Source organism: Streptomyces incanus (genome assembly GCF_042656345.1).
GTDB lineage: Bacteria > Actinomycetota > Actinomycetes > Streptomycetales > Streptomycetaceae > Streptomyces > Streptomyces incanus.
This window is the reverse complement of the sequence record NZ_JBHSPC010000032.1, coordinates 148181-193749: the sequence shown is the minus strand read 5'-3', so window position 1 is coordinate 193749 and position 45569 is coordinate 148181. Positions and strand designations below refer to the sequence as shown.

Annotated in this window: 39 protein-coding genes and 4 pseudogenes; 15 read left to right on the top strand and 28 right to left on the bottom strand. The window is 72.0% G+C overall.

Annotated elements, in window-relative coordinates; genetic code table 11:
• Positions 1-11 precede the first annotated feature (11 nt).
• From ACFP2V_RS12775 to ACFP2V_RS12755, 5 genes are all read right to left on the bottom strand, one after another.
• Positions 12-1013 carry an SCO1860 family LAETG-anchored protein gene (locus ACFP2V_RS12775; RefSeq protein ID WP_381210148.1) on the bottom strand — a complete coding sequence of 334 codons (1002 nt, stop codon included), beginning with the start codon at positions 1011-1013 and terminating at the stop codon, positions 12-14.
• A 250-nt stretch (positions 1014-1263) separates the two neighbouring features.
• Positions 1264-2355 carry an amidohydrolase family protein gene (locus ACFP2V_RS12770; protein ID WP_381210146.1) on the bottom strand — a complete coding sequence of 364 codons (1092 nt, stop codon included), beginning with the start codon at positions 2353-2355 and terminating at the stop codon, positions 1264-1266.
• Between the two features lie 405 nt (positions 2356-2760).
• Positions 2761-3621, bottom strand: a complete 861-nt coding sequence (locus ACFP2V_RS12765; RefSeq protein WP_381210143.1) for an amino acid ABC transporter ATP-binding protein — start codon at positions 3619-3621, stop codon at positions 2761-2763.
• Positions 3618-4451 (bottom strand): amino acid ABC transporter permease, encoded by an 834-nt coding sequence (locus tag ACFP2V_RS12760; RefSeq protein ID WP_381210140.1) that lies wholly within the window; start codon positions 4449-4451, stop codon positions 3618-3620. The genes ACFP2V_RS12765 and ACFP2V_RS12760 overlap by 4 nt, the downstream gene beginning before the upstream one ends.
• A 4-nt stretch (positions 4452-4455) precedes the next feature.
• Positions 4456-5310 carry a transporter substrate-binding domain-containing protein gene (locus tag ACFP2V_RS12755; protein WP_381210137.1) on the bottom strand — a complete coding sequence of 285 codons (855 nt, stop codon included), beginning with the start codon at positions 5308-5310 and terminating at the stop codon, positions 4456-4458.
• A gap of 275 nt (positions 5311-5585) precedes the next feature.
• Here ACFP2V_RS12755 and ACFP2V_RS12750 point away from each other — a divergent pair, with 275 nt between their 5' ends.
• The 5 genes from ACFP2V_RS12750 (at position 5586) to thpD (ending at position 10951) form a co-directional block, all read left to right on the top strand.
• Entirely contained in the window at positions 5586-6701 is a 1116-nt protein-coding gene (locus ACFP2V_RS12750; RefSeq protein ID WP_381210134.1) for a pyridoxal-phosphate-dependent aminotransferase family protein, read from the top strand.
• A gap of 905 nt (positions 6702-7606) precedes the next feature.
• Positions 7607-8113 (top strand): diaminobutyrate acetyltransferase, encoded by a 507-nt coding sequence (gene ectA / locus ACFP2V_RS12745; RefSeq protein WP_381210131.1) that lies wholly within the window; start codon positions 7607-7609, stop codon positions 8111-8113.
• 88 nt (positions 8114-8201) lie between these two features.
• A complete protein-coding gene (ectB, locus tag ACFP2V_RS12740) occupies positions 8202-9473 on the top strand; it encodes a diaminobutyrate--2-oxoglutarate transaminase (protein WP_381210129.1) in 1272 nt (423 codons plus the stop codon).
• Positions 9474-9634: 161 nt separating this feature from the next.
• Positions 9635-10033, top strand: coding sequence for an ectoine synthase (locus ACFP2V_RS12735; protein ID WP_381210126.1), 399 nt, complete (start codon positions 9635-9637; stop codon positions 10031-10033).
• A gap of 6 nt (positions 10034-10039) precedes the next feature.
• On the top strand, positions 10040-10951 hold the full coding sequence (gene thpD / locus ACFP2V_RS12730) for an ectoine hydroxylase (RefSeq protein ID WP_381210123.1): 912 nt from the start codon (positions 10040-10042) through the stop codon (positions 10949-10951).
• A 121-nt stretch (positions 10952-11072) separates the two neighbouring features.
• On the opposite strand, the gene ACFP2V_RS12725 is transcribed toward thpD, so the two are convergent.
• From ACFP2V_RS12725 to ACFP2V_RS12705, 5 genes are all read right to left on the bottom strand, one after another.
• Positions 11073-12125 carry an aminotransferase class V-fold PLP-dependent enzyme gene (locus ACFP2V_RS12725; RefSeq protein ID WP_381210120.1) on the bottom strand — a complete coding sequence of 351 codons (1053 nt, stop codon included), beginning with the start codon at positions 12123-12125 and terminating at the stop codon, positions 11073-11075.
• 139 nt (positions 12126-12264) lie between these two features.
• Positions 12265-12975 (bottom strand): DsbA family oxidoreductase, encoded by a 711-nt coding sequence (locus ACFP2V_RS12720; protein WP_381210117.1) that lies wholly within the window; start codon positions 12973-12975, stop codon positions 12265-12267.
• 75 nt (positions 12976-13050) lie between these two features.
• Positions 13051-13575, bottom strand: coding sequence for a GNAT family N-acetyltransferase (locus ACFP2V_RS12715; protein WP_381210114.1), 525 nt, complete (start codon positions 13573-13575; stop codon positions 13051-13053).
• A 294-nt stretch (positions 13576-13869) separates the two neighbouring features.
• Positions 13870-14478, bottom strand: coding sequence for a DUF1349 domain-containing protein (locus tag ACFP2V_RS12710; protein ID WP_381210111.1), 609 nt, complete (start codon positions 14476-14478; stop codon positions 13870-13872).
• Between the two features lie 90 nt (positions 14479-14568).
• Positions 14569-16098, bottom strand: a complete 1530-nt coding sequence (locus tag ACFP2V_RS12705; protein WP_381210108.1) for an aldehyde dehydrogenase (NADP(+)) — start codon at positions 16096-16098, stop codon at positions 14569-14571.
• Between the two features lie 149 nt (positions 16099-16247).
• Here ACFP2V_RS12705 and ACFP2V_RS12700 point away from each other — a divergent pair, with 149 nt between their 5' ends.
• The 5 genes from ACFP2V_RS12700 (at position 16248) to ACFP2V_RS12680 (ending at position 20629) form a co-directional block, all read left to right on the top strand.
• Entirely contained in the window at positions 16248-17021 is a 774-nt protein-coding gene (locus ACFP2V_RS12700; protein ID WP_381210382.1) for an IclR family transcriptional regulator, read from the top strand.
• 2 nt (positions 17022-17023) lie between these two features.
• A complete protein-coding gene (locus ACFP2V_RS12695; protein WP_381210105.1) occupies positions 17024-17506 on the top strand; it encodes a GNAT family N-acetyltransferase in 483 nt (160 codons plus the stop codon).
• Between the two features lie 83 nt (positions 17507-17589).
• Positions 17590-18615, top strand: coding sequence for a hypothetical protein (locus ACFP2V_RS12690; RefSeq protein WP_381210102.1), 1026 nt, complete (start codon positions 17590-17592; stop codon positions 18613-18615).
• A 5-nt stretch (positions 18616-18620) separates the two neighbouring features.
• Positions 18621-19970, top strand: coding sequence for a histidine kinase (locus ACFP2V_RS12685; RefSeq protein WP_381210379.1), 1350 nt, complete (start codon positions 18621-18623; stop codon positions 19968-19970).
• Positions 19967-20629: a response regulator gene (locus ACFP2V_RS12680; protein WP_381210099.1), complete on the top strand. Its 663-nt coding sequence runs from the start codon at positions 19967-19969 to the stop codon at positions 20627-20629. The genes ACFP2V_RS12685 and ACFP2V_RS12680 overlap by 4 nt, the downstream gene beginning before the upstream one ends.
• A gap of 406 nt (positions 20630-21035) precedes the next feature.
• On the opposite strand, the pseudogene ACFP2V_RS12675 reads toward ACFP2V_RS12680, so the two are convergent.
• Positions 21036-21203, bottom strand: a pseudogene (locus ACFP2V_RS12675) (NCS2 family permease); the annotation flags it as partial.
• Positions 21204-21484: 281 nt separating this feature from the next.
• On the opposite strand from ACFP2V_RS12675, the gene ACFP2V_RS12670 reads away from it, so the two are divergent.
• From ACFP2V_RS12670 to ACFP2V_RS12660, 3 genes and pseudogenes are all read left to right on the top strand, one after another.
• Positions 21485-22060 carry a SigE family RNA polymerase sigma factor gene (locus ACFP2V_RS12670; RefSeq protein ID WP_381210096.1) on the top strand — a complete coding sequence of 192 codons (576 nt, stop codon included), beginning with the start codon at positions 21485-21487 and terminating at the stop codon, positions 22058-22060.
• A complete protein-coding gene (locus ACFP2V_RS12665; RefSeq protein ID WP_417801229.1) occupies positions 22057-22848 on the top strand; it encodes a hypothetical protein in 792 nt (263 codons plus the stop codon). Before ACFP2V_RS12670 ends, ACFP2V_RS12665 begins: the two co-directional genes overlap by 4 nt.
• A 174-nt stretch (positions 22849-23022) precedes the next feature.
• Positions 23023-24114 (top strand): annotated as a pseudogene (locus ACFP2V_RS12660) (glycoside hydrolase family 43 protein); the annotation flags it as partial.
• 33 nt (positions 24115-24147) lie between these two features.
• Here ACFP2V_RS12660 and ACFP2V_RS12655 read toward each other — a convergent pair.
• The 15 genes and pseudogenes from ACFP2V_RS12655 to ACFP2V_RS12585 form a co-directional block, all read right to left on the bottom strand.
• Positions 24148-25226, bottom strand: a pseudogene (locus tag ACFP2V_RS12655) (dienelactone hydrolase family protein).
• Positions 25223-26392, bottom strand: coding sequence for a pectinesterase family protein (locus tag ACFP2V_RS12650; RefSeq protein ID WP_381210093.1), 1170 nt, complete (start codon positions 26390-26392; stop codon positions 25223-25225). Before ACFP2V_RS12650 ends, ACFP2V_RS12655 begins: the two are co-directional and overlap by 4 nt.
• Positions 26393-26794: 402 nt before the next feature.
• The gene (locus tag ACFP2V_RS12645; RefSeq protein WP_381210090.1) at positions 26795-28156 is read right to left on the bottom strand and encodes a pectate lyase family protein; all 1362 of its coding nucleotides are present in this window, start codon (positions 28154-28156) and stop codon (positions 26795-26797) included.
• Positions 28157-28263: 107 nt separating this feature from the next.
• On the bottom strand, positions 28264-29070 hold the full coding sequence (locus tag ACFP2V_RS12640; RefSeq protein ID WP_381210088.1) for a rhamnogalacturonan acetylesterase: 807 nt from the start codon (positions 29068-29070) through the stop codon (positions 28264-28266).
• Positions 29071-29243: 173 nt separating this feature from the next.
• Positions 29244-30608: an ABC transporter substrate-binding protein gene (locus ACFP2V_RS12635; protein ID WP_381210085.1), complete on the bottom strand. Its 1365-nt coding sequence runs from the start codon at positions 30606-30608 to the stop codon at positions 29244-29246.
• A gap of 240 nt (positions 30609-30848) precedes the next feature.
• Positions 30849-32408 (bottom strand): glycoside hydrolase family 43 protein, encoded by a 1560-nt coding sequence (locus ACFP2V_RS12630; RefSeq protein ID WP_381210082.1) that lies wholly within the window; start codon positions 32406-32408, stop codon positions 30849-30851.
• A complete protein-coding gene (locus ACFP2V_RS12625; RefSeq protein WP_381210079.1) occupies positions 32405-33250 on the bottom strand; it encodes a DUF6807 domain-containing protein in 846 nt (281 codons plus the stop codon). Before ACFP2V_RS12625 ends, ACFP2V_RS12630 begins: the two co-directional genes overlap by 4 nt.
• Complete coding sequence (locus ACFP2V_RS12620) at positions 33247-34539, bottom strand: Gfo/Idh/MocA family protein (protein ID WP_381210076.1); 1293 nt, start codon at positions 34537-34539, stop codon at positions 33247-33249. The genes ACFP2V_RS12625 and ACFP2V_RS12620 overlap by 4 nt, the downstream gene beginning before the upstream one ends.
• Positions 34536-35438, bottom strand: a complete 903-nt coding sequence (locus tag ACFP2V_RS12615; protein WP_381210073.1) for a carbohydrate ABC transporter permease — start codon at positions 35436-35438, stop codon at positions 34536-34538. Before ACFP2V_RS12615 ends, ACFP2V_RS12620 begins: the two co-directional genes overlap by 4 nt.
• Positions 35435-36370 (bottom strand): carbohydrate ABC transporter permease, encoded by a 936-nt coding sequence (locus ACFP2V_RS12610; RefSeq protein WP_381210070.1) that lies wholly within the window; start codon positions 36368-36370, stop codon positions 35435-35437. The genes ACFP2V_RS12615 and ACFP2V_RS12610 overlap by 4 nt, the downstream gene beginning before the upstream one ends.
• A 114-nt stretch (positions 36371-36484) precedes the next feature.
• Complete coding sequence (gene araD, locus ACFP2V_RS12605; RefSeq protein WP_381210067.1) at positions 36485-38233, bottom strand: L-arabinonate dehydratase; 1749 nt, start codon at positions 38231-38233, stop codon at positions 36485-36487.
• Positions 38230-39138 carry a dihydrodipicolinate synthase family protein gene (locus ACFP2V_RS12600; RefSeq protein ID WP_381210064.1) on the bottom strand — a complete coding sequence of 303 codons (909 nt, stop codon included), beginning with the start codon at positions 39136-39138 and terminating at the stop codon, positions 38230-38232. The genes araD and ACFP2V_RS12600 overlap by 4 nt, the downstream gene beginning before the upstream one ends.
• Positions 39135-39857 (bottom strand): GntR family transcriptional regulator, encoded by a 723-nt coding sequence (locus ACFP2V_RS12595; RefSeq protein WP_381210061.1) that lies wholly within the window; start codon positions 39855-39857, stop codon positions 39135-39137. Before ACFP2V_RS12595 ends, ACFP2V_RS12600 begins: the two co-directional genes overlap by 4 nt.
• A 119-nt stretch (positions 39858-39976) precedes the next feature.
• On the bottom strand, positions 39977-40498 hold the full coding sequence (locus tag ACFP2V_RS12590) for an MBL fold metallo-hydrolase (protein ID WP_381210059.1): 522 nt from the start codon (positions 40496-40498) through the stop codon (positions 39977-39979).
• Positions 40499-40671: 173 nt separating this feature from the next.
• Positions 40672-40950 (bottom strand): annotated as a pseudogene (locus tag ACFP2V_RS12585) (maleylpyruvate isomerase N-terminal domain-containing protein); the annotation flags it as partial.
• Between the two features lie 148 nt (positions 40951-41098).
• Between ACFP2V_RS12585 and ACFP2V_RS12580 the strand changes: the two are divergent.
• Complete coding sequence (locus ACFP2V_RS12580; RefSeq protein ID WP_381210056.1) at positions 41099-42376, top strand: MFS transporter; 1278 nt, start codon at positions 41099-41101, stop codon at positions 42374-42376.
• Here the strand turns inward: ACFP2V_RS12580 and ACFP2V_RS12575 are convergent.
• Both ACFP2V_RS12575 and ACFP2V_RS12570 read right to left on the bottom strand, forming a co-directional pair.
• Positions 42313-43512 (bottom strand): hypothetical protein, encoded by a 1200-nt coding sequence (locus ACFP2V_RS12575; protein WP_381210053.1) that lies wholly within the window; start codon positions 43510-43512, stop codon positions 42313-42315. The two genes, ACFP2V_RS12580 and ACFP2V_RS12575, sit on opposite strands and share 64 nt — an antisense overlap.
• Entirely contained in the window at positions 43509-44450 is a 942-nt protein-coding gene (locus tag ACFP2V_RS12570; RefSeq protein ID WP_381210050.1) for a 5-dehydro-4-deoxyglucarate dehydratase, read from the bottom strand. The genes ACFP2V_RS12575 and ACFP2V_RS12570 overlap by 4 nt, the downstream gene beginning before the upstream one ends.
• A 232-nt stretch (positions 44451-44682) precedes the next feature.
• On the opposite strand from ACFP2V_RS12570, the gene ACFP2V_RS12565 reads away from it, so the two are divergent.
• On the top strand, positions 44683-45492 hold the full coding sequence (locus tag ACFP2V_RS12565; RefSeq protein WP_381210047.1) for an NAD-dependent epimerase/dehydratase family protein: 810 nt from the start codon (positions 44683-44685) through the stop codon (positions 45490-45492).
• The last annotated feature ends 77 nt before the right edge of the window (positions 45493-45569 follow it).

Sequence of the window (45569 nt, the reverse complement as noted above, 5' to 3'; positions counted from 1 at the left end):
ACGCGCCGGTGTCAGGTGCGGCGCCCCCTGCGGGACAGCAGGACCGCCGCGCCGCCCGCCGCGAGGAGGGCGAGGGCGCCGCCCGCGACGTACGGGGTCGTCGAGTCGCCACCCGTCTCGGCCAGGTCCGCCTGGGCCGGTGCCGCCTGTTCGGCCCGTGCGCCCTGGGGCTTGACGTCGGCGTCGCTGTCGCTGTCGGCCGGGGGTGCGCCCGCGTCGGCCCGCTCCTCCTCCTGCCGCTGCTCCGGCTCCTGCTGCTCGCCGGGAGCGGCGGGTGCGGGGGCCGCGTCGGCGCCCGGGGCCTCGCACGTGGCCTCGGCGAGGGTGACGGTGCCGTTGACCTCGGCGACGTTCAGCTTCAGCGGGTTGACGGAGACCTTGAGCCGCAGTGCGGTGGCGGCGGCCGTACGGGAGGTGGTCTCCGTCTTCGAGAGGTCCAGGCGGACCTCGCCGACGCCCGGCACCTTGACCTCGGTGGGGCCGGAGGCGGTCAGCTTGACGCGTTTGCCGAGCACCGTCACCGTGCCGGGCAGGGTGGCCGAGGCGAGCGGGGTGCGGCCGGTCTCGCAGACGGCCTTGGAGGTGACCGTCTCGAGCTCGATGAGCGACAGCAGGGGGAGCCCGGGCAGATGGACCCGGGCCTTGGTGAGGGTGGTGGAGGACTCGGCCCTGCTCCCCTCGACCGTCGCCTTCGCGTCGGCCACCTCCGCGCGCAGCACGCTGAAGGGCTTGCCCTTGTCGACGCCCTCCAGGTCCGCGGTGAGGGCGGTCCTGCGCGCGCTCTGCGGCGCGTGGACCTCGTTGAGGGAGACGGTGAGCGGGACGTTCACGGTCTTGTCGAGCAGGGCGACGTCGAGCCCGGTGCGCAGGACGGCCGCGCTCGCGCTGCCGTGTTCCCCGGTGGCCTGCGCCATGCCCGCTCCGGCCAGCGCCGCGGGACCTGCGGCAAGGACGGTGGCCGTGGCGACGACGGCCCAACGGCGTGCGGGCATGCGGAAGTTGGTGCTGTTCAAGGTGGTGGGACCCCCATGAGACGTGGGTGGGACCCGGAAAGAATGACCGCGTCCGGAGGGGGACGTCAGCAATCCGACGACACTTCACTCCTTCGTGGCGAGTCCGCCGATCTATTCGATTTCCGAGGGCCTCGGGGGTACGGCCGTTCCCCTCCGTCGCCCGAGTGCCACACGGTGGGCGGGTTTCGACCACCGAACCGTGTCCTCCGCGCCGTGTCCTCCGCGCCGTGTCCTCCGCGCCGTGTCGTCCCTACGCGACCACGCGCCCGTTCAGTACCACCCGGCGCGGCTCCGCCAGCACCCGTACGTCGGCGCGCGGGTCGGAGGCGTAGACGACGAGGTCGGCCGGGGCGCCCTCGTCCAGGCCTGGGCGTCCGAGCCATGAGCGGGCCGCCCAGGTGCCGGCCGCGAGGGCGTCGACGGGCGGGATGCCGGCGGTGACGAGTTCGGCGACCTCGGCCGCCGCGAGTCCGTGCGGGAGGGTGCCTCCGGCGTCCGTACCGACGAAGACGGGGATGCCGGCGTCGTAGGCGGAGCGCACGGTGTCGTAGCGGCGCTCGTGGAGCCGGCGCATATGGGCCGACCAGCGCGGGAACCTGGACTCGCCGCCGTCGGCGAGGTCCGGGAAGGTGGCGATGTTGACGAGGGTCGGGACGATCGCCACACCCCGTTCGGCGAACAGCGGGATGGTGTCGTCGGTCAGGCCCGTCGCGTGCTCGACGCAGTCGATGCCGGCCTCGACCAGGTCCCGCAGGGAGTCCTCGGCGAAGCAGTGCGCGGTGACGCGGGCGCCCAGCCGGTGCGCCTCGGCGATCGCCGCCTCGACGGCGCCGCGCGGCCAGCAGGCCGACAGGTCGCCGAGGTCACGGTCGATCCAGTCGCCGACGAGCTTCACCCAGCCGTCGCCGCGCCGGGCCTCCTGGGCCACGTACGCGACGAGGTCGTCCGGTTCGATCTCCCAGGCGTAGCCGCGGATGTAGCGACGGGTGCGGGCGATGTGCCGGCCGGCCCGGACGATCTTCGGGAGATCGTCGCGGGCGTCGGTCCAGCGGGTGTCGGACGGCGAGCCGGCGTCCCGCAGCAGCAGGGCGCCGGCGTCGCGGTCGGTGAGCGCCTGCTTCTCGGCGACGTCGTCGGGGACCGCTCCGTGCCGGTCGAGGCCCACATGGCAGTGGGCGTCGACCAGTCCTGGCAGCACCCAGCCCTCGGCGGTCGTCACGTCGCGGGCGCCGGCGGGGCGGTCGTAGGAGATCCGGCCGTCGACGACCCACAGCTCGTCGCGGACCTCGTCGGGCCCCACGAGGATCCGCCCCTTCACATGCAGCACCGCGCGTTCGCTCATGCACGGCACTTTATTGAACCCTCCCCCGGCTGAAGCAGGGGGATTCCTGGCTCAGGAAGTCCCGCAGGTCAGCGACCTGCGAGGTCCTGCTCCCTCCACGCCAGCCGGGACGGAACCCGCCCGGTTCGTCGGGCAACGCCCGGGTATGCCGTCCTGGCTGTCGATCGGCACGGTGTGCACGCCTGGTTCCCGCAACGCGCGGCAGGGCCTTCACCCGCCCGAAGGAGACCAGGTGAGCCGCTAGGGGGTGTTTCGGAAGTCCCGCACAGCGCCCACGGCACCCGGCACGCACTCTCGCCGCACCGGCCGAAAGCCCAAGTACGTCCAGTACGAGGGCTTTCGTCCGGCACGCCGAGAGCACGCACCGAGCACCGCGGACACCGCACAGGACTTTCGAAACACCCCCTAGCCGGACTTGCCCACCTGGTCCGAGGTCTCCTCCTCCACGTCCGCCATGGCGGGGTCGAGGAGCCGGGAGAGGAAGTGCCGGGTGCGTTCGTGCCGCGGGGCGCCGATGACCTGCTCGGGGCTGCCGTCCTCGACGATCACCCCGCCGTCCATGAAGACGACCCGGTCGGCGACCTCGCGGGCGAAGGTCATCTCGTGGGTGACGACCATCATCGTCATGCCCTCGCCGGCCAGCATCCGCATCACCGCCAGCACGTCGCCGACCAGCTCGGGGTCGAGCGCCGAGGTCGGCTCGTCGAACAGCATCACCTCGGGGCCCATGGCCAGCGCGCGGGCGATGGCGACGCGCTGCTGCTGGCCGCCGGAGAGGGAGGACGGGTAGGCGCCCGCCTTCTCCGCGAGGCCGACCCGCTCCAGGTTCGCGGCGGCGGTCCGGGCTGCCTCCGCCTTGCCCCGCTTCAGTACCCGGCGCTGCGGCAGGGTGAGGTTCTCGGTGACGGTGAGGTGCGGGAACAGGTTGAACTGCTGGAAGACCATGCCGATCCGGCGGCGGGCCGCGTCGATGTCGACGTCCGGGTCGGTGAGTTCCGTACCGCCGACGTACACCTGGCCCTTGGTCGGCTCCTCGAGCAGGTTCACGCACCGGAGCAGAGTCGACTTGCCCGAGCCGGACGGCCCGATCACGCAGACGACCTCGCCCTGGCGAATCTCCAGGTCGATGCCGCGCAGCACCTCGTTGCTGCCGAACGACTTGTGCAGCCCGCTGACCCGGATCTCCGGATTCCCGGGCGGGGTCTCCGGCTGTTCGCCAGGCTGCCTGCCCGGCTGCTTGTCCGGCTGCTTGTCCGATCGGCTCATTTGACGGCCTCCTGGGCCTTGGCCTCCATACGGCGTACGACGAAGCCGAGCGGAATGGTGATCAGCAGGTAGCACAGGCCGGCCACCAGGATCGGGGTGGAGTTGGCGGTCTGGCTGGCCAGGTCGCGGCCGTACTTGGACAGTTCGCGCTCCTCCAGGGTGACGCCGAGGAACAGCACCAGCGAGGAGTCCTTGAAGAGCAGGACGAGTTCGTTGGTGAGCGGCGGCAGGATGACTCGGAAGGCCTGCGGGATGATGATCGAGACCATGGCCCGAGCGGGCGAGAAGCCCAGCGACCGGGCCGCCTCCATCTGCCCCTTGGGCACCGCCTGGATGCCCGCGCGGATCGTCTCGGCCATGTAGGCGGCGGCCACCAGGCCGAGCGCGAGGGCGACCTTCCCGTAGGTGCCGCCGATGATCTCCGTGCCGGGGAAGGCGAGCGGCACGGCCACGCCGATGAAGATGAAGATCAGCAGGGCGGGCAGGCCACGGAAGATCTCGATGTAGATGCCCGCCAGCCAGCGGTACGGGCCGACCGACGACAGCCGCATCAGCGCGATGACCATGCCGAGTGCGAGCCCGACGGCGAAGCCGGTCACCGTGTAGAGCACGGTGTTCTTCAGCGCCAGGGTGATGATGTCCGGGAACATCCGCTCGGCGATGTCGAGCTGGGCGAACTGGTTCTTCAGCCTGCCCCAGTCCGCCGAGGCCGCGAAGGCGGCCACGGCGGCGACGAAGACGACGTACTGGGCGCCGCGCGACAGACGGCGCTTCCGGCTCCGGGTCAGGCCCTTCTTCCTCAGCTCCGGTGGCACCTTCGTGTCGGCCATCGGATCAGGCGGCGGACGGTGAGGCGGCGGACGCGTCGTACGGGCCGATCCACTGCTCGTACAGCTTCTTGTACGTGCCGTCGGCCTTGGCGTCCGAGAGCGCCTTGTTGATGGCCTTCTGCAGCGCGGTGTTGCCCTTCTTCACCGTGAAGCCGTACTGCTCGCCGGTGTCGAGGTTGTCGACGACCTCGAAGGCGTCGGCGGTGGCCTTGTCCTTCAGCCAGCCCTGCACCACCGGGAAGTCGATGACGACGGCCTTGACCTGGCCGGTGCGCAGGCCGTTGAGGACGGCGTCGGAGGACTCGAAGGAGACCGGGTCGAAGCCCTGCTTCGTGACGTGGTCCTCGCCGGTGGTCTGTGCCTGGGCGCCGAGCTTGAGGCCCTTCGACTTCATGTCGGCCAGCGAGGTCACGCCGGCCTTCTTGTCGACGAGGACGGCCTGGGTGGCGTTGAAGTACGGGTCCGAGAAGTCGACGTTCTTCTTCCGCTCCTCGGTGATGGTCATACCGGCCGCGGCCAGGTCGCACTCGCCGGAGTTGAGGAAGGCCCCGGTCTTGAAGTTCTCGAACGGCGTGTCGAGGATCGCCTGCTTCACACCGAGGTCGTCGGCGACCAGGTCGATCAGGGCCACGTCGAAGCCCTGCACCTTGCCGTCGATCTCCGACTGGAACGGCGGGTACGGGAGGTGGGTGCACGTGGTGAGCCGCCCCGCCTTGGCGAGTTCGACGCCGCCGGCCGCGGTCTTGGAGGCGCCCCCCTCCCCGTCGTCGCTGGAGGTGCAGGCGGACAGGAGCACCAGCCCGGCCGTCGCGGTGGTGGCGGCCAGAACGCGGGTCCTGCGGCCGAGGAGCGTCTTCACTGAGGCCTCCTGATAGGGAACAAACGAAGTTCCGATTATAAGGAAAAGTTTGGGTTCCTCAAACCAAACCGATGGCTGCGACGCCGTCCGACCTAAGAACCGCGCGTCGGACGGGGGTTGCCGGGTGCGGACCGGGGTTGCCGGGGGGACCGGAGCGGGGTTACCGAGGGGCCGGACCGAGGCTGCCGGGGCCGGATACGCTCGACTCCGTCGAAACCGCGCCCCGTGCCTCGCGCCCCGTGGCGCCGTAGAGCCGTGAACTGGAGAGCAACGCTGTGAGCACCGCCGTGAGCACCCATCCCTTCCTCGGTCTGGCCCCGCTGAGCGCCGCGCGCTTCGCCTCGATCGAGGACCGTGTGGCGCGGCTGCTGCGCACCACGCAGGACGTCGTGATCATGCAGGGCGAGGCGCTGCTTCCACTGGAGGGCGCGATCCGCGCGACCGCCGGCCCCGGCACGACCGCGCTGAACGTCGTCACGGGCCCGTACGGGCAGACCTTCGGCGACTGGCTGCGGGACTGCGGCGCCACCGTGATCGACTTGGCGGTGCCGTTCCACACGGCGGTCACGGCCGGGCAGATCCACGAGGCCTTCGCCGCGCACCCGGAGATCGACTTCGTCTCCCTGGTGCACGCGGAGGCGGCCACCGGCAACACCAACCCGGTCGCGGAGATCGGCGAGGCCGTGCGGGCGCACGGGGCGCTGTTCTATCTCGACGCGGTGGCGTCGATCGGGGCGGAGCCGGTGCTGCCGGACGCGTGGGGCGTGGACCTGTGCGTGATCGGGGCGCAGAAGGCGATGGGCGGCCCGGCCGGCGTGTCGGCGGTGTCGGTGAGCGAGCGGGCGTGGGCCCGGATGGCGGCGAACCCGCGGGCACCGCGAAGCTCGTACCTGTCCCTGCTGGACTGGAAGCAGCGCTGGATCGACGGGGGCCGCACGGCGCTGCCGCACGCGCCGGCGCAGCTGGAGATGCTGGCGCTGGAGGCGTGCGTGGAGCGCATCGAGGCGGTGGGCCTGGAGGCGGTGACGGCCCGGCACGCGGCGGCCGCGGCGGCGACCCGGGCGGGTGCGCTCGCGCTGGGCGGCGGCCTGGAGCCGTACGTCCACGACGCGGCGGACGCGGCCCCGGTCGCCACGACCCTGCGGGTTCCGTCGGGCACGGTGGCCGCCGAGCTGGTGGCCCGTGCCCTGGCCGTGGACCCGGCGCTGCCGCTGGCGGCGGGGGGCGGGGCACTGGCGAAGGAGATGATCCGCGTCAACCACTACGGTCCCGACGCGACCCGGGGCGTGGTCCGGGCGGGCCTGACGGCCCTGGGCACGGCGCTGGCGGAACAGGGCCTGCCGGTGGATGTGCAGGGGGCCCTGCGAGCGGCCGACAACGGCTGGCGTTGACTTCCGCTCCCTGCCCTGAAGAGCGGGGATCCCCACCACGGTCGGCCGACCGTCTCGGTGGGTTCCCGTTCCTTCGCGCCGTGCCGGGACGAGTCCCGGTCCCGCCCGCGCTCCACAGGCCGATACCGCCGGTCCGGCAGCCCGGGCGACGTCGACCGCCGCGTTGATGTCCCGATCGAGGACGACCCCGCACGCCCCGCACTCCCCCACGCGGATGTGCGGAGGTTCGGGGCCTCCTTGACGCCGCCCCGAGCGGATGTGCCGTGGGTGCCGCGCGGGGTCGACGGGGCGCTCGAAATCCGGCGCAGGGAGGCCGAGCGCGAGCGGAACCGCGCGCGGAGCGGAAGCCACGGAGCGGAAGCCGGACGACGTCGGGCAGATCGCGGGCGGGCCGCTCTCGGGCCGAGGCCGGACTGCGCCGGGCACTCGTGCACCTGGCCGGGGCGTGCGCGACCGTAACAGTCAGCGCCGGGACCATTTCGGAGCGCATTGACGCGACACCGCAGCGCGACAATCGCGCGACCGGCCGGAACGCGAGGACCCCGGCACAAATTCATTGGATTATCGGAAGCCTTTCACGGGTATTCCTGCCCGCCATTTTCACGCTTATTTCAATATTACCTTCCAGGGTAGCTTCCCGTGTTCTTCTGCCCCCTTCCCCCGACCTTAAACGCATCGATTTTCCGCAGACCGAAAGCAGGGCATCCAGGACATCATCGCGGGTGTTATGGACTTGTGACCAGCTCCACAGGCTGCCTGATTCGCGCCTTAAATCCTGCTGAAACCGGGGCATTCCACCAAGCTTCCGCTTGCGGCTTCACGCTCGCGCGATAACATAGACGAGCCACTCAGGTAACCCCGGCAGCCGATGCAATTTCGAATTTACCTGGGTAAGTTCCATTCACATGACTGCCGCACAAGCAGACCCGCAAATCGACCGCCCCGCCCTGGCGGACGGAGCCGCGCTGTGGCGGATAGCAAGGGATTCGAAAACCCTCGACCTGAACTCGTCGTACAGCTATCTCCTGTGGTGCCGGGACTTCGCCGCCACATCCGCCGTCGCACGTGACGCCGGCGGGGAGCCGATCGGCTTCGTCACCGGCTACGTACGGCCGGACAGCCCGCACACCCTGCTTGTCTGGCAGGTCGCGGTGGACGAGACGCACCGCGGCCGGGGCCTGGCCGCCGCTCTGCTCGACGGTCTGGCCGCACGGACCACAGCGGAACACGGAGTGACCACCGTGGAGACCACCATCACACCGGGGAACACCGCGTCCGAACGCCTGTTCACCGCGTTCGCCGAACGCCACGGGGCCCGGCTGGAGCGCGAGGTGCTGTTCGAGGCGGAGCAGTTCCCCGACGGACCGCACGACCCCGAGGTGCTGTACCGCATCGGTCCCCTCTCCCCCTGACCACCGGCCCCACGCACACGGACCCGTGCGTCACTCCGCCGGTCCCGGACTCCCTCTGACTTCCCACGCCACCGAGGAGCGATTCGTCGTGACCATCACCCAGCCCGATCTGAGCGTCTTCGAGACCCTCGAGTCCGAGGTGCGCAGTTACTGCCGTGGCTGGCCCACCGTGTTCGACCGCGCGCACGGCAGCCGCATGTACGACGAGGACGGCCATGAGTACCTCGACTTCTTCGCCGGAGCCGGCTCACTCAACTACGGCCACAACAACCCCGTACTGAAACGGGCGCTGATCGACTATGTGGAGCGGGACGGCGTCACGCACGGGCTCGACATGTCGACCACCGCCAAACGCGCGTTCCTGGAGTCCTTCCAGAACTGGATCCTGCGCCCGCGCGACCTGCCGTACAAGGTCATGTTCCCGGGCCCGACCGGCACCAACGCCGTGGAGTCGGCGCTGAAGCTGGCCCGGAAGGTGAAGGGCCGCGAGGCGATCGTCTCGTTCACCAACGCCTTCCACGGCATGTCGCTGGGCTCGCTCGCCGTGACCGGCAACGCCTTCAAACGCGCCGGGGCGGGCATCCCGCTGGTGCACGGCACGCCGATGCCGTTCGACAACTACTTCGACGGCAAGATCCCGGACTTCCTGTGGTTCGAGCGACTCCTGGAGGACCAGGGCTCCGGCCTCAACAAGCCCGCCGCCGTGATCGTCGAGACGGTGCAGGGCGAGGGCGGCATCAACGTCGCCCGGCCCGAGTGGCTGCGCGCCCTGGCCGAGCTGTGCGAACGCCAGGACATGCTGCTGATCGTCGACGACATCCAGATGGGCTGCGGCCGCACCGGCGCCTTCTTCTCCTTCGAGGAGGCCGGCATCACACCCGACATCGTCACCGTGTCCAAGTCGATCAGCGGCTACGGACTGCCGATGTCGCTGTGCCTGTTCAAGCCCGAACTGGACGTCTGGGAGCCGGGCGAGCACAACGGCACCTTCCGCGGCAACAACCCGGCCTTCGTCACGGCGACCGCCGCCCTGGAGGCGTACTGGGCCGACGGGTCGGCGATGGAGAAGCAGACCCGCGCGCGCGGCGAGCAGGTCGAGCAGGCGATGGCCGCCATCGCCGAGGAGAACCGCGCAGCCGTGAAGGAGTACCGCGGTCGCGGGCTCGTATGGGGCATGGAGTTCCACGACAAGGCGCGGGCCGGGCGCATCGCCGCGCGCGCCTTCGAACTCGGGCTGCTGATCGAGACGTCCGGCCCGGAGGGCGAGGTCGTCAAACTTCTTCCGGCCTTGACCATCACCCCGGAGGAGCTGGACGAGGGGCTGAGCACGCTGGCCCGCGCCGTCCGCGAGACCGCCTGAACCGTCCGGACCACCGGAACACTCCGGTCCCGTCCGGGCCACCCGAACAGGGTGGACCCCCTGAACCGTCTGCTGAACCGTCCTGGTCCCAGGCCTCGGCCCGTGACCCGGACGGCCCGCGGGCACCACCAGCACCACCACCGAGGAGGCATCGCAACACCGTGATTGTCCGTTCCTTCAAGGAGATCGAAGGTACCGACCGGCACGTGAAGTCCGCGTCCGGTACTTGGGAGAGCAAGCGCATCGTCCTCGCCAAGGAGAACGTCGGCTTCTCCGTGCACGAGACCATCCTGTATGCCGGTACGGAGACATCGATGTGGTACGCGAACCACATCGAGGCCGTCGTCTGCGTGGAAGGAGAGGCAGAACTCACCGACCACGACTCCGGGCTGACGCACACGATCACGCCCGGGACGATGTACCTCCTCGACGGGCACGAGAAGCACACGCTGCGGGTGAAGAAGGACTTCCGCTGCATCTGCGTCTTCAACCCGCCCGTGACCGGACGGGAGGACCACGACGAGAACGGCGTATACCCGCTGCTCACCGAGGAGGTGTGAGGTTCCATGACCACAGCTACCGCCGGCCCCCAGACTCACGTCCCCGACCTCTATCCCACCCGGGGCAACGCCGAGGTGCTCACCCCTCGGCAGGACCCGGTCGTCTGGGGTGCCCCCGACGCACCCGGCCCGATCGCTCCGGCCGACCTGGGGTCGTTCGAGCGTGACGGTTTCCTCGCCGTCGATCAGCTGATCACCGACGACGAGGTCGCCGTCTACCGGGACGAACTGAACCGGCTGGTCTCCGACCCGGCGGTCCGGGCCGACGACCGGTCGATCGTCGAGCCGCAGTCCAAGGAGATCCGGTCGGTCTTCGAGGTCCACCGGATCAGCGAGGTGTTCGCGCGGCTGGTGCGCGACGAGCGTGTCGTCGGCCGGGCCCGGCAGATCCTCGGTTCCGACGTGTACGTCCACCAGTCGCGGATCAACGTCAAGCCGGGCTTCGGGGCCAGTGGCTTCTACTGGCACTCGGACTTCGAGACCTGGCACGCCGAGGACGGTCTGCCGCGGATGCGGGCGGTGTCGGTGTCGATCGCGCTCACCGAGAACTTCGACACCAACGGCGGGCTCATGATCATGCCGGGGTCGCACAAGACGTTCCTCGGCTGTGCGGGGGCCACACCGAAGGACAACTACAAGAAGTCGCTGCAGATGCAGGACGCGGGTACGCCCTCCGACGAGGGGCTGACCTCGCTGGCGTCCGAGTACGGCATCAAGCTGTTCACCGGCAAGGCCGGCTCGGCGACCTGGTTCGACTGCAACTGCATGCACGGCTCCGGGGACAACATCACGCCGTTCCCGCGCAGCAACGTGTTCATCGTGTTCAACAGCGTCGAGAACACGGCCGTGGAGCCGTTCGCGGCGCCGATCCGGCGGCCCGACTACATCGGGGCGCGGGACTTCACTCCGGTGAGGTGACCACGTCGGCGTGAACGTGTCGGCGTGAGCATGACTGCGGGCCGGGCCTCCTCCTGTGGGACGGGGGCACCGGCCCGCGGCCGTGTCCGCGGCCGGGTGGGACCCGGTGGACGCGGGTGACTCAGCCGGGCAGCGCGTCCAGCAGCCGGTCCACGTCGGTCGGGGTGTTGTAGAGGTGGAACGACGCCCGCAGATGGCCGGCCCGGTCGGACAGGGCGAAGCCCGCCCTGCTCAACTCCGGTTGGAGACGGCCCAGTCCCGGCACGGACACGATGGCCGAGCCGGGCGAGGGCACGGGCTCGTGGTCCAGCGCGACGAGCCCGGCGCGGAAGCGGTCGGCGAGGGCGACGTCATGGGCGTGGACGGCGTCCACCCCGATCTCCTCGACGAGTTCGAGGGAGGTCCGCAGCCCCGCGTAGGTGAAGAGGGCGGGGCTCACGTCGAACCGGCGTGCGGAGTGGGCGAGTTCGGCGACGGGCCCGTAACAGCTGTCCCAGGGCTTCTCCGCCGCGGCCCACCCTGCCTGTACGGGGACCAGGTCGCCGAAGTCCTCCGGTACGGTCAGGAAGGCTCCGCCGTGCGGGCCCAGCAGCCATTTGTAGACGATGGCGACGGAGTAGTCGAAGGCGCCGGCGTCGACCGGCAGCCAGCCGATCGCCTGGGAGAGATCGACGTAGGTGCGGGCGCCGTGCTCCCGGGCCGCCTCGCGCAGCGCGGGCAGATCGGCGATCCGGCCGTCGGCGGACTGCACGGCGCTGACGGCGACGAGGGCGGTGTCCGGGCCGACGGACTCGGCGAGCCGCTCCAGCGGCACGGCCCGCACCTTGAGGTCGCCGCGGATGTGGAACGGGTTGAGCACCGAGGCGAAGTCGTTCTCCACGGTGAGCACCTCGGCGCCCGGTGGCAGGGAGGCCGCGATCAGCCCGGTGTACAGGGCGACGGTGGCCCCGACCGCCACGCGCTCGACGGGGACGCCGGCCAGCCGGGCGTACGCGGCCCGGCTCGCCTCGACGTCGTCGTACAGCGGATCCAGCGGACCGCCCTCGGCCCTCAGCCGCACGGCGTCCTCGAGAGCGGTGACGGTACGGGTGGGCAGGAGAGCGTTGGCGGCGGTGTTCAGGAAGGTGTTCTTCGGGGTGAACTCGGCACGGACGAGATGCTCGAAGGTCTCCATGGGACCACTCTGCGGCCCCGGCTTCTCCCCGTCCATTGGCTTGTTCTGCGCGATATCGCCAAGGATCCCTTATGGATACACCCTGACCTGCGGAAAGAGCGGGCGAAGGGTTCGGCTCGGCGGCTTCGGCCCGGCCTGTTCAGGTCTGCGGCACCGCGCAGCCGTCGGGGCCGCAGGCCTCCGCGTCACCGTCGACGGTCTTCAGGGCCGGGCGCTCGCCCCAGGCCTGGGTCAGTGCCTGGGTGAACACCTCGGCGGGCTGGGCGCCGGAGACGCCGTACGTGCGGTCGAGGACGAAGAAGGGCACGCCCCGCGCGCCGAGTTCCGCGGCCTCCCGCTGGTCCTCGCGCACCTCGGCGGCGTACGCCTCCGGGTCGGCGAGGACCGCGCGGGCGGCGTCGGTGTCGAGGCCGGCGGCGGTGGCGAGGTCGAGAAGGCGCTCGTCGTCGCCGAAGACGGACCGCTCCTCGGCGAAGTTCGCCTTGTAGAGCAGGTCGAGCAGCTCCACCTGGCGGCCCTCCTCGCGGGCGAAGTGCAGCAGGCGGTGCATGTCGAAGGTACCGCCGTGGTCCCGGCCCCGGGTGCGGTACGGCAGCCCTTCGGCGGCGGCCTGGGCGCCCAGGTTGTCCTCGCCGGCCTCGGCCTGCGCCTGGCTCATGCCGTACTTCTTGGTGAGCATCGAGAGCACGGGCTGGATGTCGCCCTTGGCCCGGCCCGGGTCCAGCTCGAAGGAGCGGTGCACCACCTCGACGGCGTCCCGGTGCGGGAACTCGCTGAGTGCCTTCTCGAAGCGGGCCTTGCCCACGTAGCACCAGGGGCAGGCGATGTCCGACCAGATCTCGACACGCATCGTTGAGGCACTCTCCCACTCGTACGGGCGCGGAGACTCCCTCCGCCGGCTGCGTGAACCTTCAACCGGTGCGGTTCATTCCCCGGGCACCGCGAAGCGCAGGTACAGGGGGTGGTTGTCGGGGGCGGGCGGATGTGCCGGGTCGGGGGCCCGGCCCCGGCGGGCGTAGAAGGTCCGGGGCCGCCGGTTGTCGACGTGCACGTCGAGTACGGCGGTGCGCAGGCCGTCCGCCCGCCGTTCCTCGACGCAGGCGGTGTGCAGGGCCGTGCCGATCCCGGTGCGCCAGCGGCCGGGGGCGACGCGGAACCGGAACAGCTTGACCGTGTCGGCGGGAGCGTCCCGCGGGGTGCGGAAGGAGGCGGGGCCGGCCTGGCGCCCGTCCCGCACCGCGCCCAGCACCCGCCCGTCGGGGCGCGCGATCGCCTCCCGCCGGACGGCCGGCCGGTCGGTGCCGTCGTCGGGGAGGCCGCCCGGGTAGTACGTGGAGCGGGCCCGAGGTGCAGCGCGGCAACCTCGGCGGCCTCGGCCGCGAGGGCGGCCCTGATCACCGGGGAATCCGCGGTCCGGTGCGTTGTGGTCATGCGACTGCGTTGTGGTCATGCGACTCGGGAGGTGCGCGGCCGGGACGGCGGCCCCTGGCGGGTGGCGGTTCCCCGCCAGGACCACGGGGCTCCGCCGCACCGGCCCCCCTTAGGGGGTGTTTCGAAAGTCCCGCACAGCGCCCACGGCACCCGGCACGCGCCCCCAAGCTCTCGGCTTCGCTCGAGCAGGGAGGTACCCCCTTCGCCGCACCGGCCGAAAGCCCAAGTACGTCCAGTACGAGGGCTTTCGTCCGGCACGCCGAGAGCACGCACCGAGCACCGCGAGCACCGCACAGGACTTTCGAAACACCCCCTAGCTGCCGTCGCGCAGGTCCTGTGGCCAGGCCGGCCGGAACTCGATGTGGTCGTAGGTGACCACGCAGCCCTCGCCCATCGGGGACTGGGTCATGAAACCGACCAGGGCGGCTCCGGACTCCTTCTCCGCGTCGAGGGTGAAGAGGCGGACGAAGGTCCAGCGCTTGCCGTCGCGGGAGGCGTGGAAGGCGAAGGCGCGGCCGGTGCGGCTGACCCTCAGCCACGCGGAACTGCCCTCCACCGTGAAGGAGTTGGCGTCGTCGGAGTGGCCCCGGGTGACGACCGTGCAGACGGTGGGCACGTCCGGGGAGTACTCCAGGCACAGCTTGGCCCAGTTCCGCTCGCCGGTGTGGACGTAGAGCACCCCGGCGTCGAAGGCTGCGGAGAAGCCGACCGTGACCCGGGCGATCAGCTGGAAGTCGCCCTCGGGGGCGCCCAGCAACCGGGGTGCGTCGGCGGCGGGGTCCAGGGCCTCCCCGGTGGGCGGTACGAAGCGGTCCTGGCGCGGTCCGGCCCAGCCGGTGAGGACGCCGTCCTCGTGGGACCAGTGCCCGTCGGGACCGTAGGTACGTAGGGGAAAGGGCAGTTGGGGAAGTTCCACGTCCATGGGAGGAGTCTCGCAGGTCCCCCGCTCGCGCGGGGCCCGTCCGGCGGATCGTGCCGGACGGGCCCCGTGCCCCTGCTCTGCCGTGCGCGGTCAGCGCTCCAGGTGGCCGTTGAACCGGCGCGGCAGCCCGAGCGGGTTGTCGTCCCGCAGCTCCGGCGGCAGGAGGGCTTGTGGGCTGTTCTGGTAGGCGACGGGGCGCAGCCAGCGCTCGACGGCGGTGCCGCCGACCGAGGTGGAGGTGGAGGTCGTCGCCGGGTAGGGGCCGCCGTGGTGCTGGGCCGGGGCGACCGCGACACCGGTCGGCCAGGCGTTGACGAGCACCCGGCCGGCGAGCGGGGTCAGCTCGCCGAAGATCTCCGCGCCCCGGCCCTGCCCCGCGCCCTCCTCCTCGGAGAGGTGGACGGTGGCGGTGAGGTTGCCGGGGAGGCGGGAGAGGACGGAGCGGGCCTCCGCGTCGTCCTCGTAGCGGACCACGACGGTGACCGGGCCGAAGCACTCCTCCAGGAGAAGGTCGTGCTCGCCTTCCGCGGCGAGCCTGCTCGCCGGGACGGTGAGGAAGCCGGCGCTGACGGTGTGCTCGCCGCCCGCGCCCGGCGTCACCGGGGACTCCACGTCGGGCAGCTGAGCCCGCTCGGCGACCCCGGCGACGAAGTTGTCGCGCATGCGGTGGTCGAGCAGGACACCGGCGTCGGTGTCGCTGACGGCGTCGGTCAGGGACTTGACCAGACGGTCGCCTGCCGCACCCGCCGGGGCGAGGACGAGACCCGGCTTCACGCAGAACTGGCCGACGCCGAGCGTCATCGAACCGGCGAGCCCGGCGCCGATCGCCTCGGCGCGCTCGGCGGCGGCGGCCTCCGTGACGAGGACCGGGTTCAGGGAGCCCAGCTCGCCGTGGAAGGGGATCGGGACCGGGCGGGCGGCCGCCGCGTCGAAGAGGGCCCGGCCGCCGCGTACCGAGCCGGTGAAGCCGGCCGCCGCGACCAGCGGGTGCCGGACCAGCTCGACGCCGGCCTCGAAGCCGTGCACCAGGCCGAGCACGCCCTCGGGGATGCCGTGCGGGACGGCCGCCCGGCGCAGCACCTTGGCGACCAGCTCGGACAGGCCGGGGTGGTCGGGGTGGGCCTTGACGACCACGGGGCAGCCGGCCGCGAGGGCGCTCGCGGTGTCGCCGCCGGGGACGGAGAAGGCGAAGGGGAAGTTGGAAGCCGAGTAGACGGCGACGACGCCCAGCGGGACCTTGTAGCGGCGCAGGTCCGGGATGGGCGGGGTCGCGGTGTCGTCGGGGTGGTTGATGACGACGTCGAGGAAGGCCCCCTCGTCGACGAGGTCGGCGAAGGCGCGCAACTGGTAGCAGGTGCGGGCGAGTTCGCCGGTGAGGCGGACCGGTCCGAGCGCGGTCTCGGCATCGGCGACCTCGACGAGCGTGCTCTTGGCGGCCTCGAGTTCGTCGGCGGCCGAGCGCAGGAAGGCCGAGCGGAGGGTGCGGTCGGCCAGCGCGCCCCGCGCCTCGTGGGCGGCCCGGACGGTGGCGTCGACCTCCTCGGCCGTGGCCTCCACCGCAACCTGTTCCCGCTGCTTCCCGGTTCGGGGGTCGACACTCCAGACTGGTGCTGCTGCCACCGCGAGTCCCTCCGCTTGACTGCCGCTTGCAATGCCGCAGTATGTACGTCACCCACCAGGAGTGTTCGATATACTGAACGCTGTCTCTGGTGATGAATATGCTGTTGGAGACTATAACTTCAGCTCTCGTCGAACGAAGGGTCAAGGGCATGTCGGCTGGCGAGACGGGCGGCGGCGCGCAGGTCAAATCCGCGGTGCGGACCGTTGAACTGCTCGAGTACTTCGCCGGGCGCCCCGGCATGCATTCTCTGGCGGCGGTCCAGGAGGCCGTCGGCTACCCCAAGTCGAGTCTCTACATGCTGCTGCGCACCCTCGTCGACCTCGGCTGGGTGGAGACGGACTCGACGGGCACGCGGTACGGCATCGGCGTGCGGGCGCTGCTCGTGGGCACGTCGTACATCGACGGGGACGAGGTCGTGGCGGCGGCCCGGCCCACGCTGGACCGGCTGTCGGACGACACCACGGAGACGATCCACCTCGCCCGGCTCGACGGCACCAACGTGGTGTACCTGGCCACCCGGCAGTCGCAGCACTATCTGCGCCCGTTCACCCGGGTCGGCCGCCGGCTGCCCGCGCACTCGACGTCGCTCGGCAAGGCGCTGCTGAGCACGTACACGGACGAGCAGGTGCGCAAGATGCTCCCTCAGGCGCTGCCCGCCCTCACCGAGCACACGATCACCGACCGGGAGAAGCTCATCGAGGAGCTGCACCAGGTGCGGGAGCAGGGCTTCGCGGTGGACCGCGAGGAGAACACACTGGGGCTGCGCTGCTTCGGGGTGGCGATCCCGTACCGCACCCCCGCGCGGGACGCGATCAGCTGCTCGGTGCCGGTCGCCCGGCTCACCCCCGCGCACGAGCAGATGGTCAAGGACGCCCTGTTCGACGCGCGCGACCGGCTGACGCTGGCCACCCGGAGGCTCTGACCGTGACCGGCCAGGAGATCGCGCTGCGCGCGGTGCACGACAGCGATCTGCCGGTCTTCTACCGGCAGTCGAACGACCCGGAGGCGCTGCGCATGGCGGCCTTCACCGCCGAGGACCCGGCCGACCGGGGGGCGTTCGAGGCCCACTGGGCGCGTGTCCGCACCGCGCCGGACATCGTCGTGCGCACGGTGCTGTGCGACGGCGACGTGGTGGGCCACGCGGCGGTGTACGGGGCGCCGGGCGAGCGCGAGGTGACCTACTGGGTCGACCGCGCGTACTGGGGCAGGGGCATCGCCGGCGCCGCCCTGCGCGCCCTGCTGGCCGAGGTGACCGAGCGCCCGCTGCACGCGCGCGTGGCCGCGGACAACACGAGGTCGCTGCGGGTCCTGGAGAAGTGCGGCTTCCGGGTCGTCGCGCGGGAGACCGGGTACGCGCCCGCGCGCGGCGCCGAGATCGACGAACTCGTCCTCAGGTCGGCCGGCTGACCCCTGTCCCTCCCCCGCCCGGCGGAGACGGATCATCACCGCGCGGGACGTGGCCGCGCGGGGTGCCGCGGGAGTCTGAGGACATGCCACGGACACACATCTCCTCAGCCACCGCCCCCGTCACCGTTCCCGCCGCCTCCCCGGCCGCCGTCAGCCGTCCCCGTCGGCTGCTGCGCGCGCTCGCCGTCGTCTCCTGTGTGCCGTACATCGGGCTCAAGACCGCCTGGGTCGCGGGGAGTCGGGCCGGCATCCCGGACGGCAGCGTGCTGCTGGACCACCGCGTGCAGACGGCCGTGGTCAACGGCCTGTCCCTGCTGATGGACAGCGCGGTGATCGTGCTGGCCCTGGTCCTGACCCGGCCCTGGGGTCTGCGGACCCCGGCCTGGCTGCTGGCGTTCCCCGTGTGGGCCGCCACCGGGCTGCTCGCCCCGATCATGGCCGCGTTCCCGTTGCAGCTCCTGGCCCGGCTGGCGGGTGGCGGCAGCGGCACGGCGGGGAGCGGCGATCCCTTCCTGGAGGAGTGGGTGTTCGGCGTCGTCTACACCGGGTTCATCCTGCAGGGGCTCGCCCTCGGAGCCCTGTTCGTCCTCTACGCCCGTGACCGCTGGGGGCACCTGTGGCGCGGCCGGGTGCGGGAACTGCCCGCCGGGAACGTCGGAGCCGCGCAGCGGGCCCTTGCCGGGGCGGCCGCCCTGCTCGCCCTGTTCCCGCTGGCCGCCCGTCTGTGGTGGGTGGGCGGCGGCACGGCCGGGCTCAGCGAGGGCCGGGCGGCGGAGCGCGGCAGCGACTTCTACGTCCTGGAGGCCGTCTACATCGGGTTCCTCGCCGCTGCCGTCGCCGGCGGTCTGATGCTCGCCTTCCGGTGGGGCCGGGTGCTGCCCGTGGCGGTGCCGCTGGGTCTGACCTGGGTGGGCTCCGCCGCCGTGGCCTGCTGGGGCGGCTGGATGTCGGTGGCCTCCATCGGGGCCGGGGACGACATCGCCGACCAGCCGACCGCACTGATGCATCTCACCTACTCTGGCCAGATGATCGTCGGCATCCTGGTGGCAGCCATCGGCGCCCACCACTTCGCGGAACGGTCGGCCGGGGCCACGCGGCGGGCGGCGTGAGCGGCGTGAGCGGCGTCCCGGGCCTGCTCTTCGGCCGGCGGGCGCGCCTGCGCTGGATCCACCTGATCCTGGGCGGCGCGCTCGCGATGCCGTACGTCCTCGTCGGCTCGGTCGTCATCAGTCCTCTGACCAGCACCACCGACGTCTTCTCGTCTCCCACCCTCCAGCTCGCCTCGTTCGCCGTCGGCCTGCCGCTCGCCGCCGTCACCTCCCTGTTTCCGCTGACCCGGCCGCTGGAGACCGCCGCCGTGCGCTGGCTGTGCGGGGTGGACGCCGCCCGGCTCGCCGACGGGCCCGCCCGCACCCGCGCCGCGAAGGGCCGTACGGCGGTCTGGTACACGGTGCATCTGGGGCTGGGCGGGATCATCGCCGGGATGTCGCTGACGGTGCCGCCGTTCGCCGTCGCGCTGATCGTGCTGCCGCTCTTCGCGGGGCTGCGCGACTACCCGCTCGGTCTGCCGGAAGTCCTGGACTCCACCTGGGCGTTGGCGCTCTCGCCGGTCGCCGGCGTGACATCGCTCCTGGCGCTGGCAGGCTGCGTGGCCGGCTGCGGCGTGCTGCTGGCCCGCTGGGCGCCGGCGCTGCTCGGCCCCACTCCCGAGGACCGGCTCGCCGCCGCCGAGGCGCGCGCCGCCGACCTCGCCGTCCGCAACCGGCTGGCCCGTGAGCTGCACGACTCGGTGGGACACGCGTTGAGCGCGGTCACGCTTCAGGCGAGCGCGGCGCGCCGGGTCCTGGACACCGACCCGGAGTTCGTCCGGGACGCCCTGGCCGCCATCGAGGACACCACGCGCCGCACCGTGGGCGAACTCGACGCCGTGCTGGGTGTGTTGCGCAACGACGAGGACCGGGGCGGCATGCCCTCGCCCACCCTCGCCACCGGCCTCGACGACCTGCTGCGCGGTATCCGGGCGAGCGGGCTGAAGGTGACGGCCACGATCGGGACACGGCTCCACGCGCTGCCGGCGATGGTCTCCCGGGAGGCGTACCGCATCGTGCAGGAAGGGCTGGGCAACGTCCTCAGACACGCCGGTGAGGGGGTCGCCGTGACGCTGTGCGTCGAGGTCCGCGACGGCCGTCTGACGATCACCGTCGAGAACCCGCACGGCACCTCCGTGGCGACCGTCCGCCCGGCCGCCGCCACCCGCCCCGGCGGCGGCCACGGTCTGCGCGGCATCCGGGACCGGACCCGCCTGCTGGGCGGCACCACCGAGGCCGGCCCGGAGAACGACACCTGGCGGCTGCACGTGGAACTCCCTTTGCAGGATGACGGCATGACCCGCGGGCCGTCCCACCCGGGACGCACCGCACTCGGCCCTCCCGGACCGCCGACCGAGCCCGAGGACACCCCATGACCGGCCCCGCCCCGATCCGTGTCGTTCTCGCCGACGACGAGCGCATGGTGCGCACCGCCCTGCGGGCCATCCTCTCCGCCGAACCGGATCTGGAGGTGGTGGGCGAGGCGGCCACCGGCGCGCAGGCCGTGTCGGTGGTGCGGGAGCACCGGCCCGACGTCGTCCTCATGGACGTACGGATGCCGGAGATCGACGGCATCCGCGCCACCGAGCAGATCCTCGCCGGCCTCGACGACCCGCCCCGGGTGGTCGTCGTCACCACCTTCGAGAACGACTCCTACGTGTACGACGCGCTGCGCGTCGGAGCCGCCGGGTTCCTGCTCAAGCGGGCGGAGGCCGAGGCGCTGGTGGGTGCGGTCCGACTGGTGGCGCGCAGCGACACCCTGCTGTTCCCGGAGGCGGTGCGCGCGCTCGCCGCCGAGCACACGCGTGCGTCCCGTACGCCGCCGCCCTGGGTGGCCAGGCTGACCGGACGGGAGAGCGAGGTGCTGCGGCACATGGCGGCCGGGCGGACCAACGCGGAGATCGCCGGGCTGCTGGAGGTCGGCCCCGCCACGGTGAAGACCCATGTGGCACAGGTCCTGGCGAAGACCGGCGCCCGGGACCGCACCCAGGCCGTCATCGCGGCCTACGAGTCGGGCTTCCTCCGCGGTTCCTGAACAGCGCACTGCCGAACGCCCGGTTGCCCGGCATCCGGTTCCCGGCGCCCCGTTCGTCAGGGCGCTGAACCTTTCCGGCCGAACAGCCGTCTGAACAGGTGACGGGCCGCCCCATCCCCCCGGGGCGGCCCGTCACCTTTCTGTCGGACGCTGCTGGTCAATTCGGCCCGGCGTTCCGGGCTCCGCGAGCCCGTACCACCGGAGCCGGGTGCTCCGGCCGCGACTGTGACACATTCCCGGAAAGTGTCACAGTCGGCGGACTCATGCCCCGGGTCCGCCGGATTCGCCAACAGCCTCCTTTCTGCCGGCGCCGGGCCCGGCCGTGCTGCCGGACCGGACACCCCGTCATCCGCCCTGCCCCACGCCCAGGATCTGCTCGATCGGGTCGATCACGAAGTACACCAGGAGCAGTGCCGAGGATCAGCGGGTTGAGGACGAGGATGTAGGCCATGGTGAAGAACGTGGCGAAACCACCGCGTATCTCCCGGCCGACGGTGGACCCGCGCGCCGATATCCTGAAGAACCGGTCGACGCTGTTCCCCGCGGGGGGCCGGGGGTCCGGTTTGTCGGCCACCTGTTGCGAGTCGGACGTGGCGAACTCTCCTCGATGCCTGAGTGATTGCCGGCGATCACGGGTGATCGTCGAGGCCTGACTGATCCGTGTGCGGATGCTGGCTGGATTGTGCCCGCGCCGAAGCACGTTCGGGTGTTCTCCTTGTTACGGAATCGCATGCCGACGGGCCACACGGCGCTCGACCCTCCGTACGATCCGCATGGGATCCGAACGAAGCCTGTACGCACCCGAGTTGACGCCCTTGGGCGTCCGGGGTCCGCCGCGAGGGGAGGTGGTTGCCCGTGGGCACCGTCGTGGACGGCAGTGCTGCCGCGGAGTTCCATGCCTTCTTCGAGCGTCACTACGCCGAACTGTCGCGGCTGGCCGTCCTGCTGACGGGCGAGGCGGACACCGCCGACGACCTGGCGGCGGACGCCCTGCTCGCGTTGTGGCACCGCTGGGACCGGGTGCGTGCCGCCGACCATCCGGCGGCGTACGCGCGGGGCGTGGTCGCCAATCTGGCCCGCACCCGTATACGCAGCGCGGTGCGCGAGCGGCGCCGGATCGCCTTGTTCTGGTCGCAGCGCGAGGAGCGGGTCGAGAACCCGGATGTCGCGGGGGTGGTGGATGTGCGGGAGGCGTTGCGCCGGCTGCCGTTCCGCAAGCGGGCGTGTGTGGTGCTGCGGCACGCCTTCGACCTGTCGGAGAAGGACACCGCGCTGGCCCTGGGTGTCTCGGTGGGTACCGTGAAGAGCCAGACCTCGAAGGGGATGGCCGAACTGCAGCGACTGCTGGGCACGTCGACGCCCGAGGTGCCACGACGGGTGCACGCGGCGCATGCCGCGTGGGGCGAGGCTGCCCTGGGAGCGGACCGGTGACGATGCGGCGGGACGATGCGCCCGAGGAGGTGCACGCCCGGCTGCGGGAGGCGGCCGGGGTGCACCGGCCCGACCGGGAGCGCATGCTGGCCCGGGTGGAGCGTGACATGGCCGGGCCGGACCGGCCGGTCCGCCGGGCGGCGCGTCCCCGGGAGCCGGGCTGGGTCCGGGTGGTGGGCGCGACGGCCGCGGTGGCCGGGGTGCTCGTGGCGGGTGGTTACACGGCGGCATCCGCGGTGAAGGACGCCCGGACTCCCCCGCAGCACCAGGTGGCGGTCTCCCCGACGACGGCCCCCGCACTGTCCTCGTCGCCGGCGCCGGACGTGCCCGACGCGTTGCGGCCGCCCGCCGGCTCCGGGGACGGCCCGCTGGGGGCGGACGGTGCGGTGAACCCGCACAGCAACGAGTTCTGGGCGCAGAGCGATGTCACCCTGCGCACCGGCGAACGGCTGACCGCGCTGACCGTGCGGCTGCGCGTCGCACAGACCGGCGGGGTCTCGTCGACGGGCGCCTGGCGGTCGCTGCCCGAGGAGGACTTCGGTCTCACGGTGAGCGAGCGGGGCGGGTTCCTCGTCTACACCTGGACGCTCAGGAAGGGCCGCACGGTCCCGCCGGGCGATTGGGTGTTCGCCGGCCAGTACGACCATGCGCGCGGCGGCCGCGACGCGCGGAAGGACACCTACACGGCGACGGCTGCCACCACGGGAGCCGAACAGCTCTCCGTGGACGGCGGATTCACCACGGGGGACGTCAACGACGTGGGGGGCAGCGGGGGTTCGGGTCCGTAACCGGAGCCGGCCTGCCCGGCTGCTGACCGGCCCGCCGGCCCGGCCCACCCAACCGGCGGGCAGCACCCCGAAACTTTCGGCTCCCACCGCCCCGTTGACCCTCCGGCTCCCGCTGGCGACACTCCGAGGGCATCCCACCCAACAGAATCCGTCAGCCCCCCCACAGGAAGTGTCATGCGTCGCCCTGCCGCCCGCACGCTTCTGGTCCCGTTCCTCGCCCTCCTCCTCGCCCTGCTCGCCGCGCCGCCGGGCACCGCGCACCCGGGAACCGCGCCCTTGAACCATGCCGGGTCCCCCGGGGCCGCCCCGAGCGCCCCGCGGTACGCCGGGTACCTCTTCGCCTACTTCACCGGCGAGGGCACCGCCGACGGCGAGCAGATCCGCTATGCCCTCAGCCGCGGCAACAACGCGCTGAGCTGGCGCGAACTGAACGGCGGGCAGCCGGTGCTGACCTCCACGACCGGCGAGAAGGGGCTGCGCGATCCGTTCGTGATCCGCTCCCCCGAGGGCAACCGGTTCTTCCTCATCGCCACCGACCTCAGGATGTACCGGAACAGCAGCGGCGGCTGGGACGAGGTCCAGCGGCACGGCAGCAAGTCGATCATGGTGTGGGAATCCACCGACCTGGTGAACTGGACCGACCAGCGCCTGGTGCAGGTCTCCCCCGACACCGCCGGCAACACCTGGGCACCCGAGGCCTACTGGGACGAGTCGCGGAAGGCGTACGTCGTCTTCTGGGCCTCGAAGCTGTACGCGGCCGACGACCCCGGGCACACCGGGTCGACGTACAACAGGATCCTCTACGCCACCACGCGGGACTTCCGCACCTTCAGTGGGCCGAAGGTGTGGAACGACCCCGGCTACTCGGTGATCGACTCCACGGTGATCGAGCACCGGGGCACCTACTACCGCTACACCAAGGACGAGCGCGACCCGTCCTCCGGCTCCCCGTGCTCGAAGTTCATCACCGGGGAGAGGTCGGCGGACCTGACCTCGACGTCGTACACCTTCGTCGCCGACTGCATCGGCGGCGGAGCGATGAGCCGGGGCGAGGGTCCGACGGTGTTCAAGTCCAACACCGAGGAGAAGTGGTACCTGTTCATCGACGAGTACGGCGGCCGGGGCTATCTCCCCTTCGAGACGACCGACCTCGCCTCGGGACGCTGGACCCCGTCCACCACCTACCGGCTGCCCGCCAGTCCCCGGCACGGCACGGTGATCCCGGTGACGCGGGCGGAGTACGACCGGCTGGCGGCCGCGTACCCGTAGTAGAGGCCTGGGCCGCCCGGCCGGCCGCCGTCACAGCACGGAGGCGAGCCAGGTGTGGACCTCGTCCTGCATCGCGTCGTCGAAGACGTGGCCGCGGTCCGGCCACGTCTTCAGCCGCAGCCGGCGTCCTGCGAGCTCCACACGGCACGCAGCTTGTCGTAGGCGGTCCGCACCCCGTCGGCGGGGAACAGCGGATCGAGCCCGCCGTGGAAGAACAGCATCGGCCGGGGTGCGGCGATGCTCGCCACGTCGGGGATGTCCAGGTGCCGGGTGAGGCCGGGGTGGAGCATGTGGAACGCCGACTGCCCGCGCAGCGTGTTGTTGCCGGGCACCATCATGTCCTTCAGGCCGGTCATCCAGCACACGCTCGCCGCGGCCGCTATGTGGTCGCTGAGCGCGGCCACCTGCCAGGCCCGGTAGCCGCCCATGGAGAAGCCCAGGGCGGCCACCCGGCGGGCGTCCACCCGGTCGAGGCCGGCCAGGAAGGCGGCGGCGCGCTGGTCCTCGCGGGCGTGGAGTCCGGCGAGCGAGGAGCCGAGATGGAAGAGGTTGCTCGCCAGTTCCTGCTGCCGCTCGTACGCCAACGGCCCCCGCTCGCCCCATCCGAGGGCGTCCAGGCAGAGCACGACGTAGCCGCGCCGGGCGAGTTCGTCGCCGACGAAGCGTCCGCCGAAGTACCGTGCGGCCCACTGCTCGGCGGAGGCGAGCCGGGTGTCGTCGTACCAGGGCCGGACACACTTCTCCTTGCCGATGTCGAAGCGGGAGCCGTGGTCGTGCAGGAGCAGCACGGCCGGGAAGGGCCCGGCGCCGCGGGGGGTGAGCAGCACGCCGCGGGTCCTGCCGTACCGGGTGAGCGAAAGGGTCACCGACTCGCGGGCGCAGCCGTCCTCCTGGGCGCCGGCCGGGCCCGCGGCGAACTCGGGTGCGTACGGTGTGCCGGCCTGGTCGTCGACGACCAGCAGGTCCTCGACCTTGCCCCGGGCCGCCCGCCGCCACGCGTCGAAGTCCCGGACGGGTGAGGTGCCCCAGGCGAGCGGGAACGTCAGGTCGTCCTTGAGCACTTGGTGGAGTCCGGGCGGACCGGGGGCGGGGGCGGAGGGAGAGGTCACTTTGCGGTCGGCCGGGGGTGCCAGTCGCCGAGGTAGGTCTCGGGAGTGTGGACGGCGGCCTGGGCCCGGGTGAGCTGGGGCCGGTTCCCGGGGACGGTGACCACGGCGCCGGGACCGCTGTTGCGGTACTCCGCGAAGCGCTGGTCCTGCCAGGGGTGGCCGCCGGCCATGTTGGTGTAGGGCGCGACGGCGTCGATGCCGGGGCCGAGGTGGGTGTCGCGGACGGTGAGCATCGGGCGGGCGGTGGTGTCGGAGCTGGGCACCCAGGGGCGGGCCAGCTTGTAGGAGCCGTCGGGTGCCTCGCTGCTGACGGTGCTCCCGGTGACGAGGTAGCCGCGCGGATTGGCGCCGGCCGTGGAGGGCGCGAAGACGAAACCGTACGGGGCGCCGGTCAGGTCCGGGCGGATCAGGGTGCGGAAGTGACAGTGCTCGAAGACGGCGGTCGCCCGGCCGAAGACGAAGTCGACGTCGCCCTCGGCGTAGCAGTGGGCGAAGTACTGGCGGGCGAACGTGTCCACGGACAACGAGTCGGCGTACAGGGTGTCCTGGTGGCCGAGGAACCGGCAGTGGCTGAAGGCGCTGCGATCGCCCTGCACCTTGAGGGCGACGGCCTGGGTGCCGCTGGTGCCGGGGAGGTCGGTGCGCAGCCAGTCGTTGGCGAAGGTGATCCAGCGGGCGGTGAAGCCGTCGGGGCGCACGGTGGTGGTGGCGGAGCCGGAGGTGCCGTGGTTGCCGGAGCCGTCCGGCTTCGGGGTGCCCGCCGCGTTGTCGTACACGATCACCGTGTCCCGGGCGTCGCGCGAGGCGCCGATCCAGGTCATGCCGGTGCGGTCGGCGTCGACAAGGACCGTCTCCCGGTAGGTGCCGGGGGCCAGGACGAGGACGCGTCCGGTGCCGGTCGTGGCGGTCACGGCCGCCTGGACGGAGGTGAAGTCGCCCGCGCCGCCGGGGTGGACGTACAGGGTCCCCGGGGTCAGACGACCGGCCGGCGAACCGTACCGGCCGAACGGGCGGCGCGGGCCGTGGGCCGCCTGGGCGGGGGCGGCGGCCAGGGCGAGGGCGGTCGCGGTGGCCGCCGAGGCGCCCGCAAGCAGGAGACCCCGTCGGGAGACGGGTGGGGACGTGCGCGAGGAGAACGGCAGCGGGCGGCCGTGGGGCGAGGGCATGCGGGTGCTCCTTCGGTACGGGACCGGGACGGGGGTGGGGCCGGGGAAGCGGGACAGGAAAGCGGGACGGGGAGGCGGGCCGGGGAAGAGGGACGGGGAGGCGGGACAGGGAAGCGGACCAAGGAAGCGGACCGGGGAAGCGGACCGGGGAGGCGAGCCAAGCCGTCGGCGCCCGGCCGGACGGGATCGGACGAGACGGGACCGCAGCGGACGGGAGAGCAGCACGAGACCGCAGTGGCCAGCGCGAGTCCGCAGTCGGACCGACCCGGCCCGAACCCCGGTGGACGGGTCCGGATCGGACGAGCCGGGCCCCGGCGAAGCGGGCGAGGCGGACCGGGGCGGGCGCGTGCCACAGTGGGGGTGGTACGCGCCCGCCCCGGCGTCAGGGGTGCGGGGAGGAGGTCAGCGGAGGCGGCCCGCTCCCGCACCGTGCTTGACCAGCGCCGGGACCGCCTGCACCCGGTCGATGCCGGCGCGCAGGGTGGGTGTCCAGCCGGCCCCGGACCGGAGGGTCTCCTCGGGGATCTCCGCGTTGTGCACGGCGATCAGGTCGACCCGCTTGCCGTTGACGAGGCTGTTCTCCGCGGTGAGCGGCGAGTCGGTCCACCGCTTGAGGATCTTGGCCGGGCTGACGCCCTTCGCCAGGGTGAACGCGTTGTGCTCGGCGACGAGCTGGGACTCCTTGCCGATGCCGAAGCTGTAGGAGAAGCCCTGCTCCGCCACGAAGTGGTTGTTGTAGACGTCGACCTGCCCGAAGCGGACGCGCGGCGTTCGCTCGGCCAGCTTCGAGAACAGGTTGTGGTGGAAGGTCGCCTTCAGCTTGCCCCGGTCGCCGACGGCCGTGGACTCGCTGTCGCTGTTGCCGATCAGGATCGTCTTGTCGTGCTCGGTGAAGACGTTCCAGGACGCGGTGACGTAGTTGGCGCCGCGGACGATGTCCAGCTCGCCGTCGTGCTGCTGGTACAGCATCCCGAAGTGGGTGGGGGCCGCGCTGTCGGGGTGCTCGCCGTCGGTGAAGGTGTTGTGGTCCAGCCAGACGTGGGTGGCGCTGTGGACGACGGCGGTGTCGTACTCGGAGTTCCAGTTGCCCTTGGCACCGTCGGTCGGGTCCCACTGCGGGAAGCAGTCGAGAGGGCTCTCGAGGGTGAGGTTGCGGACGATGACGTTGTCGACGTCCTTGATCTGCAGGCTGGCACCCTTGAACCCGGCGTTCTTTCCGATGCCGATGATCGTGGTGTTGGGGGGGACGTTCGCCTTGATCGCGGTGTTCTGGTGGGCCGCCGAGGCCCTGCGCCGGCCCTCGGGGCTGTCGTCGGGCTCGTCGCTCAGGTCCTGTTCCAGGCCCCAGGTCTCGGGCGCGTACTTCTCCAGGTAGGCGTCGAAGTCGTAGCCGGGGACGGCGAGCGAGTCGCAGCCGGCGGAGACCGCGTCGATGGCCCCCCGCACCTTGATGATCTTCGGTGCGGTGCCGCCGTCCGCCAGGGCCGCCCTGAACCCGGCCCAGTCGCTGACGGTGTAGACGTGCGCGGGTGCGGCGCCTGCGCCTCCGGTGGTGCCGGTGCCGTGGGAAGCCCAGCCGTCGTTCGCACCGAGTGTCTGGCGGGCGGGGTCGCGGTGCTTGCCGGGGTGATCACCGGAGTGGCCGCCGTGCGCCTGGGCGCCGGTGCCGGTCAGGGCCAGTACGAGGGCGGTGCAGCCGGCCAGCGCGGCGGCCTTCATCGTGGCATGCCCATGCCACATTTGTCCGTTCGGGGTGCGGGTCATGGTGCGGGTCTCCCTGTGTCTCGTTCGGTCGGTGTCGCGGACTGCCGGGCGTGCGGCTCACACGGTGCGAGCCGGGCAAGCCGGGTGTGTCGGGCGTGTCGGGCGTGTCAGGCGGTGGCGCCGGCGTCCGGCCAGGTGATCCAGGACTCGGGGATCACGTCGTTCAGTCGGCGCACGTCCCGCGGTACGAGCACCCGGGTGCGCAGCAGCTCCCGGGCGACCAGCCGCGCCACGGCGATGGCGCCGGGCGGGTTGAAGTGCGTGTTGTCCTGCTCGGTCGCCGTCCAGTTGAAGTACTTCTTCGTCTCCTCGGCCCCGAGCTCCTGCCACAGCGCCAGTGACAGGGCCTGGGTGTCGAGCAGCGCGACCCGCTCCTCCTGCGCCAGCGCCCGCGTCGCCGCCGGATAGTCGCCGTGGCTCGGCACGGCGGCGCCGCCCGCGTCGAACCTCCGGCGTTCCACGGCGGTGGCCAGCACGGGCCGCGCCCCACGGGCCCTGGCGCCGTCGACGTACAGCCGCAGATACTCCCGGTACGTCGTCCAGGGCTCGGTGTAGCGGGCCGGGTCGGTGGCCTTCTCGTCGTTGTGCGCGAACTGGATCAGCAGGAGGTCGCCGGGCCGGACGGCGGCGAGGATCGTCTCCAACCGCCCCTCGTCGACGAAGCTCTTCGAACTCCGGCCGTTCACCGCGTGGTTGGCGACGTCGAGGCCGGGGCGGAGCAGGAAGGGGAGCGCCATGCCCCACCCGGTCTCAGGGGCGGCGTCGGCGTACTTCTGGGCCGCGGTGGAGTCCCCGGCGATATAGAGGGTGCGGGAACGGGGACGCCCGGGGGCGGCCTGGGCGGTGCCGGTCACGGCGAGGGCGAGGGGAAGGCCGAGACCGGCGGCGGATACCTGTCTGCGAGTGAGCGACACAAGCCTGTGCCTTTCAGCAAGGGTCCCGAGGAGCCCCGTCGGGGGCGCGGGACTGTACCTGTGTGCGGGCCGCGGCCGGGCGGGCGCGGCCGGCCGCGGGGGCGGCCCGTGACCCGGAGGGGACGGGCCGCCCCCGCGGTAATACCGGATACCGCGGTGTTACCGGATACCGCTCAGGCCATCTGCTCCTGCCACTCGGCCTGGGCCTCGTTCAGCTGCTCGGCCAGGGTGTCGAGGAAGTCCTTGGCGCTCATGTCCCCGAGCAGCACCTTCTGGAAGTTGGGCTCGTTGTCGGCCTTGGAGACGGTGTTCCAGTCGGGCAGGTAGTACGGCAGCTGGACGATCGTCGTCGACCCGTCGCTCAGCGCGTCCGCGGCCAGCTTCGTCGGCTCCGCCTTCTGGATCCAGTCGTCCTTGGCGGCGTCGAGGTTGGCCGGCACCTGTCCGGCGGACTCGTTGAACTTCGAGTTGGCCTCGGCCGAGACCGCGTACTCGATGAACTTCCAGGCGGCGTCCTTGTTCTTGGAGCTCTGGAACACGCCGAGCCCGTCGACCGGGTTGGAGACCTGGACCCGGGCCCCGTCGGGCCCGGTCGGCTGCGGGATGCCCCGGAACTTGTCGGCGCCGAACGCCTTCACGTGGTCCTGGTACGAGCCGAGGTTGTGGTTGAGCATGCCGATGGTGCCCGAGTCCCACTGCGCGACCATCTTGGTGAAGTCGTTGTTCAGGTCGGCGGCGGGAGTGACCTTCTTGAACAGGCCCGCGTACTTCTCCAGGGCCTCGACGTTCTTCGGGTCGTTGACCGTGGTCTTCTCACCGGTGGAGTCCCAGAACGTGGTGATGCCGGACTGGCCGTACATCGCGTCCAGGGCCTGGGCGATGGAGCCGGCGCCGCCGCGGATGGTGTAGCCGAACTCGTTCTTGCCCTTGTTGCTGAGCTTGTCCGCGGCCTTGAAGAAGCGGTCCCAGGTGGTCGGCTCCTCCAGGCCCGCCTTCTCGAACAGGTCGGTGCGGTAGTAGAGGACGCCGTTGTTCGCGGAGGTCGGAACCGAGTACAGCTTGTCGTCACCGCCGCCGGCGGCGCGCAGCGACTCGACCATGTCCTTGTTCAGCTTGCCCTCGAGGGGCGACTTGCCCAGTCGGTCGTCCAGCGGGTCGACCGCCTTCTGGGCGGCGAAGCCCGCGAGCATCGACGCGCTGATGCCTCCGACGTCCGGCAGGCCGCCGCCCTGGATGGCGGTGTCGACCTTGGACTGGTACTCGGTGGAGGCGATCCCGACGTACTCGACCTTGATGTCCGGGTTGGCCTTCTCGAAGTCGGCGATGATCTCCTTCCAGATGTCGGTGCGGACACCGCCGTTGTTGTCCCAGAAGGTGATCTTGCCCGTGCCGCTGCCCTCGCCACCCTTGTCGCCGCCCGCGCCGCTGCCGTCGTCGCCGCAGGCGGTGACGGTCAGCGCGAGCACGGCGCCCAGGGCGACGGCGACCGGAGTCCGGCGCCTGCCGGTGCTGCTGCTTCTGCGATTGCTGATCTTCATTGGTCGGCTCTCTTCTGCTTCTGGTTCTTCTGGTTCCAACGGCACTTACGGGAACTGCGGTACATGCGGGTGTGGGGGGCGTTCGCGGTCGTCCGGCGGGGTTCAGTCACGTGGGGGCGGTGCCGGCGCGGGCGCCGAGGCCGGGATCGACGTCGTGCCCGGTATCGAGGTCGGCATCGGCAAGCGCTTGCTCAGGAGGTGCGTCATTGCGGCTCCCAACAGGCGTACGGGGGGCGGTGGTCAGGTGGTGCTGATCCTGAACCGCGTGAAGGTCGCTGTCCCGGCGTGCCCCTGGCCCGTCGGGGCGAGGGCGGCCAGGCCGAGCAGGGCGCCGACCCAGCGCCACGGCGTGGCGGCGAAGATCTGCCCGGAGGGACGGAAGCCGTCCCCGGTGTCGTACGAGAAGCGGCAGCGGGCTCCGGCACCGGCCTCGATCCGCAGCCGGACGCTGCCCTCGGGGACGAGCCGGGGGTGGCCGGCGTCGCGTTCGCTCCCGGCGACCGTCTCGGCGAACCGGTGCACGAGGTGTGCCGTGCCGTCCGTGCCGCGCTGGAGTCCGATCCAGGCGTAGGCGTCCCCGAGGACGGCGAGGCCTGCCCGCGCTCCGGGCTCCACGCTGTCGAGCCGCAGTTCCACCTCGACGGTGCACGGGGCGCCGGGCAGCCGCTGGGTGAGGATGTGCGGCAGTTTGCGCAGGTCGTGCGCGTCGGCGGTGCGGACGCAGGTCAGCCGCAGGCCGTCGGCGGAGTGCTGGGTGGCCCACCCGTCCCGGGGGTTGGCCGTCCACTGCCACTGACGGCCGTGCCGGCCGCCGGGGAAGTCGTCGTCGGTGGCGGGGGCGGCGGCCGGCTGGGCGGGCAGGTCCGGGCGGCGGTGCTCGGCGACGGGGGCACCGTTGTCCCCGATCACCGGCCAGCCGCTCCCGCTCCCGCCTTCGCTCGAACGGGAGGTGCCCCCCGTGGGGCCCCAGCGCATCGGCTGGAGGTGCACGACCCTGCCGTATGCCCCGCGCTGCTGGAAGTGCAGGAACCAGTCCTCGCCGGACGGGGTGCGCACCCAGCCGCCCTGGTGGGGCCCGTTGACGTCGGTGTCCCGCTGTTCCAGGACCACCTTCTCCTCGTACGGACCGAAGAAGTCGCGCGACCGGAAGGCGCCCTGCCAGCCGGTCTCCACTCCCCCGGCGGGTGCCAGGATCCAGAACCAGCCGTCGTGCCGGTAGAGCTTGGGCCCCTCCAGGGTGAACCAGCCGGGGATCCGGTCGGCGTCGACGATCACCTTGCCCTCGTCGAGGAGTTCGGTGCCGTGGGGGTGCATGCGGTGGCCGGTGAGGCGGTTCTTGACGCCGGATCGGGACCTCGCCCAGGCGTGCACGAGGTATGCCTCGCCGGTCTCCTCGTCCCACAGTGGGCACGGGTCGATCAGGCCCTTGCCGGCCTTCACCAGGTGGGGTCGGCTCCAAGGGCCCCGGATCTCGGGGGCGTTGACCTGGAAGATGCCCTGGTCGGGGTCGCCCCAGAAGATCCAGAACCGGTCGTCGTGGTGGCGCAGGGACGGCGCCCAGACCCCGCAGTCGTGCCGGGGCACCCCGAACTCGCCTTCGGGTTGCAGGCGTTGCAGCGCGTGGCCGACGAGTGTCCAGTTGACCAGGTCGCGGGAGTGCAGCAGCGGCAGTCCGGGGACGCGGCCGAAGCTGGAGGCGGTCAGGTAGAAGTCGTCGCCGACGCGGATCACGTCCGGGTCGGACCAGTCGGCGTCGAGCACCGGGTTGCGGTAGGTGACGTCTGCCGGCGGGGCACTCACGGGCTCACCGCCTTGCGGACCAGGGCGGCGGCGTCGTCCCTGCCGAGGCGGCCGTCGGCGACGACGGTGACGACGCGGCGGACCACCGTCTCCCCGGGCGGGACCGGCAGCCGTGCGTCGTGGGCGAGGGAGGAGCCGACGCCGGGGTACTCGGCGGTGCGCACGAACCAGGGGTCGCCGCGGGTCGCCTCGGTGGCCCCGGCGAACACCAGCGTCCAGCCGGCGCCGGCCAGGGCCAGCCAGTCGGCCCGCCGGCCGTGCACCGCGGCCTCGCCCTCGGCCGAGGAGCTGAAGACGTCCGGCTCGCTCTCCTCCTTGCGGGCCCGCCAGAAGAAGCCGCCGTAGGCGGCGCCGGGGCGGCCGTTGGTGGCCGGGCTGCCGATGGAGAGCGGGGCCTTGGTGACGTTGGTGAGGGAGAAGGTGAAGTCCAGCGCCCAGGCGGTGTCGGTGAGTCCGGTGGCGGCGACGGTACGGCGCTCCCGCAGCAGCTCGCCGGGGGCGGCGATCCAGCGCAGCTCCTCCACGAAGCCGTCGGGGTCCCGGAGCTGGAAGCCGGTGTGCCGCTGGGAGCCGTGGTTGTCCAGCTCGGTCGAGCCCCGGTCGCGGACGTAGGTGCGCCCGCCCCAGAAGTTGTGCCCCTCGACGTCGGGGACGGCGACACCGACGCCGAGGTGGTGGGTGTGGTCCGCGGGGGACAGTTCGGTGACCGCTGTGCCGGCCAGGGTGGTGACGGGGTGCAGATACGGGCGCGGGGAGAGCCTGTGGGGCAGCTCGGGCCGGGTGACGTACCGGCCGACCGGCCGGCCCGCAACGCGCAGGACAGCGAAGTCGTCGCTGGTCATCGGGTGCTCACCTCTTTCGGCGGGTGCGGTGCGGACTGCTGTGCGGACGGTTCTCCGGACTGCCGTACGGGCTCGGGTACGGCCTGCCGTGCGGGCAGGGCCCAGGAGGCGCCGAGTTCGGAGTAGAGGGACAGGGTGTCGGCGGCGGCCGCGACGAGTTCGTCGATACCGGGGACGACGCGGCGGTTCTCGCCGGGGACGCGGTGCCAGGCGCCGGCGGGCAGTTGGGCGGGGTCGGGGGCCCGCCGGATCGCCTCGACGACCTTCATGAAGGCACCGGTCGCGTCCGGGGGGACCAGCAGGGGGGCGCCGGTGACGAGGTGGTCGACGAGGTTCTCCAGCAGGTCGGTCCGGCCGAAGTGGAGCTCCTCGGGACCGTGGCCCGCGCGCTGGACCAGGACGCGGTCCTGCTTGTACCAGAAGGTGATCCGGCCGCTGGTGCCGTGCACGAGGACGTACGGATCGTCGGCCCGCTCGGCGCACAGGGTCGCGGCGACGGTGACCGGCCGGCCCTGTGCGGTGGTGACGCGGACGCAGGACGTGTCGTCGGACTCGATGTCGTTGGCGCGCAGCAGTTCGGTCTCGATGCCGGTGACGTCCTCGGCGCGGGTGCTGCCGGCCAGCGCCAGGGCGGTGGCGACGGCGTGGGCGAGCGGGTTGGTCAGCGCGCCGTCGATCACGTCGACGCCGTCCAGCCGGCGCCGGCCCGCCCAGGGCGCCCGCCGGAAGTAGTCCTCCGGGCGCACCCAGGCCCCGGCGCCACCGATCCCCGTCGGCCGGCCGATGGCGCCGTCGGCGACCAGTGCGCGGATGGCGGGCACGGCGTGCGAGCCCAGCGACTGGAAGCCGATCTGGCAGGCGATCTTGGCCGCGGCGACCCCGTCGGCCATCCGGCGGTACTCGGCGTAGGACGGTGCCGGCGGCTTCTCCAGCAGGAGGTGCACGCCCCGTTCGGCGGCGGCGAGGGCGAGGTCGGTGTGGGTGTGGATCGGGGTGCAGACGACCGCGATCCGGGCTCCGGTGGACTCCAGCAGGGCGCCGAAGTCGGCGGACTGCTCGGGCGGTTCGCCTCCGTACTCGTCCTCGGTGAGCGGGGTGAGCTCGCAGATGCCGGCCAGCCGGACGAGCCCGTCCTCCTGGAGCCTGCGGATGTTCGCGACGTGCCAGCGGCCGTGGCCGCGGGCGCCGGCGAGCACCACGGGCAGCGGCTCGGGCCGGGGCGTGGCGCCGGAGGCGGCCTTGGAGGCGGCCCCGGACTCGGCCCGGGGTGCGGTCCCGGTTGTGGTCATCCCTTCACCGCCCCCGCGCTGAAGCCGGTGATCAGCCACTTCTGGATGAAGGCGAACACGATCACGACGGGCACGGCCGCGATGATGCCGCCCGCGGCGAGGGCGCCGAGGTCGACGCTGTCCGCGCTCATCAGGGTGTTCAGACCGACCGGGATGGTCTGCTTCTCCTGGTTGTTGAGGAACATCAGGGCGAACAGGAAGTGGTTCCAGGAGTGGACGAAGGCGAAGGAGCCGACGGCGATCAGTCCGGGCCGCAGCAGCGGCAGGACGACCACCCGGAACGCCCGCATCCTGCCGCATCCGTCGACCCAGGCGGCCTCCTCCAGGGAGTACGGCACGTTCTTGATGAAGTTGCTGATCAGGATCATCGACAGCGGCAGCTGGAAGACCGTCTCGGCGATGATGACGCTGCCCAGCGAGTTGATCATCTGCAGTCCGGCGAAGATCTCGAACAGCGGGACCAGGAGCAACGCGCCGGGCACGAACTGGGAGCAGAGCAGGGCGAGCATGAAGACCCGCTTGACGCGGAAGTCGAACCGGGCGAGCGCGTAGCCGCCGGCCAGGGCCACCAGCGTCGTCGTGATCAGGGTGGCGACACCGACGAGCACGCTGTTCTGGAAGAAGGTGCCGAAGGCCCGGTCCGTCCACACCTTCTCGAAGTGGGCGGTCGTCATCGGCCAGGGCACCAGCGAGGTCGAGCCGGCCGGGCGCAGGGCGAAGAGCAGGATCCAGTAGAAGGGGATGAGGGTGAACAGGAGATAGATGCCCAGCGGGAGGTAGATGTGCCGGCGGGGCACCTCGTCCCAGGCGCGGTGCTTCTTCCGCGCGGGGCGGCTCGGCGGCTCGGCGGCGGAGCGCGCGGGGGCGGGGGCGGCCGGGGAGGCCTCTTTGGTGATCACTTGCTTTCGCCTCCGAACTTGCTCAGCCGCAGGTAGACGAGCGAGCAGAAGAGCAGAATCACGAACGCGACCGTGGTGAGGGCCGACGCGTAGCCGAAGTTGTGGGCGTCGACGCTGGTGTTGGCGATGTAGAGCGGAAGCGTCGTGGTCACGCCGGCCGGCCCGCCGCCGGTGAGGGTGTAGAGCAGGTCGACGTTGTTGAACTCCCACACCGCGCGCAGCAGCGTGGACAGGATGATGGCGTCCTTGAGGTGGGGCAGCGTGATGTGCATGAACTGCTGGAAGCGGCTGGCCCCGTCGACCTCGGCGGCCTCGTACAGGTCCTTGGAGACGGACTGGAGGTCGGCGAGGATGAGGATGGCGAAGAAGGGGACGCCGCGCCAGAGGTCGGCGACGACCGCCGCCGAGAAGACGGTGGAGGTGTCCGAGAGCCAACTGGTGCCGTACTCGCCGATGCCCATGTCGGCGAGGTAACGGGTGATGCCGGTCTGGGAGTTGTAGAGGAGCACCCAGATCGCCGAGGTCAGCACGCCGGAGACGGCCCATGGGGAGAAGACCAGTGCGCGGCCGATGCCCCGGCCGACGAAGGTCTGGTTGACGATGAGCGCCAGCGCGAGACCGAACATCAGCTGGAGGCCGACCTCGACGACGACCCACTTGGCGCTGAAGACCAGGGTGTCCCAGAACAGCGGGTCCTCGGTGAAGAGGTGGACGAAGTTGTCGAGGCCCGCGTAGCCGTTGCGCCACGGCTTGGTGGGGTTGTAGTTCTGCAGGCTGTAGTAGAAGACGCTGATGACCGGGTAGGCGATGAAGCCCAGCATGAGCAGGCCGGCCGGGGCGATCAGCAGGTAGGGCAGCCTGCGCGGTGTGGCGGAGGCACGGCGCCGCCTCGGTGGCGTGGGCGGTTTCGCCACGGCTGCGGCTTGGGCCATGACTGTTCTCCGTTTCTCGGTGTACGTCGTGCTGTGCGGGGGTGAAGCGCTTTCTTCTCGGATGTGCGGGGGCGCCGTGCGATCCGGTGGCCGGACCGCGCGGGGTGCTCGCGGTCAGCCCGCGTAGGGGTCCTGCACCGTGCCCGGCCGGGCGAGGAACTCGAAGTCGCAGCCGGTGTCGGCCTGGGTGATCTGCTCGTTGTAGAGCGCGCCGTAGCCGCGCTCGTACCGTGCGGGCGGAGGCGTCCATTGCGCCCTGCGCCGTTCCAGCTCCTCGTCGTCGACTTCGAGCCGGAGCAGCCGGCGTTCGACGTCGAGGGTGATCAGGTCCCCGGTGCGGACGAGGGCCAGCGGTCCGCCGACGTACGACTCGGGCGCGATGTGCAGCACGCAGGTGCCGTAGCTCGTACCGCTCATCCGGGCGTCGGAGATCCGCACCATGTCCCGCACCCCTTGCTTGAGCAGGTGGTCGGGGAGGGGCAGCATGCCGTACTCGGGCATGCCGGGCCCGCCCTTGGGGCCGGAGTTGCGCAGCACCAGCACGTGGTCGGCGGTGATGCCCAGGTCCGGGTCGTTGATGGTGCGCTGCATGGTCCGGTAGTCGTCGAAGACGACCGCGGGGCCGGTGTGCCTGAGCAGGTGCGGTTCGGCGGCGATGTGCTTGATGACGGCGCCGTCGGGGCAGAGGTTGCCGCGCAGGACGGCGACCCCGCCCTCGTCGGCGACGGGCTTGTCCCGGGGCCGGATGACGTCGTCGTGGTGCACCTGCGCGCCGGCGAGCTGTTCGCGCAGGGTGTCGTGGGAGACGGTGGGCCTCTCCAGGTGGAGCAGGTCCTCGATCCGGGAGAGGAACCCGGGCAGACCGCCCGCGAAGTGGAAGTCCTCCATCAGGTACGTCTGTCCGCCGGGCCGTACGTTGGCGAGCACCGGGACGGTGCGGGCGACGCGGTCGAAGTCGTCGAGGGTGAGGGCGACGCCCGCGCGGCCGGCCATGGCGATCAGGTGGATCACGGCGTTGGTGGAGCCGCCGAGGCCCAGGACCGTCGTCACCGCGTCCTCGAAGGCGTCCGCGGTGAGGATGTCGCTCAGCTTCCGGTCGCGGTGGACCAGTTCGACGATGCGCATCCCGGCCGCGGCGGCCATCCGGTCGTGCCCGGAGTCGACGGCCGGGATACTGGAGGCGCCCGGGATCGTGACGCCGAGGGCTTCGGCGGCGGCGGTCAGTGTGGACGCCGTGCCCATGGTCATGCAGTGGCCGGGCGAGCGGGCCAGGCCGCTCTCCAGTTCCTGCATCTCGCAGTCGCCGATGACACCGGCCCGCTTGTCGTCCCAGTACTTCCACATGTCGGTGCCCGAACCCAGGGTCTCGCCCCGCCAGTGCCCGGGGAGCATCGGCCCGGCGGGGACGAAGACCGCCGGCAGGTCCACCGAGGCGGCGCCCATGAGCAGGGCGGGCGTGGACTTGTCGCAGCCGCCCATCAGCACGGCCCCGTCGACCGGGTAGGAGCGCAGCAGTTCCTCGGTCTCCATGGCGAGGAGGTTGCGGTAGAGCATCGGGGTCGGCTTCTGGAAGGTCTCGCTGAGCGTGGAGACCGGGAACTCGAGCGGGAAACCGCCCGCCTGCCACACCCCGCGCTTCACGGCCTGTGCCCGGTCGCGCAGATGGACGTGACAGGGGTTGATGTCGGACCAGGTGTTGAGGATCGCGATGACGGGCTTGCCCAGGTGCTCCTCGGGCAGGTAGCCGAGCTGGCGGGTGCGGGCGCGGTGGCTGAAGGAGCGCAGCCCGTCCGTGCCGTACCACTGGTGACTGCGCAGGTCCTCGGGCCGCTTGCGGGCCCCGGTCGTACCGGACTCGGTCATACGGACCACCCCGCGGCTATCGCGGCGACCTCGGCCCGCTCGTCCTCGGGCAGCGGCCTGCTCGGCGGGCGGACCTCGCGGCGGCACAGGCCGAGGGAGGCGAGGGCCTCCTTGACGACGGTGACGTTGTTGGCGGAGCCGTTGGCGGCGCGCAGTTCCTCGAAGCGGCGGATCTGCTCCCAGACCTTCATCGCGGTCGCGTAGTCGCCCGACCTGAGCGCCCCGATCATGTCGAGCGACACCGACGGGGCCACATTGACCAGGCCGGAGGTGAAGCCGGTGGCGCCCGCCGAGAAGTAGGAGGGGGCGTACGGCTCGGCGAGCCCGGCGACCCACACGAACCGCTCGAGGCCGGCGTCCCGCGCGAAGGCGGCGAACTTCGCCGCGTCCGGCACGGCGTACTTCACGCCGATGACGTTGGGGCAGGAGTCGGCGAGTTCGGTGAGGCGGGCACCGGTGAGCTGGGCGTTACGGATGTAGGGGACGACGCCCAGGTCGGGCACGGCCTCGGCGATGGCGCGGTGGTAGTCGACCCAGCCGCTCTGGGAGACGTAGGGGTGGACGGGCTGGTGCACCATCACCATCCGCGCGCCGAGGTCACGGGCGTGCCGTGCGGAGGCGACGGCGGTCGGCACGTCGTGTCCCACGCCGACCAGGACGGACGAGCCGTCGCCGGTCTCCTCGAGGGTCAGCTCGGTGACCGTGCGCCGCTCCTCGGGGGTCAGGGCGTAGAACTCGCCGGTGTTGCCGTTGGGGGTCAGGGTGGTGATGCCGGCGTCGAGGAGGCGGCGCAGCAGGGCCCGGTATCCGGCCGGGTCGACGGAGCCGTCCTCGGCGAACGGGGTCACCGGGATCGCCACCACGTCGGCCAGGGCCGCCCGCTGGGTCTCGAACGTCGTCGTCATGCCTGACCGTCCTCTTTCTGGGCTGCCGGGGCTGCCGGGGCTTCGGGGATGTCCTGGGCTTCGAGGCCTTCCTCGGCACCGGGTTCCGCGCCGGGGAAGGCCCGTCGCAGGAAGGACATGATGTGCGCCTGCAGGGCGCGCGCCGCGCCGTCCGCGTCACCGGCGAGGGCGAGCCGCAGGATCTCGCGGTGCTCGCTCGCCTCCCGCTCCCAGGAGGGGTCGGCCGCCCAGGCGACGGCGGAGACGAGGGCGGCCTGGTCGCGGACCTCGTCGAGCATCCGACCGAGCAGCGGGTTGCCGCACGGCAGGTACAGGGCGCGGTGGAACTCGCGGTTGGTCAGGGAGCGTTCGGCGGTGTCGGTGGCCTCGTCGGACCTCGTCAGTGCGTCGCGTGCGGCGTCCAGGGAGGCACCGCGCCGGACCGTGCGCCGCAGCGCCTCGGGTTCGAGGAGGAGCCGCACGTCGTGGACCTCGCGTGCCATGTCCGCGTCGACCATGCGCACCGTGACGCCCTTGTACTGGCTCATGACGACCAGACCGGTGCCGGCCAGGGTCTTGAGCGCCTCCCGCACCGGGGTCTTGGACACCCCGAACTGTGCGGCGAGGTCGGTCTCCACCAGGGCCTGGCCCGGCGTCAGCCGGCCGGTGAGGATGCGTCGTTTGATCTCCTCCAGCACGAACTGCGTGCGGGAGGGGATCGGCATGGGCACAGAGGTCATGTGCGCCTCTCGGATCTCGCGTATCGCGTCTCATATATGACGTACGAAGTACGACGCGATGAAACTAGGAGCGGCCCGGGGTTTCGTCAATGCTTCTGACAAAGGAAAGTGGTGTTGCTTCACACCGGGTAGGTGCGGCCCTCCCGGGCGGTGGCGGTGGGACCGCCGGAGGAGACGGCGGCGCGGGCGGTCGCGGCCTCGGGGGTGAGGGTGGGTCCGGCCTGCGTGACCAACAGCTCGCGCGCTCCGGGCGCGCGGGCGACGGCACCGGCGTCCTCGGGTGTCAGGTGCGCCTGTCCGCCTTCGTGATGCCCGTCGAGGTCGGCCTCGCAGCGGAACAGGTCGGCGTCGCGGGCGAGCCGGGTGAGCGCGGCGCAGAGTCCACTGTCCCCCGAGGAGGCGAAGGACTTCCCCTCGCATGCGGCGCGCAGCCCGTAGGTCTCGACGTCGTGGGTGACGGCGCGGGACGTCAGGTCCAGCCCCGCCGGCCGTACGGTGTGGCCGTCGTGCAACGTCCTGACGTCGAGGACGTTGCCCAGGAACCCGGCGTCCGGCCGCGCGAAGGACCCTGCGAGGCTCCCCCCACTGCCCAACGCGTGGGAGGTGCCCCCGGTGCAGCCCGCCGGCGCGTACACCGGCACGGGCGCGGGCGGGGTGAGCCCGCCGTGGGCGAGACCTTCCCCAAGTTCTCAACTCCGTTCGAGCAGGGAGGTACCGTTCCCCTGGACTGAGCAGGAGTAAGTCTGCTCGGCCGCACGCCCCGAACGGTCCTGGGCGTTCCCCCACCGCCTCAAGGGCGTGGGAGGTGCCCCCGGGCCTCGGCGAGTTCGTCGAGCACCGCGGGCAGGTCCTCGCGCCAACCGGGGCGGAGGTCCGGCAGGGCGGCGTCCGGACCGGTGTCGGTGGTGACGCCGAGGTCCTTGCGGCCGGCGTCGCGGAAGGCGACGGCCAGTCCGGCGAGGTGGTCCAGAACGTGGTGCACCGCGTACCGGGGGCAGGGCGTCCCGTCCGCGAGATGCGCGTCGGTGACCCCCTGGGCGAGGCGCGCCACGATCCGCGCCTGCGGTCCGAGGCCGGGGGTCTTGTCGGTCATGGGCTGCTCCTCATGGCTGTGCCGTGCGCGCACGGGTGTTCCTGGAGGGTTGACCGAGCACGGCCCCGGAACTCATCGCTCGCCCGTGCCGTGTCCGAGGCATCTGCCCGATGCGTAGGGACAGCCCTTAGCCCCACGATGGCCTGGCATGACGACGAACAGAACGCAAGGAACGGGCGGGCCGGGCAGATCAAGAGGGCGGACCTGGACCGCGGTGCGCGTGGTGCGGGAGCGGAACGCGCGGCTCTACCTGGCCGGAGTGGTGGTGTCGGGCTTCGGCACGTCCGCGCTGTGGCTCGCCTCCGGCGTGTGGGTCAAGGACCTCACCGGCTCGGACGGGCTGGCCGCGCTCTGTCCACTGGCGATGTGGGCCCCCACCCTGGCCGGCCCGCTGCTGGGCACGCTCGCCGACCGGTTCCGTCGCAAGCCGCTGCTGATCGGCACGAGTCTGCTCCTGGCCGGGCTCCTGCTCATCCTCCTCACCGTCGACTCTCCGCACGGCCTGTGGCTGCTGTACGCGGTGCTGTTCGTGTACGGCGCGGCGGGCGTCGTCCACGACGCGGCCGAGTCGGCGCTGATCGCCACCGCCGTGGACCGGTCCCTGCTCGGAGACTTCAACGGGCTGCGGATGACGGCCGGCGAGGGCATGAAGCTCCTGGCCCCGCTGGCGGGCGCGGGCCTGTACGCCGCGTACGGCGGGGCGTCCGTCGCCCTCCTCGACGCGGTCACCTTCCTGCTCGCCACGGTGCTGTACGCGTTCCTGCGCGTGCGGGAGGAGCGGCCCGCGCCACCGGCGGGCAGCCACCGGGAGCGCATCGCCGAGGGCGCCCGTCACCTGTGGTCGCATCCTGCGCTGCGCCCGCTGGTCCTGGCGGGCGGCGCCACGATGCTGTGCGCGGGACTGAGCGGGGCGCTGGTCTACGCCGTCGTCGAGGGCCTCGGCCACTCCCCCGCGTACGCCGGTGTGCTGTACGCCGTCCAGGGGGCGGGCTCGGTGGCGGTGGGCCTGTGCTCGGGGCCTGCCCTGCGCCGCTTCGGCGAGCGGCGGTTCGCGGCGTACGGCATCGCCCTGCTGGCCGCCGCCGTCGCGCTGCGCGCGGTGCCGAACGATCCGGTGGCGTGGGCGTGCAGCGCGGCGATCGGGGCGGGGCTGCCCGCCGTCCTGATCGCCACGCTGACCGCCGTGCAGCGGGAGACGCCGGGCCCGCTGCTGGGCCGGGTCACCGCCACCGCCGACACACTGGTGTTCACGCCGAACGTGCTCGGACTGGCGGCCGGCGCGGCGCTGGTCGAACTGCTCGACCACCGGCTGCTGCTGATCGCCCTGGGGTGCACACTGTCGGCGGTGGCGGTGGCGCTGTTTCAGAGTGCGGTGAGCGCCGAGCGCACCGCTTCCAGGTCGCCGTCCGACGCCAGTCCCGCGTGATACAGGCGCAGTTCCGTCGCGCCGAGGCGGCGGGCCTCGGCCGCGTCCGCGGCGAGGGTGCCGGGGCTGCCGCCCATGCCGGAGACCACGGTGAAGTTGGCGGCGAGGACGGCGTCCGGACGGTTCTCCGGTACGTCCTGTGCCTCTCGCGCCTCCCGCGCCTCCCGCGCGAACGGCGTCAGCAGGGCGGGGCCGCCGGTGCAGGGGACGACCACGCCGTCGGCGACGGAGAGGATGTGCGCGGGGTCGACGCCGGCGTTCGCGCCACAGTGGTACGACACCGGATCCGCGTGCAGCAGGACCTGGAAGCCCTCGGGGGCCGCGTCGCGTACCGCCCGGACCGCCGCCTCCTGGAGCGTGCGGGCCGCCTCGTCGCGCCACGCGCGCGTGGCGGCCGCCGTCTCCTCACCGAGGAGCTTTTCGACTCCGGCCCAGCCTCCGTCGGAGGGCGCCCCCCGCCACACCGGTTCCAGGGCGGCCCGTACGGTCGCGGCCAGTTCACCGGCGTCCAGGCCCTGAGCCCCGTAGCCCTCGCGGCAGGACGGGCAGAAGCACAGGGACATCAGGTACTGTCCGGCGTCCCCGAGGCCGACCCCGGCGGTCTTGTCGTGGGCGTGCAGATGCGCGAGCCCGTACCAGCCGAGGGATTCCAGTTCGGTGCCGCTCGCCCCGGGCCGCACCGCGGCCTCGGCGGCCAGACCGGTCAGGTACGCGCGCGTGGCGGGCTGCGCGATGCAGGGGGCCCAGGGGTAGCGGTCGCCGTAGGCGTTGACGACCGAGGTGTCCGGGTGGTCGGCGCCGAGGCGGGAGTTGTGCGCGAGCACGACCCAGGTGTGCACGTCCAGGCCCACTTCCGCGAACGCTGCGGCGGCCTCGCCGAAGGCGTCGCCGGGGGCCCAGTCGCCGGAGGGGTACGGGCGCGGGGTGCGGCCGGCCCAGTGGGCGCCGGGCGGGTAGAGGACGGCCGCGTGCTCGGCGGTGACGATGCGGTGGCGCGGGTGACGGGGGGTCAGCGCACGCGTGGAGTGGTAGGCGGAGGCGAGCGTCGCCTGCGCCACACCGAGCGCGGCGAGCCGCGCGGGGGCTTGGGGGTCCCCGTTGACGTCCCAGGGGTAGACGAACGCCGATGCCTTCACTTGGTCTCCTCGATCAGTGCGAGTCCCCGCTCGATCAGCTGAGCGAGTTGCCTGACATGATCCCCGGCCGGTTCGTCGAGCGGCGGCCGGACCTCGCCCACGTCCAGGCCGCGCAGCCGCACCCCGGCCTTGACCAGGGAGACGGCGTATCCGCGGCCCCGGTCGCGCAGTTCGACGAAGGGCCGGTAGAAGCCGTCGAGCAGGCGGTCCACGGTGGCCCGGTCGCCGGTGTGCAGGGCCCGGTGGCAGGCGAGGGCGATCTCGGGCACGAAGCAGAACACCGCGGACGAGTAGAGGGTGATGCCGAGGGCACGGTAGGCGAGCTGGGTCTGCTCGGCGGTGGGCAGCCCGTTGAAGTACAGGAACTCGCCGGGGACTTCGGTGCGTACGGCGCTGACGATCCGCTGCATGTGGTCGAGGTCGCCGTGGCCGTCCTTGAGGCCGACGATCCCCTCGGTGCGGGCCAGTTCGACGACGCTCTCGGGCGTGAACAGGGCGTTGTCGCGCTGGTAGACGATCACCGGCAGGGAGGTCGCCGCGGCCAGTTCGCGGTAGTGCCGCACCAGTCCCGTCTGGCCGGCCCGCACCAGGTAGGGCGGCATGGCGAGCAGCCCGTCCGCCCCGGCCCGTTCGGCGAGAGCGGCCCAGCGCACCGCGAGGCCGGTGCCGTACCCGGCGCCCGCGACGACCGGGACGCGTCCGTCGGCCGCCTCGACGGCGACCCGCACGCACGCCTCGAACTCCTCGGGCGTCAGGGCATGGAACTCCCCGGTGCCGCAGCAGGCGAACACGGCGGCGGCCCCGGCCTCGACCCCGCCGCGCACATGGAGCCGATAGGTCTCGAGGTCGACGGAGCCGTCGGGTCCGTAGGCGGTGACCGGGAAGAACAGCGGTCCGCTGGGGATGCCGAGTCGGGCGGCGAGAGGGGCTGGCGTCACAAGCTCTCCCAGGTCCATATTCTTGATTGGCGTCTACATCTCTGAACGATGTCACGCTAGAGCGCCCCCGGGACGCCGGTCAAGCGCGCCGACCCGTCACACACCAGCCGATTCCCTCACCCCGCGAGAGGGTGGGAGATACTTGACGGGCGTCGGGCCGCCTCCTTACCGTGTCCACGCATATGAATGCCGTGCGCGCACATGCACGGCCGGTGATGCAAGGAGATCCTCGATGCCCGCTCCCCGCACCGTCCTGCTCACCGGCGCCGCCGGCGGCCTCGGCACCCTGATGCGAGGCCTGCTCCCGGACTACGGTTACCAGTTGCGCCTGCTCGACCTGCGGCCCGTCGAGGGGGAGCCGGACGCGATCGTGGCGGATCTGGCCGACAGGGAGGCCGTGCGCGAGGCGGTCCGCGGGGTCGACGCGATCATCCATCTCGCGGGCATCTCCCTGGAAGCCTCCTTCGAGAAGATCCTCGCGGCGAACATCGAAGGCACCTACCACCTGTACGAGGCCGCGCGCGAGGAGGGCGTGGGGCGCATCGTCTTCGCCTCCTCCAACCACGCCGTCGGCTACACCCCGCGCCCGCAGGGCGACGACCCCCTCATCCCCATCGACACCCCGCGCCGCCCGGACACCTTCTACGGTCTGTCCAAGTGCTTCGGCGAGGACCTCGCCCAGCTGTACTGGGACAAGCACGGCCTGGAGACCGTCTCCGTACGGATCGGCTCCTGCTTCCCCGAGCCGACCAGCGTGCGGATGCTCTCGGTGTGGATGAGCCCCGCCGACGGCGCCCGCCTCTTCCACGCGGCCCTGACCGCCGAGGGCGTCGGCCACACGGTCGTCCACGGCTCGTCCGACAACACCCGGCTGTGGTGGGACCTCACCTCCGCGCGCGCCCTCGGGTACGACCCGCGGGACGACTCCGAGCCGTTCGCCGCGAAGCTCGTCGCCGAGCAGGGCGAACTGGACCCGGCCGACCCGGCGCAGGCGTGCATCGGCGGCCACTTCGTCACCGATCCGCCGATCTGGCCGTACTGACGGCACCGGCAGTACCGGCAGCACCACTGCACGAAACCGACGCCGCCCGCACGCACGGTCGCGGCGGAAAATCGACG

Bases quoted from the DNA above. Each gene is read 5' to 3' on its own strand.
- araD (WP_381210067.1), bottom strand. From the start codon at position 38,233: ATGACCGAGTCCGGTACGACCGGGGCCCGCAAGCGGCCCGAGGACCTG.
- ACFP2V_RS12600 (WP_381210064.1), bottom strand. From the start codon at position 39,138: ATGACGACGACGTTCGAGACCCAGCGGGCGGCCCTGGCCGACGTGGTG.
- ACFP2V_RS12650 (WP_381210093.1), bottom strand. From the start codon at position 26,392: ATGCCCTCGCCCCACGGCCGCCCGCTGCCGTTCTCCTCGCGCACGTCC.
- ACFP2V_RS12635 (WP_381210085.1), bottom strand. From the start codon at position 30,608: ATGAAGATCAGCAATCGCAGAAGCAGCAGCACCGGCAGGCGCCGGACT.
- ectA (WP_381210131.1), top strand. From the start codon at position 7,607: ATGACTGCCGCACAAGCAGACCCGCAAATCGACCGCCCCGCCCTGGCG.
- ACFP2V_RS12625 (WP_381210079.1), bottom strand. From the start codon at position 33,250: ATGACCAGCGACGACTTCGCTGTCCTGCGCGTTGCGGGCCGGCCGGTC.
- ACFP2V_RS12580 (WP_381210056.1), top strand. From the start codon at position 41,099: ATGACGACGAACAGAACGCAAGGAACGGGCGGGCCGGGCAGATCAAGA.
- thpD (WP_381210123.1), top strand. From the start codon at position 10,040: ATGACCACAGCTACCGCCGGCCCCCAGACTCACGTCCCCGACCTCTAT.
- ACFP2V_RS12680 (WP_381210099.1), top strand. From the start codon at position 19,967: ATGACCGGCCCCGCCCCGATCCGTGTCGTTCTCGCCGACGACGAGCGC.
- ACFP2V_RS12770 (WP_381210146.1), bottom strand. From the start codon at position 2,355: ATGAGCGAACGCGCGGTGCTGCATGTGAAGGGGCGGATCCTCGTGGGG.
- ACFP2V_RS12715 (WP_381210114.1), bottom strand. From the start codon at position 13,575: ATGACCACAACGCAGTCGCATGACCACAACGCACCGGACCGCGGATTC.
- ACFP2V_RS12645 (WP_381210090.1), bottom strand. From the start codon at position 28,156: ATGACCCGCACCCCGAACGGACAAATGTGGCATGGGCATGCCACGATG.
- ACFP2V_RS12690 (WP_381210102.1), top strand. From the start codon at position 17,590: ATGCCACGGACACACATCTCCTCAGCCACCGCCCCCGTCACCGTTCCC.
- ACFP2V_RS12725 (WP_381210120.1), bottom strand. From the start codon at position 12,125: ATGGAGACCTTCGAGCATCTCGTCCGTGCCGAGTTCACCCCGAAGAAC.
- ACFP2V_RS12565 (WP_381210047.1), top strand. From the start codon at position 44,683: ATGCCCGCTCCCCGCACCGTCCTGCTCACCGGCGCCGCCGGCGGCCTC.
- ACFP2V_RS12700 (WP_381210382.1), top strand. From the start codon at position 16,248: ATGTCGGCTGGCGAGACGGGCGGCGGCGCGCAGGTCAAATCCGCGGTG.
- ACFP2V_RS12595 (WP_381210061.1), bottom strand. From the start codon at position 39,857: ATGACCTCTGTGCCCATGCCGATCCCCTCCCGCACGCAGTTCGTGCTG.
- ACFP2V_RS12710 (WP_381210111.1), bottom strand. From the start codon at position 14,478: ATGGACGTGGAACTTCCCCAACTGCCCTTTCCCCTACGTACCTACGGT.
- ACFP2V_RS12720 (WP_381210117.1), bottom strand. From the start codon at position 12,975: ATGCGTGTCGAGATCTGGTCGGACATCGCCTGCCCCTGGTGCTACGTG.
- ACFP2V_RS12620 (WP_381210076.1), bottom strand. From the start codon at position 34,539: ATGACCACAACCGGGACCGCACCCCGGGCCGAGTCCGGGGCCGCCTCC.
- ACFP2V_RS12610 (WP_381210070.1), bottom strand. From the start codon at position 36,370: ATGGCCCAAGCCGCAGCCGTGGCGAAACCGCCCACGCCACCGAGGCGG.
- ACFP2V_RS12765 (WP_381210143.1), bottom strand. From the start codon at position 3,621: ATGAGCCGATCGGACAAGCAGCCGGACAAGCAGCCGGGCAGGCAGCCT.
- ACFP2V_RS12760 (WP_381210140.1), bottom strand. From the start codon at position 4,451: ATGGCCGACACGAAGGTGCCACCGGAGCTGAGGAAGAAGGGCCTGACC.